Source organism: Spirillospora sp. NPDC047279 (assembly GCF_040643285.1).
In the GTDB taxonomy this organism is placed as follows: Bacteria; Actinomycetota; Actinomycetes; order Streptosporangiales; family Streptosporangiaceae; genus Spirillospora.
Map to the genome: position 1 here is coordinate 1 of NZ_JBEYUA010000022.1, position 57671 is coordinate 57671.

Here is a 57671-nt window from a genome sequence, read left to right on the forward strand (position 1 = left end):
TCAGAAGGGCGTCCAGTTCAGTCTTCACAAACCGATCTTGGATGCCCTTCGTCACGCCCGCCGGACATCACCAAATTTCACATCAACGATCTAGGCCTCCTGCACGGCGGTGGAGAAGGGCAGGCCGAGCCGGCGGCGGATCTCGTGCTGGACCGTCTCGATGTCCGGCCTGGCGTCGACGGTGACCACGTACTCCTTGCGCCGGAACAGCTCCAGCACCGGATCGATCTTCTCGTGATACTGGCGCAGCCGTTCGGCCAGCGCCTGGTCGGTGTCGTCCTCGCGCGGGACCAGGTCGCCGCCGCACACCTCGCACCGGCCCTCCTCGGCGGGCCGGTCGGCGATCAGGTTGTAGTCCATCCCGCACCGGGAGCACAGGCGCCGGGCCAGCACCCGGCGGCGCACCTCGGCGTCCGGCAGGTCGAGGTGGATCACGCCGTCGATGTCGTAGCTCTCCAGGAAGAACTCCGCCTGCCGCGCGCTGCGCGGGAACCCGTCGATGATGAAGCCGTAGTTCCAGTCGTGCTGGGTGAGCCGGTCGCGGACCACGCCCTCGACCAGGTCGTCGCCCACCAGGTCGCCCGCCGCCATGGTGCGGCGCACCTGGGCGCCGAGCTTGGTGTGGCTCTGCACGTGCCAGCGGAAGATGTCGCCGACGCTGATGTGCACCAGGTCGAAGGCCCGGGCCAGCAGCGTGGCCTGGGTGCCCTTGCCGCTGCCCTGGACACCGATGATCACGTACTTGCGCATCATCCACGGTATCCCGGTTCCCGTACGGCCGATCACCGGGGGGCGTGCCGCCGTCAGACCCGGTCGGGCCCCCACAGGCGCTGGCTCAGCCGCCGGATGCCGAACCTGTCGCCGGGTCTCTCGCCCTCCGAGAGCTGCTCCAGCATCGACTGGAAGGCGGGCGGCCGGACGCAGACGAAGGTGGCGCGGGTGCGGCGCGCGCAGTGCAGCCGGACGGAGGGGCGCAGCAGCCTGGACAGCGCGGCGCGCTCGCCGCGGCCGACGACCAGGATGTCGTCGCAGCGGGCGACGCGCACCAGCGTGGCGCCCGGCTCGCCGACGACCGACAACATCGACGTGGCCACGCCGGCCGGCGAGCCGTCGGCGACCTCGCAGAGCAGCTGGGTGATGAGCTGCTCGCCGGAGCCCTGGAGCGCCTCGGTCACGCAGCCGAGCTGGCCCGCCGCGGCCACGTGCGCGGGCAGCGGCGCGGCGTGGACGACCAGCAGGGGCAGGCCCCGGATGCGGGCCTCGCCGATCGCCCAGGCCAGCGCGCACCGCGCGCCCGGCGAGTCGTCGACCCCCACGACAACCCGCGGGCCGCCCTCCGGTCTCACGATCACTGTCCCTCCTGAGCGTGCCTGCCGGGGTTGTGCACTCCAGGGTGCAGGCAAGACGGCGCGGAGGGAAGTGTTTCGGCCCTGTGAAGCAAGGTCAGTCGGCGGCGGGGCGCACCGTGGCGAGCTCGGGGAGCGGTTTCGACGGGTCGAGGCTGGTGCCCAGGTGGGCGGCGGTGTCGGTGAGCATGGCGATGATCCAGCGCGCCAGGTGACCGGCCATCTCGTCGCGCCCGACCTCCTGCCCGGCCTCGAGCCAGCGGTGGGTCGCGGCCTCCGCCATGCCCAGGATGCCGGAGGAGAGCGGCTCGGCGACGCGCGGGTCGAGGCCCAGGAACCCGGCGTACGCGCGCAGCAGCGCCGAGACGCGCCCGCCGAACGCCGACTTGGTCTCGCTGTAGGGGGCGTGCAGCCCGGCGGCGTGCACCTTGCGCGCGTACCGGTAGAGGTTGGCGTGGTCGGTGACCCAGCGCAGCCAGGAGTCGGCGGCGGTCCCGATGATCTGGGCGGGCGTGCCGTGCGGATCCCAGAGCGCCGCGAACTCGGCGGCGCACAGGTCGCCGGCGCGCTCCACGATGGCGCGCTCCAGGTCGGCCTTGCCGTCGAAGTAGCGGTAGAGGCGCGGGCGGGGGACGCCGGCCTCGGCCGCGATCTGGTCGGTGCGCACGTCGGGCCCGTGCCGCTCCACGGCGCGCACGGCGGCGTCGACGAACTCCGCGCGCCGCCGGCCGCGGTGCTCCTCCCAGCGGGCGGCCCGGCCGTCCTTCTTGGGGCCCTTGACGGAATCAGCCACGAGGCTGATCATAAACGCGATGTACCCGATACATCTAGTACCAGGTAAGGCCCCGCCGTCCGTTCCGCGTCACAGGAGAGCACTCGCATGAACCCAGGAGACCTGGTCTGGAGGGTCGGCGCCGAGTTCGACCCCAAGCGGCAGCTCGGCCGCGTGCGCAGGGCGCTGACCGGCGGCGACCGTTCGCTGCGCGACGCCGTCGCCGGCAAGCGCGTCGTCCTCACCGGGGCGTCGGCGGGCATCGGCCGCGAGACCGCGCTGCTGCTGGGCGCGGCCGGCGCCGAGGTGGTGCTCGTCGCGCGCCGCGCCGACCGGCTGGAGGAGCTGGCGGAGGAGATCGGCCGGCGCGGCGGGAGCGCGCTGGCGCGGCCCTGCGACCTGACCGACGACGACCAGGTCGACGCGCTGGTCGCCGACGTCGGCACGGGCGCCGACGTCCTGGTCAACAACGCCGGGCACTCGATCCGGCGCGCGCTGTCGCGGGCCGGCGACCCGATGAACGACATCGAACGGCTGATGCGGCTGAACTTCTTCGGCGCGCTGCGGCTCACCCTGCCGGTCGTCGCCGCCATGCGCGAGCGCGGCGGCGGGCACGTCGTCAACGTCTCGACGCTGGCCGTGCAGGTCGGCGCGCAGCCGCTGTTCGCCGGCTACCTGGCGTCCAAGGCGGCGATGGACGCGTTCGCGCGGTCGGCCGCGCCGGAGACGCGCCGCGACGGGGTGCACTGGACGACGGTGCACATGCCGCTGGTCCGGACCGACATGATCGCGCCGACCCGGGTCTACCGGGAGCTGCCGGCGATGTCGGCGCGGTCTGGCGCCGAGATGATCGTGCGGGCGGTGATCCACCGGCCGGTGCGGGTGAGCCATCCGGCGGGCGTCGCCGGCCAGCTGACCGACCTGGTCGCGCCGGACGCGGTCGAACGGGTGATGGGCCGGGCCGCGCGCTGGAGCGGCGGCCTCTGAAACGGCGGCCTCTGAAACGCCGGGGACTCTGGGAGACTGGCGGCATGTCCGACGCACCCGAGACCGATCCGTCGTGCGCCGTCGCCCACGGCGAGGCCCGCCCGGAGACCGGTGACCGCACGCTGGTCGCGGTGTTCGCCTCCCCGGTCGCCGGGTTCCTGCTGCGCTACGGGGCCGACCTCGGCTACCGCGGCATCCTGGTCGAGCCCGACGACGAACGGGCGGCCGCGGCGGACCTCGGTGCCGGAGTGGTCACCGAGATGCCGCCGGGCCTGCCCGCCGGAGCCGACGTCGTGGTCACCGACCATCACCGCGGCGAGCTGGGGCTAGTGCTGCGCGACGCACTCGCCGCCGACGCCCGCTGGGTCGGCGTGATGGGCAACCCGCGCCACGCCGGCCCGCACGTCGAGGCGCTCAGGGCCCTCGGCGTGGACGAGGCCGACATCGCCCGCGTGCACCGGCCCATCGGCCTCAACATCGGCTCCCGGACGCCCGCCGAGATCGCCGTGGCCACCCTCGCCGGGCTTCTCGCCGACCGCAACGGCCGTTCCGGCGGCTTCCACTTCTGAGGCCTCCGCCGCGCCCTCGCCGCCCGGCCGGACGTGCCGCAGGGTGAGGAACGCCAGCACCGCCAGGGCGGTGAACATCGCGGCGCTCAGCCCGGCCATCGTGGTGAGCCCCGAGGTGAACGAGTCGCGCGCGACGGCGAGCAGCAGCCCGCCCTGACCGGCGGGCAGCGAGCCCGCGGCCTCCGCCGCGCCGGTGATGCCCTCGGTCGCGGTCCGCACGGCGCCGGCCGGCAGCCCCTCGGGCAGGGCTTCGGTGAGCCGGTCGCGGTAGACCGCCGTGCCGAGGCTGCCCAGGGTCGCCACGCCCAGCGCGATGCCCAGCTCCGCGCCCGTCTCCGACAGGGCGGACGCCGATCCGGCCTTGGAGGCGGGGACGACGCCGAGGATCAGGTCGGTGCCCAGCGCCGCCGCCAGGCCGCAGCCGAACAGCGACACGGTCAGGCCGGTCACCAGCACGGCGACGCCGCCGGAGGCGTCGACGCCCGTCAGCACCAGGTAGCCGGCGGCGGTCAGCAGCAGCCCGGCCGCGATGAGGACGCCCGGGCGGAACCGCTGCGCCAGCACCGGCGCGGACTGCGAGCCGGCGATCATGGCCAGCGACGAGGGCAGCAGCCACAGGCCCGCCGCCATCGGCGAGAGCCCGGCCACGACCTGAAGGTGCAGCGCGAAGAACAGGAAGCTGCCGCCCTGCACGAGCCCGAACAGCAGCCAGATCAGCAGCGCGGAGCTGAACGTGCGGTTGGTGAACAGCCGCAGGTCCAGCAGCGGGTCGGCGAGCCGGCGCTGGCGCCGGACGAACACGACGGCGAACACCGCGCCCACGGCCAGCACGCCGAGCGGGACCGGCCGCCAGCCCTGCTTGGCCAGCTCCTTGAGCCCGTACACGACCGGCAGGATCGCCAGCAGCGACAACACCACGCTCAGCGGGTCGAGCCGCCCGGCCCGCGGCGCCTTGTACTCGGGGAGCAGCGTGCGGCCTGTGGCCAGCAGCAGGACCATCACCGGCACGCCGAGCAGGAACGCCGCGCCCCACCAGAAGTGCTCCAGCATCGCGCCGCCGATCACCGGGCCCAGCGCCACCCCGCCCATGAACGCGCTCATCCAGACCGCGATGGCCCGGCCGCGCTGCCGCGGGTCGGTGAACATCGTGCTGATCAGCGCCAGCGTCGAGGGCATCAGGGTGGATCCGGCGATGCCCAGCAGGGCCCGCGTGACGATCAGCATCTCGGGGCTGGTGGAGTAGGCCGCCGCCACCGAGGCCGCGCTGAACGCGGTGGCGCCGATCAGCAGGAGGCGGCGCCGGCCGATGCGGTCGCCGAGCGTGCCCATCGTGACGAGGAAGCCCGCGATCATGAAGCCGTAGACGTCCATGATCCACAACTGCTGGGTGGCGCTCGCGCCGAGATCGGCGCTCAGGTGGGGGAGCGCCAGGTAGAGCACGCTCATGTCCAGGGAGAGCAGCAGGGTGGGCAGCGTCAGCACCGCCAGCCCGGTCCACTCGCGGCGCCCGGCCCGCCGGATGATGTCGGTGTCCATCGGATCCCTCTCTGTGGTGCGCTCGTCATCGCTTCACAGGGGGAGACCGGAGGTGCGCGCGAAACTCATCGGTGGGCCGAAAAATGCCTGGTCGCCGCGCTATCAGGGCCGGTGATACCGTTTTCCCACGTTCTGTCAGAGGCGTCGCCTACGGTCGGGATAACGACTCACTCCGTTCGTGCCACGCGTGAGGATCACATCATGTCCAACGTCACCGTCGATCAGGACTTCCAGAACGAGGCCGACTCCTACCGCCGGGAGCTGCTGGCCCACTGCTACCGGATGCTGGGGTCGATCCACGACGCGGAGGACCTCGTCCAGGAGACCTACATCCGGGCCTGGCGGTCCTACGAGGGTTTCGAGGGTCGGTCCTCGCTGCGGACCTGGCTCTACCGGATCGCCACCAACGTCTGCCTGACGGCGATCGACCAGCGCGGCAAGCGGCCCATGCCGTCCGGCCTCGGCGCGCCCAGCGACGAGCCCGAGCGCCCGGTGGTGGCGCTCGACGACGTGCCGTGGCTGGAGCCCGCGCCCGACAGCGTGTTCGGCGGCGGCTCCGCCCCGGTCGACCCCGCCTCGATCGTCACCTCCCGCGAGAGCACCCGGCTGGCCTTCATCGCCGCGCTCCAGCACCTGCCGCCCAAGCAGCGCGTCGTGCTGATCCTGCGCGACGTGCTCAAGTGGAAGGCCGCCGAGGTCGCCGAGCTGCTGGAGACCTCGACGCCGGCCATCAACAGCGCGCTGCAGCGCGCGCGGGCGCAGCTCGAGCAGGTCGCCCCCACGGAGGACAAGCTCGCCGAGCCGACCGACCCCGAGCAGCGCGAGCTGCTCGAACGTTACGCCGTCGCCTTCGAGAAGGCCGACATCGAAGGGCTGGTCAAGCTGTTCAAGGAGGACGCGGCCTGGGAGATGCCGCCGTTCCCCGAGTGGTTCATCGGCCCCGAGGCGATCGGCCGGCTCATCAAGGCGCAGTGCAAGCCCGGCCCCGGCGACATCGTCATGGTGCCGACCTCGGCCAACGGGCAGCCCGCGTTCGGCATGTACAAGCGCGACGAGTCCGGCGTGCACCGCCCGTTCCAGCTCCAGGTGCTCAGCGTCAACCCCGACGGGGTCATCGCCCACGTGGGCGTGTTCTTCGACCTGTCGCTGTTCGAGACGTTCGGCCTGCCCGCGACCCCGGAGGGCGTCAGCGCAGCGCCTGCTGGATGAAGAAGATGAGCAGGGAGGCGACGATGCCGGTCACGTACTGCAGGATCGCCCAGGTGCGCACCGGCAGGGTGCGCAGCGACCGGAGCGTCCGGTAGGCCTCCGCCGCCTCCCTGAGCCCCTTGTCCAGCAGCAGCCGTTCCGGTGGCGCGGCCACCTGTGTCATCAGCGTGCCCAGCACGTCGGCCTGGTAGGCGCGCACCACCCGCGACAACATCACGAACGGCAACACCGCCGCGTACCCCGCGAGCAGCGCCGCCCCGACCGGGAAGCCGTAGAGGAACACCCGCAGCGACAGCGGCGGATCCTGCGCGGCGGCCGCCACCGCGGCGAGCTCCAGCGTGATCACCCCGATGCCCAGGCCGGCGGCGACCAGCACGAAGCACGTGCACAGCCGGACGACGCCCGGCGTGTGCGCGGGGTCCAGCCAGGTCAGCCGCAGCTGCCGGCAGCGGCGCAGCCGGTGCGGCGTCCGCGCGGCGACGATGACCCAGTAGAGCACCATCCCGCCCAGGAAACCGGTCCAGATCGCGGGCAGGTAGACCAGGCCGAAGGCCGTCCCGTTGCCGCCGGGACGGCTGAGGTCGAAGAACGCGGCGACGATCCCGGTGACCGTCCCCGCCATCCCGCACATGACCTGCCGGCCGAACCCGAGCGTGCCCTCCAGCCACCGCCGGAACTCCTCCCGCTCGGGCGAGGCGCAGAGCATGTCGGCCACGTCGGCGGCGCCGCGCTCGGCCAGGCGCCAGCCCGCCCAGGCCATCGCGAGCATCATCGCGCAGCCGGTGCTGAGCAGCGCCCCGTACAGGTGACCGCGGGTGGTGCCGAGGCCCGAGCCGGGGGCGAGCGCGCCCGCGGCGAGGTTGGTCAGGTAGGGCCACGACGCGGTGAGGGCGAGCAGCGCCATCGTCCGCGCCGCGGTGAGCACCGGGGCCGTGCGCACCGGGACGGGCCGGGCGAGGCGCAGCAGGATCACCCGGTCGTAGCCGTCGCGCATCAACGAGCACAGGGCGTAGGCGTAGAGCGATCGCTGTTCCGGCGGGCAGGTGGCGAGATCGGCGGCGACCAGGGCCCGGCCAGGCGCGGGATCCGGCGCGGGATCCGGCTCGGTCCCGGGCGCCGTGGCCTCGGCTGCCGTGGCCTCGGGCGATCCGGCCTCGGAGACCCCCATGGCCCACCCCCGGTCCGTGCGCGTGTGTCCCCATGATGGGACGCCGCGCCCGCCGCGTCCGCCGGGACGTGCGGCCGAGTTTCCGCTCAGTGGAAACCTCGGGCCGTCACCGGCCGGTACGACTGCGAGGGTGAGGGCATGGACAAGGTTGTGCACCCGGCGGCGACGGCCGTGGAAAGGGCGACGGCATGACGCATCCCCCGTACCTGTACCCCGGCTACCAGAGCACCGTCCGGCGCGCGCCGGCCCACGAGCCGATCATCCCCAAGCTCGGCCCGGACAGCGTCGAGCTGACCTCGCCGGTCTTCGGGCACGAGGAGCTCGGCGCGCTGGACGCCGACCTGACCGGCCACAGCACGGGCGAGCCGCTCGGCGAGCGGATCATCGTGACCGGCCGGGTCCTGGACGGCTCGGGGCGGGCCGTGCCGGGCGCGCTGGTGGAGGTCTGGCAGGCCAACGCGGCGGGACGGTACGCCCACTACGGCGACCGGCACGGGGCGCCGCTCGACCCGCACTTCACCGGGGCGGGCCGCTGCCTCACCGACGCCGGCGGCCGCTACCGCTTCGTCACCATCAAGCCGGGCGCCTACCCGTGGCGCAACCACCACAACGCCTGGCGGCCCGCGCACATCCACTTCTCGGTCTTCGGCACCGCGTTCACCCAGCGGCTGGTGACCCAGATGTACTTCCCGGGCGACCCGCTGTTCCCGTTCGACCCGATCTTCCAGTCGATCCCGGACGAGAAGTCGCGCGAACTGCTCATCGCGAACTTCGACATGGACACCACCGAGCCGGAATGGGCGCTCGGTTACCAGTGGGACATCGTCCTCGGCGACACTCCGGTGGAGGCGTGATGCAGACCCCCTCGCAGACGGTCGGGCCGTTCTTCGCGCACGCGCTGCCCTACGACGGAGGGCCCGAGGTGGTCCCGGGATGGCGCCCCGACGCGATCCGGGTGCACGGCCGCGTCCTGGACGGCGCGGGAGACCCCGTCCCGGACGCCCTGATCGAGATCTGGCAGCCGGACGAGACCGGCCGGATCGAGCCACGGCCGGGCGGGCTGCGCCGGGCGGGCCACGGGTTCTCCGGCTTCGGCCGCTGCCCCACCGACGCCGCGGGGGACTACTGGTTCACCACGGTCAAGCCCGGGGCGACCGGCCAGGACGCCCCGTACCTGTCGGTCCTGGTCTTCGCCCGGGGGCTGCTCAAGCCGGTGTTCACCCGCCTCTACTTCCCCGAGGACACCGCGGCCCACGCCGATGACCCCCTCCTGGCGCAGGTGCCGCCGGAGCGGCGTGCGACGCTGATCGCAGAGCGCGCCGGCGGCGACGCCGCCGGCTACCGCTTCGACATCCATCTGCAGGGCGATCGGGAAACGGTGTTCCTTGCCTTCTGACGAACCATCCGGCGCGCCCGGCCCGCCGGCGCCCGGCCCGGACGCCGGGCTGCTGTCGCCGGTACGGGCGGGCACTGCGGCCGAGGCGGCGACCGGCGACGCGGCCTGGCTGCAGGCGCTCCTGGACGCCGAGTCGGCCCTGGCCCGGGCCCAGGCGCGGCTGGGCACGGTGCCCTCCGGCGCGGCCGAGGCCATCACGCTGGCCGCCCGGGCCGAACGGGTGGACCTCGCCGGCCTCGCGCGGCGGGCCCGGGGAGCGGGCAACCCCGTGCTGCCGCTGGTCGCCGACCTCAAGGCCCTCGCGGGCCCCGCCGGCGACCACGTCCACCAGGGCGCGACCAGCCAGGACATCATGGACACCGCCGCGATGCTGGTCGCGGCCCGGGCGCGGGGCCTGATCCTCGCCGACCTGGACCGTGCCCTCGCCGCCCTGGCGGCGCTGGCGGAACGGCACCGCGACACCCCGATGGCGGGACGCACGCTGGGCCGGCAGGCGCTGCCGACGACCTTCGGGCTCAAGGCCGCGGGCTGGCTGACCGTCGTCCTGGAGGCACGCGAGCGGCTCGCCGCCGTGCCGCTGCCCGTCCAGCTCGGCGGTGCGGCCGGGACGCTGAGCGCCTTCGGCGACCGGGCGCTCGACCTGCTCCGCCTCTACGCCGGCGAGACCGGGCTCGCCGAGCCCGTCCTCCCCTGGCACACCCTCCGGACGCCGGTGGCCGAGCTCGGCGCCGCGCTCGCCCTCACCGCCGGGGCGCTCGGCAAGATCGCCACGGACGTCGTGCTGCTCGCGCAGAGCGAGATCGACGAGGTCGCCGAGCCCGCCGGCCCGGGCCGCGGCGGCTCGTCGGCGATGCCGCACAAGCGCAATCCCGCCCTGGCCGCGCTCGTCAGGTCGGCGGCGCTGCGCGTGCCCGCCCACGCCCAGGTGCTGCTCGCCGCGTCGGCCGCGCCGCTCGAACGCCCGGCGGGGGAGTGGCACGCCGAATGGGAGCCGCTGCGCGACTGCCTGCGCCTGACCGGCGGCGCCGCCGCGACCACGGCCGAGCTCCTCGACGGCATCGAGGTGCGCGCCGGCCGGATGCGGGCCAATCTGGACGACCTCCTCGCCGTCCTCGCCGAACACGGCGGCGAGCCCGGCACCGGAGCCGCCGCCGGGCTCGTGGACCGCGCCCTCGACCACTACCGGAGGAGCCCGCGATGACCCTCCACCACCGCCTCGACGGGCCGGCCGGCGCGCCCCTGCTGGTGCTCGGCCCTTCGCTCGGCACCGACCTGGGGTTGTGGGACCCGCAGATGCCCGAGCTCGGCTCGCGCTGGCGGGTGCTGCGCTACGACCTGCCGGGCCACGGCGGATCGCCGCCGCCCGACGGTCCCTTCACCATCGACGACCTGGCGGACGAGGTCGCCGGCCTGCTCGACCAGGTCGGGGCGGACCGGGCGGCGTACGCCGGCGTCTCGATCGGCGGCGCGGTCGGCACCGCGCTCGCGCTGCGCGCCCCCGGCCGCGTCGCCGGCCTGGTGCTGTGCTGCACGTCGCCGCGCTTCGGGCCGCCCGAGGCCTGGCGCGAACGCGCCGCGCTCGTCCGCCGCGAGGGCACCGCGCCGCTCGCGAAGACCGCCGCGGAACGCTGGTTCACCCCCGGATTCGACGGCGCCGCCCGGTACGTCGAGATGGTGCGCGCCACCGGCCCGGAGGGCTACGCCGCCTGCTGCGAGGCCCTCGCCCGGTTCGACGCGACCGGCCGCCTCGCGGAGATCACGGCGCCGACGCTGGTGATCGCGGGGGCCGAGGACGTGCCGACGCCGCCCGCCGGGCACGGCGCGGTGCTGGCGGACGGCATCCCCGGTGCCGAGCTGGTCGTCGTCGACGGCGCGGGCCACCTCGCCAACGCCGAACGGCCCGCCGACGTCACCCGGGCGATCACCGGCCATCTCGACCGCACCTGGAAGGGGCTCCCCGGATGAACGACGAGCAGCGGCACGACGCGGGCATGAAGGTGCGCCGCGAGGTGCTCGGGGACGCCCATGTCGACCGGGCCGCCGACCGTACCACCGCGTTCACCGCCGACTTCCAGGACATGATCACGCGGTACGCCTGGGGCGAGATCTGGACCAGGCCCGGGCTGGACCGCAGGACCCGCAGCTGCATCACGCTGACCGCCCTGGTCGCCCGCGGGCACCTGGAGGAACTGGAGATGCACGTCCGGGCGGCGCTGCGCAACGGGCTCGGCCCCGACGAGATCAAGGAAGTGCTGCTCCAGACCGCGATCTATTGTGGGGTGCCCGCCGCGAACGCCGCGTTCGCGGTGGCCCAGCGGGTCCTGGCCGAGGGCCCGGCGGAGGGGGAGTGAGGCCGGGTTGAGGAGCGTCGCCGCCAAGGTGATGGCGATCCTGGACGCCTTCGCGACCGGGGACGTCCGCCTCAACCTGAGCGAGATCTGCCGCCGCGCCGGGCTGCCGCTGGCCACCGGGCACCGGCTGGTGGGCGAGCTGGTCGCCGGCGGGTTCCTCGAACGTGTCCCCGACGGCACGTACCGGATCGGCACCCGGCTGTGGCGGATCGGCACCCAGGCGCCGGCCGTCACCGGCCTGCGCGAGCTGGCGCTGCCGCACATGGAGGACCTCTACGAGGCCACCCACGACAACGTGCAGCTCGCCGTCCTGCGCGACGGGCGGGCGCTGTTCGTCGAGCGGCTGCGCGGCACCCGGTCGGTCCCGGTCGTCACCCAGGTGGGCAACACCCTGCCGCTGCACGCCACCGGCGTCGGCAAGGTGCTGCTGGCGCACGCGCCCGACCCCGTCCTCGAACAGATCATCGGCGCCGGGCTGAGCCGGCACGCCGACCGCACCATCACCGACCCGCAGGAGCTGCGGCGGTGCCTGGCCAAGGTCCGGCACGACGGCTACGCCGTGACCCGGGACGAGATGACCCTCGGCGCGGCGTCGGTCGCCGCGCCGGTCCGTGACGGCGGCGGCACGGTGGTGGCCGCGCTGTCGCTGGTGTCGCGCTCCCGCAGCGCCGACGTGCGCCGGCTGCTGCCGCCGCTCACCACCGCCGCGCGCGCCCTGTCGCGCGACCTGGCCGCGCACTGGCGCGCGCGGCCGGACGAGACCCCCGACCTCTGACCCCTACGGCCCGATCCCCAACAGGAGAAATCATGCGCACCCAGGTCGCGATCGTGGGCGGCGGCCCCGCCGGGCTGCTGCTCTCCCACCTGCTCCACCGGCAGGGCATCGCCTCGGTGGTCCTGGAGAGCCGCGACCGCGAGTACGTCGAGCACCGGCAGCGCGCCGGGATGCTGGAGCAGGGCACCACCGACGTGCTGCGCGACAGCGGGGTGGGCGAACGGCTCGACCGCGAGGGCCTGGTCCACCACGGGCTCGAACTGCGGTTCGGCGGCGCCGGGCACCGCGTCCCGCTCACCGAGCTGACCGGCCGCACAGTGACGATCTACGCGCAGACCGAGATCGTCAAGGACCTGGTCGCGCGCCGCCTCGCCGACGGCGGCGACGTGCGGTTCGAGGCCGAGGTGCTGGAGATCGACCCGTCCGCGCCCAGCGTGACCTACCGCCACGAGGGCGCCGTGCACACCCTGGAGGCCGACTACGTCGCGGGCTGCGACGGCTTCCACGGCGTGAGCCGCCCGGCGGTGCCGGGGCTGCGCACGTTCACCCGCGAGTACCCGTTCGCCTGGCTCGGCGTGCTCGCCGACGTCGCCCCCTCCACCGACGAGCTGATCTACGCCCACCACGAGCGCGGCTTCGCGCTGCACAGCCTCCGCTCGCCCAAGGTCAGCCGCCTCTACCTTCAGGTCGCGCCGGACGAGGACCTGGCCGCCTGGCCGGACGAGCGGATCTGGAGCGAGCTGGCCGCCCGGTTCGCCACCGACGACGGCTGGAAGCTCCACGAGGGGCCCATCACCGACAAGGCCGTCACCCCGATGCGCAGCTTCGTCGCCGAGCCGATGCGGCACGACCGGCTGTTCCTGGCGGGCGACGCCGCCCACATCGTGCCGCCCACCGGGGCCAAGGGCCTCAACCTGGCGGTCTCCGACGTCACGCTGCTGGCGCAGGCGCTGATCGAGCGGTACGCGGGCGGTTCGGAGGCGCTCCTGGACGGCTACTCCGCGACCTGCCTGCGGGCGGTCTGGCGGGCCGAGCACTTCTCCTACTGGATGACCACGCTGCTGCACACCGACCCGGCCGCCGACGACTTCACCCTGCGCCTCCAGCGCTCGCACCTGGACTACGTCGCGAGCTCGCGCGCGGCGGCCACGTCCCTCGCCGAGAACTACGTGGGGCTGCCGCGGTAGCCGGTCACGGGGAACCGGGACGGCCGCACCGGCGTTCGCCCTACTAGGGGCGCGCTCGCGGGCAGAGGCGCCTCGCGCCGAGTGCCGGTCCCGGAGGTGACGCGTCATGAGCGGCCCGTTACCCCGGCTCCCCGGCGGCGCCGGGCCCTGCGGGTGCTGGCGCGCTGCACGCTCGCCGCGGCGGCGCTCGTCCTGCTGGCCTCGGCCCTCGCCGCCTGGCGGGCGGGCGACTACGACCGGCGGATCCAGCGGCTCCCGGACGCGCTCCCGGCCGACCCGAGCACCCGGCCGGTGGAGGACCCCGGTGAGAACTGGCTGCTGGTCGGCTCCGACCTGCGCGGCGTTCCGGCCGAGGGGAAGTGGCGGCCGGGCCGGGCGAGATCCGACACGATCATGCTGCTGCACGTCCCGGAGAACGGGCGGCGGGCGCGCGTGGTCTCGATCCCGAGGGACCTGTGGGTCGAGATCCCGGACGGCGGCCCGGACGCGAAGATCAACGCGGCCTTCTCCCGGGGCGGCCCCGCCCTGCTGACCGCGACCGTCGAGGGCCTGACCGACCTGCGGATCGACCATGTCGCGGTGCTGGACTTCGCCGGCTTCGAACGCATGACCGACGCCCTCGGGGGAGTGCGGATCACCCTGGACCGGCCGATCCACGACCCCACCAACGGCTGGTCGTGGCCGGCCGGCGTCAACCACCTCGACGGGCAGAGCGCCCTGCGGTTCGTCCGGGAGCGCAAGGGGCTGTCGGGCAGCGACCTCGACCGGGTCGAACGGCAGCAGCTGTTCCTGCGGGCCATGGCGGAGAAGGCGGCGAGCTCGGGGACCCTGCGCAACCCGTTCAAGCTCGACGCCTTCCTGCGGGCGGCGAGCGAGTCGCTGGCGGTGGACTCGGCGACCGAGTTCGGCACGCTGCGGGCGCTGGCGACGCGGCTGGCCCGCATCGGCCCGGACCGCGTCGACTTCGCCACCATGCCGAACGGGTCGAGCTCCTGGATCGACGGGCAGAGCGTCGTGCTCCAGGACAGGGAACGGGCCGAGCGCTTCTTCACGCGGCTGAGATCTGGATCACTATGATGCACATCACGCAAGTTGGCAGCACCTGAAATTTTGCGGACTGTGCAAGATTCGCTTACCGTGAGGGCATGACCGCCGACCTGAGCCTTCGTGAGCGCAAGCCCGGCCTGCGCGAACGCAAGAAGGCCGCGACCCGCGAGGCCCTGGGCCGCGCGGCGATGCTCCTCGCCATCGAGCACGGCGTCGAGGGGGTCACGGTGGAGGCGATCGCGGCGGCCGCGGGGGTGTCGCCGCGAACCTTCCACAACTACTTCCCCGGCAAGGAGGAGGCGATCGTCGCCCCCCTCACCGACGGCGCCGAGGCCGTGATCGAGGCGCTGCGGGACCGCCCGCCGGACGAGTCCGTCTGGGACTCGCTGCGGGAGGTGTTCGTCGGCGTCATGATGCCGCCCGAGTCGCGCGACGAGATCGCCGCGCTGGTGCTGGTGGTCAAGGCGAACCCCGCACTGCTCGGCCAGCAGCTGTGCGGCATCGGCGAGATGCAGCGCGAGATCGCCGAGATCGTGGCCGCCCGCACCGGGACCGACGCCGGCCGCGACCTGTACCCCCATCTGCTCGCCGGAGCCGCCGGCACGGCGATGCGGGCCGCGATCGAGCTGTGGGCCGACGGCACCACCGGCACCGGCCTGCCCGACCTCGTAGACCAGGCCATCGCGCAACTGCGCGCCGGCCTGCCGCCACCGCGCGGTGCGTGACCCCCACCCCACACCCCCCTCAGCCTGACGATCAGCCCGTCGTGAGGCCTGCCTGTGACCGTTACGGGTGCGCGCGAGCGTGCCCGCGTTGATGGGATCCCTTCTCTTGGCCACGTTCCTCTACCGGCTCGGCCGGTTCTCCTACCGGCGGCGCAAGCTCGTCGCCGCGTTGTGGGTGGGGCTGCTCGTCCTGTTCGGCGTCGGCGCGGCCACGCTGTCGGGGCCGACGTCCAACGACTTCTCCATTCCCGGCACCGAGTCGCAGAAGGCGATCGACCTGCTCGAGGAGCGGATGCCGCAGGCCTCCGCCGACGGTGCCACCGCCCGCGTCGTGTTCGCCGCGCCCGAGGGCGGCAAGGTCACCGACCCCGCCTCCAAGGCAGCCGTGGACCAGGTCGTCGGCGAGCTCAAGGCCCTCCCCGACGTCGCGAACGTCGTCGACCCCTACCAGGCCGGGTCCGTCTCGCCGGACGGCCGGATCGCCTACACCCAGGTGACCTACAAGGTCTCGCCGATCGACGTCGAGCAGAGCGACCGGGACGCCCTGGAGGCGGCCGGCCAGCCCGGCGAGGCGGCGGGCCTGACGGTCGAGATGGGCGGCAGCGCCACCGAGGGCATGCCCGAGCAGAGCGCCGCCGAGATCATCGGTGTCGCGATCGCCGCGGTCGTGCTGGTGATCACGTTCGGCTCGCTGGTCGCGGCCGGGCTGCCGCTGCTCAACGCCATCCTCGGCGTCGGCATCGCGATGGCGGGCATCACCGCGGCGACCGGCCTGATCGAGATGAGCTCCACCACCTCCACGCTCGCGCTCATGCTGGGCCTGGCGGTGGCCATCGACTACGCGCTGTTCATCGTCTCCCGGTACCGGCACGAGCTGGAGGAGGGCCTGCCAGGTGAGGAGGCCGCGGGACGCGCGGTCGGCACCGCCGGATCGGCGGTCGTCTTCGCCGGCCTCACGGTCGTCATCGCGCTGGCCGGCCTCTCGGTGGTCGGCATCCCGCTGCTCACCGAGATGGGCCTGGCCGCGGCGTTCGCCGTCGTGGTCGCCGTGCTGATCGCGCTGAGCCTGCTGCCCGCGCTGCTCGGCTTCGCCGGGCGCAAGGTGCTCGGCGGCTGGATCCCCGGCCTGCGCGGCGGGCGCCCGAAGGAGGGCGGCAGGCCGCCGCTGGGCGAGCGGTGGGCACGGTTCGTCGTGCGGCGCCCGCTGCCCGTGCTGCTGCTGGCGGTGGTCGGGCTCGGCGTCTTCGCCGCCCCCGCGCTCGACCTGCGGCTGGGCCTGCCCGGCGACGAGATCAAGAGCACCGAGACCAGCCAGCGCAAGGCCTACGACATGCTCGCCGAGGGCTTCGGGCCCGGCTTCAACGGCCCGCTCATGGTGGTCGTCGACGCGGGTGAGGGCGGCGGCGGAGCCCAGGCGGCCGCGCAGCGGTTCGCCGGCCAGGCGCAGCGGCTGCCCGACGTCGCGGCGGTGACCCCGCCGGTCGTCAACCAGGCCGGCGACACCGCGATGCTGACCGTCGTGCCCAAGAGCGGCCCGAGCACCAAGGCCACCGAGGACCTGGTGTCGGAGCTGCGCGGCCAGAGCGCCGGCCTGCACGCCGCCACCGGGTCCGACGTGAAGGTCACCGGCCAGACGGCGATGAACATCGACATCTCGGCCAAGATGAGCGAGGCGCTGGCACCCTACCTGGCCGTCGTCGTCGGGCTGGCGTTCATCCTGCTGATGCTGGTCTTCCGGTCGATCCTGGTGCCGCTGAAGGCGACGCTGGGCTTCCTGCTGACGGTCGCCGCGACGTTCGGCGCGGTGGTCGCGGTCTTCCAGTGGGGCTGGCTCGCCGGGCTGCTCGGCGTGGCCGAGACCGGACCGATCATGAGCATGCTGCCGATCTTCCTGATCGGCGTCGTGTTCGGCCTCGCGATGGACTACCAGGTCTTCCTGGTGACCCGGATGCGCGAGGAGTTCGTGCACGGCGCGGCGCCGAAGGAGGCGATCGTCACCGGCTTCCGGCACGGCGCCCGGGTGGTGTCCGCCGCCGCCGTCATCATGATCGCGGTCTTCGCCGGATTCGTCTTCTCCGGCGAGTCGATGATCAAGATGATGGGCTTCGCGCTCGCCGCCGGCGTCGCGTTCGACGCGTTCGTCGTCCGCATGACGATCGTCCCGGCCGTGATGGCGCTGCTCGGCCGCTCGGCCTGGTGGCTGCCGCGCCGGCTCTCCCGCATCCTGCCCAACGTCGACGTCGAGGGTGAGAAGCTGCGCGAGCACCTCGGCACCGCCCCCGAGGTGAACCGGGACGGCGACCGCGAGCTGGAGACCGCCCGACACTGATCGAAACCGGGCCGCCGCCCCTCACCCGGGGCGGCGGTCCCCGCTTCGATCGCGGATCTAACCACCCCCGAGGACCGCGATGAAGTTCAAGCCGACCCCCCGGAAGGCCGGATCACCCCGCTTCCGGGCCGTGCTGCGCCCTGGCGGCGGGCGGCCCAGGCCCCTCCGCGAGCTCCTGCTCATCGTGGTGCTGTTCGGCGCGTACAAGCTGGGCCGGCTGCTGGCCACCGGCCGGGTCGCGGAGGCGTTCGACAACGCCCGCGGGGTCTGGGACGCCGAACGCGCCGTGCGGCTCCCCAGCGAGCTGCACGTCCAGCAGGCGTTCCTGCACAGCGACGCCGTCGTGCACGCCGCCAACTCCTACTACGCCTACGTGCACTTCCCCGCCACCGCCGCGTTCCTGCTCTGGATCTACCTGCGGCGGCCGGGCCACTACCGCTGGATCCGCTGGGTGGTCGTCGCGCTCACCACGGCCGGGCTGGCCATCCACCTCCTGCTGCCGCTCGCGCCGCCGCGGATGCTCACGGCCACCGGCCTGGTCGACACCGGCGCGCTCTACGGGCCCGCGGTGTACGGGGCGCCGCAGACCGACACCGTCGCCAACCAGTACGCCGCCATGCCGTCCCTGCACATCGGCTGGGCCGTCATCGTCGCCGTCGGGCTCATCGTGAGCACCCGCGGCCGGTGGCGCTGGCTCTGGGCGGCCCATCCGGTGATCACGGTCGCCGTGGTCGTCGGCACCGCCAACCACTACTGGCTGGACGGCATCGTCGTGGCCGTGCTCCTCACGGTGGTCCTGCTCGTGATCAGGCCGCCCGCGCACCTCACGGCGCGGCGCGCGCCGGCCCCGGCCGCGTCGCCCACCGCGTCTCCCGCCGAGCCGCCCGCCGCCGCGCCCGCGCCCGCGGCCGCGGCCGCCGTCCCCGCACCGGAGATCACGCACAGTTAGCCCAGGTCGGCGGGCGGGTAGGAGAAGATCAACCGGGGCCGGGCGGCCCCGGGCCGAAGCCGGTCGGGGGACGTCGGGGGACGGGGTGCGTGCGAAGTCGATGATCCGCGGCGTCCCGGGGGCGCTGTTCTGGTACCTGCGCCTGTCCGGCGTCATCTCGATCCTGGCCTGGTTGTCGGCCGACCTGATCGACGACCTGCTCGACATCTGGGTGCTGCGCTGGATCGGCTACTTCGGCTGGATCCCGAGCCTGCCGTACGGCGTCCTGCTGATCCTGCTCTCGTACGGGATACGGCGGCGCAAGCGGGCGGCGTGGCGGATCACGGCGGGGCTGCTGGCGGCGTTCACCGTCTTCGGGATCCTGGTCATCATCGCCATCCAGGCCGACCCCGAGGACCACGTGGGCGCCGGCGAGTGGATCGCGGTGTGCGGCTACGGGCTCGCGCTGGCGCTGCTGATCGCCGCGCGCCGCGAGTTCACCGTGCTGCCCGACCGGGCCAACCGGCGGCTGGCGCTGCGGGTCTTCGCGGCGCTGCTCGTGGTGAGCGGCCTGGTCGGCACCACCCTGGTCTACCTGACCGACGCCAGGCCCAAGGGCGAGCCCTGGGCCTATCCCGTGTACGTCGTGCTGCAGACGGTCCTGGGCGCCGGGGTCACCGGGCACACGCTGGAGATCGACGTGCCGGGCTGGGTGGACTTCCTGCTGGGGGTGCTCGGCACCGGGCTGCTGGTGCTGACCATCTGGGCGCTCTTCCGCCCCGCGCGCGGCGACGCCGTGCTCGACCCGGACGAGGAGTCGCGCGCCCGCCGGCTGCTGGCCGAGTACGGCGACGAGGACTCGCTCGGCTACTTCGCGCTGCGCCGCGACAAGGACCTGCTGACCTCGCCGAACGGGCGGGCCGCGATCGCCTACCGGGCGCAGGGCTCGGTCTGCCTGGCCAGCGGCGATCCGCTCGGCGATCCCGAGTCGTGGGGCCAGGCGATCGAGGCGTGGCTGGCCGAGTGCCGCGCGCACGCCTGGACCCCGGGCGCGGTGAGCGTGGGGGAGCAAGCCGCGACCGTGTACCGCGAGCACGGCATGAGCGTGCTCGAACTGGGCGACGAGGCCATCATCGACCTCGCCGGGTTCAACCTGGACGGCCGCGAGATGCGGCAGGTCCGGCAGGCCGTGCGCCGGGTCGAGCGGGCCGGCTGCACGGTCCGGATCCGCCGGCACGGCCAGATCCCGCCGGAGGAGATGGCGTCCATCGTCCAGCGCGCCGACCAGTGGCGCGGGGGCGAGACCGAACGCGGGTTCTCCATGGCGCTGGGGCGGCTCGGGGACCCGACCGACGGGCGCTGCGTGATGGTCGAGGCGTTCGACGCCGGCGGCGAGCTGCGCGGCCTGCTCAGCTTCGTGCCGTGGGGCCGCACCGGGCTGTCCCTCGACCTGATGCGGCGCGACCGGGAGGCCGAGAACGGCCTCAACGAGTTCATGGTCGCCAAGGTCGCCGAGAAGGCCGCGGCGATGGGGGCCACCCGCATGTCGCTGAACTTCGCGATGTTGCGCGGCCTCTTCGAACGCGGCTCCCAGATCGGCGCCGGACCCGTCACGCGCACGGCGTACCGGCTCCTGTCGTTCGCCTCGCGCTTCTGGCAGCTGGAGTCGCTGTACCTGGCGAACGCCAAGTACCACCCGGAATGGGTGCCGCGGTACATCTGCTTCCACACCGGCGGCAGCGCGCTGGTGCACATCGCGCTCGCCTACGCCCGCGCCGAGGGGTTCCTGCCGAGCCTCGGCCGGCGCAGGCTCGAACGCGCCGCGACCGCGGCGCCGCCGGCCGCGCTCGTGGCCGAGGTCGAGGCGATCGACGAGGGCCTCGCCGGGCCCCGGGCGCCGCGGCGGCGGCTCTCCGAGCAGGAACGGGTCCGGCACGACAAGCTGGAGCGCATCCGGGCGGCGGGCGTGGACCCCTACCCGCTCGGGTTCGACCGCGCCGACCTCGTCGCCGACCTGCGCGCCCGGTACGGCGCCCTGCCCGCCGACACCCGCACCGGCGCCCGGGCCTCGATCGCCGGCCGGGTCATGCTCGACCGCGCCCACGGCGGGCTGGTCTTCGCCACGCTGCGGGACGAGACCGGCGACCTCCAGGTGATGCTGACCGCCGACACGCTCGGCGCGGACGAGCTCGACCGCTGGAAGACGATGATCGACCTCGGCGACCAGGTCGGCGTGGCCGGCGAGGTCGTGACCACGCGCCGCGGCGAGCTGTCGGTGCTGGCCGACCGGTGGGCGCTCACGGCCAAGTGCCTGCACCCGCTGCCCGACAAACGGTCCGGGCTGGCCGACCCGGAGGCCCGGGTGCGCCGCCGCGCGGTCGACCTCATCGTCAACGACGACGCCCGCGCGATGTTGCGCAGGCGCGGCGACGCCATCCACGCGGTGCGCGGCGTGCTGCGCGAACGCGGCTACCTCGAGGTCGAGACGCCCATGCTGCAGCCGGTCCACGGCGGCGCCGCGGCCCGGCCTTTCGTCACGCGGATCAACGCCTACAACATGAAGCTCTACCTGCGCATCGCGCCCGAGCTCTACCTCAAGCGGCTGCTCGTCGGCGGCCTGGGCAAGGTGTTCGAGCTGGGCCGCGACTTCCGCAACGAGGGCGTGGACGCCACTCACAACCCCGAGTTCACGATGCTGGAGGCCTACGAGCCCTACGGCGACTACGACACGATGGCCGTCCTCATCCGCGACCTGACGCTGGCCGCCGCGCGCGCCGCGTTCGGCGGCACCGTGGTCGTCCGCGACGGCGCCGAGCACGACCTCGGCGAGCCGTGGCACGAGATCACCGTCTACGGCTCGGTCTCCGCAGCCCTGGGCGAGGAGGTCACGACGTCCACTCCGCTGGAGGCCGTCCGCGGCCACGCCGAACGGCAGGGCATCGAGTGCGCCCCCGAGTGGGGGCAGGGCCGGGTCGTGCAGGAGCTCTACGAGGCGCTGGTCGAGGAGCACCTGACGGTCCCGACGTTCGTGCGCGACTTCCCGGCCGAGACGTCCCCGCTGACCCGGCCGCACCGCGACGATCCGATGCTCGCCGAGAAGTGGGACCTCATCGTCTTCGGCATGGAGCTCGGCACGGCCTACTCCGAGCTGATCGACCCGGTGCTCCAGCGCGCGCGGCTCACCGAGCAGTCGCTGCTGGCCGCCGGGGGCGACGCCGAGGCGATGGAGCTGGACGAGGACTTCCTGCGGGCGCTGGAGTACGGCATGCCGCCGGCGGGCGGCATGGGCATGGGCGTCGACCGGCTCCTGATCGCCCTGACCGGCCGCACGATCCGCGAGACGATCGCCTTTCCCCTCGTCCGTCCCGGCCGGTGAAAAGGCTTTCCGCTCAGTCAAGCGCGGCGGTAAGGCCTGTGCGATGCTGGGCTCGTGACTGCGCTCGGGCCCGCCGACGCGATCGCCGCCGCGTCCGCCCACTACCTCAGGGGCGAGCCGATCGACATGTCCGCGCTCGCCGGCGAGCTCGGCGTCGGCCGGGCCACGCTCTACCGCTGGGTGGGCAGCCGCGAGCAGCTGCTCGGCACCGTCCTGGCGGAGATGACGGAGCTGACCTACCGGATGGCCGTGCGCGAGGTCGGCGGCGGCGGGCCGGACCGCGTCCTGGCCGTGCTCGACCGCTTCATGCGCGCGGTGGTCGACGCCGTGCCGCTCAAGGCCTTCACCGAACGCGAGCCGCGGCTGTTCGTGCGGCTGGCGACCATGCAGGGCCCGATCGAGGAACGCGCCATCGCCCTGCTCACCGCCGAGCTCGAAGACCAGATCGAGGCGGGCCTGCTGAGCGTCCCGCTGCCCACGCGCACGCTCGCCCAGGCGATGGTGCGGATCTGCGACTCGTTCATGTACGCCCACCACCTGGGCGGCAGCCGTCCCGAGATCGAGACCGCGCTGGAGGTCATCGAGCTCCTCCTGCGCTCGTGCCCGGCGGTCGGCCACGGCGTCGGCGACCAGATCGGCGCCCGGTGGGAATGACCGCCTGATGACGATCGCCGCGCGGCATGAGAGGCTGCGTACCGGCAGGCATGCCGTTGATCGAAGGATGGTCGGGCCTTGAGCGACATTCCACGCCGGGCGGTCACCCGTACCGCGAAACTGGCGTCCCTGCCCCTCGGATTCGCCGGGCGCACCGCGCTCGGCCTGGGCAAGCGCACCATCGGCCGGCCCGCCGAGGCGGTCGCCCTGGAGGTCCAGCAGCGCACCGCCGAGCAGCTCTTCAAGGTCCTGGGCGAGCTCAAGGGCGGCGCGATGAAGGTCGGGCAGCTGCTCTCGATCTTCGAGGCCGGGCTGCCGGAGGAGATCGCGGGCCCCTTTCGCGCGAGCCTGACCCGGCTCCAGGAGGCGGCGCCGCCGATGCCCGCGGCGACCGCGCACAAGGTCATGGCCGAGGGACTGGGCGACGACTGGCGGGAGCTGTTCGCCGAGTTCGACGACCGGCCCGCCGCGGCGGCCTCGATCGGGCAGGTGCACAAGGCCGTCTGGCACGACGGCCGCACCGTCGCGGTCAAGGTGCAGTACCCGGGCGCCGGCAGGGCGCTCATGAGCGACTTCAACCAGATCGCCAGGCTGAGCAGGCTGATCACGCCGCTGTTCCCCGGCATCGAGGTCAAGCCCGTCGTCGCCGACCTCAAGCGGCGCCTGGAGAAGGAGCTCGACTACGTCGACGAGGCCCGCGCGCAGGCGGCCTTCCACGAGGCGTTCGAGGACGACCCCGACTACCTGATCCCGGCGGTGGTCGCCCAGTCCGGCAACGTGCTGGTCACCGAGTGGATCGAGGGCACGCCGCTGTCCCAGGTCATCTCCGGCGGCACGCCCGAGCAGCGCGACCGGGCCGGCCTCCTGATGTTCCGCTTCATGCACGCGGGCCCGGTGCGCTGCGGCCGGATCCACATCGACCCGCACCCGGGCAACTTCCGGCTGATGGACGACGGCCGGCTGGGTGTCCTGGACTTCGGCGGCGCCGCCCGGGTCACGCCCGAGCTGCACTGGACGATCGGGCGCCTGCTGCGCATCAGCACGCTGGGCAGCGGCGAGGAGATGGTGGAGGCCGCCCGCGCCGAGGGTTTCCTCGCCGAGGACGCCGAGGTCGACCCCGACCTGATCGCGGAGATCGTGGAGCCGCAGGCCGCGCCGTTCGTGCAGGAGCGGTTCCGGTTCAGCCGCGAGTGGATGCGGCAGGAGACCACCCGCGGCCTCGGGCTGGCCACCGACCTGCGGCCGGGCAGCATCGTCCGCCAGATCAAGCTCCCGCCGCAGTACCTGGCGGTCAGCCGCGCCCTGGGCGGCTGCGGCGGCGTGCTCTGCCAGCTGGAGGCCGAGGGCCCGTTCCGCGCCGAGGCCGAGCGGTGGGTGCCGGGCTTCGCCGACGACGACGAGCCGGACGCGGTGGAGGACACCGCCGAGATCGCCTAGCTCCGGCCGGGCCCGGCCGGGCTCAAACCCGGGCCCCGGCCTAGGTCAGGGCCTTGGCCTCTTCCTCCTCGATCTGGCGGTTCCAGTCGCGCTTGGACGCCCGCCAGCCCTCGTCGTCGCGGCCGCGGCGCCAGTAGCCGGAGATCGAGAGCCGCTCCAGTGGCAGTCCGCGGTCGACGCGGAGGTACCGCCGGATGTCCCTGACGAAGGCGGCCTCGCCGTGGACGAACGCGTGCACGGTCCCGTCGGGGAAGTCCAGCTCGCGCACGGCCCGGACGAGGGTGTCGCCGACCGCGCCCCCGTTGCGGTGCAGCCAGACGATCTCGGCGTCGCCGGGGGAGTCGAGCCGCTGCTCCTCCTCCGGCCCGGACACCTCGATGAACACCTTGGCCGGGGCGCCCTCGGGCACACGTTCGAGCGAGGCCCCGATCGCCGGGAGCGCGCTCTCGTCGCCGACCAGCAGGTGCCAGTCGGCCCCGGGGTCGGGCGCGTAGGCGCCGCCCGGGCCCAGGAACCGGATCTCGTCGCCGGGCTCGACGCCGGCCGCCCAGGGGCCGGCCAGCCCTTCGTCGCCGTGGTAGACGAAGTCGAGGGTGAGCTCGACCGCGGCGGGGTCCCAGGCGCGGACGGTGTAGGTGCGGGTGCTCGGCCACTGCTCGCGCGGCAGCCCGGCCCGGATGGCATCGAGGTCGAAGGGCTCGGGATACTCCACGCCGGGCGGCGCGAACAGCAGCTTCACGTAATGGTCGGTGAACTCGCCGCAGCCGAAGCCGGCGAGATCGGCACCTCCGATCACCACCCGGATCATGTGCGGGGTGATCTGCTCCTTGCGCAGCACCCGTCCCTTGTTGACCTTCGGCTTCCGCCGCTCGGGCTCCGTGGCCATCCGAACCTCCGATCACGAGCTTCTTAGGTAAGCCTAACCTCCCCGGGCAAGTTAATGTGACATCTCTCTCCGGATATGCCGTTCCCCGGCGCCTTCCGTCAGCCCTGGCGGGTCCTGGCCACCTCGGCGGCGACCGCGCGGAAGGCGGTCTCGGTCTCGTCCTCGGCCAGGATCGTCGCCAGCGTCGACTTCACGATCACGACGTCGTGCTCGGGGAAGACGTAGATCAGCTGGCCGCCCAGGCCGTTCGCGCTGAACGCGCCGTCGTCGTCGAGCCACCAGTGCAGGCCGTAGCCCTTGTTCGCGGGGGAGGGGCGGGTCGACTCCTCCACCCAGGAGCGGGGGACGACCTGGCGCCCGTTGGCGGTGCCGCCGCGCAGGTAGAGCAGGCCGAAGCGGGCGAAGTCCCGGTCGGTGGCGTAGAAGCAGCAGTAGCCCATGTTGCTGCCGTTGGAGTCGTTGCCGAGGTAGACGCTGGACTCCATGCCGGCGGGCTTCCAGATCTTCTCCTGGACGTAGGTGTGGAACGGCTTGCCGGCGGCCCGGCTCACCACCCAGGACAGGACGAAGGAGTTCATCGAGGTGTACTCGAAGCGGCTTCCCGGCTCCCAGCCGCGCTTGCGGCCCGCGGCCAGCTTCGGCAGCGGGTAGCCCAGGCTCGCCGCGACGTGCACGGGCGGCACGTCGAGCGTCTCGTCCCACTGGATGCCCGACGACATGCGCAGCAGGTTCCGCAGCGACACCCCGTCGTAGCCGGAGCCGCGCAGCTCGGGAAGGTAGCGGGTGACCGGGTCGTCGGCGGAGGAGATGAGCCCCTCGCCGAGCGCGATGCCGAAGGCGGCCGAGGTGAAGGACTTGGCCATCGACCACGACTGGAACCGGGTGTCGCGCGCCGCGAACGAGTACCGCTCGAAGACCACGTCCTGCCCGGATCTGGCGTCCAGCACGACGAAGCCCTGGGTGCCGGTCCGGGCGAGGAAGTCGTCGAGGGTGCGCTTCTGCCCCCCGAAGGTGTAGGTGACCGCCAGCCTGCGCGGCGCGTCGCGCAGCCGGACCGGGTCGGCGGACGGGCGGACCAGGTCGAACCCGCGCGTGGTCTCGGTCGTGGCCGCGGGCGGCGGGGCGGGCGGTGGGGTGGGCGCCGGGGTGGGCGGCGCGCTCGCCCGCGCCGCCGGGACCGGTCCGGCGAGGAAGGCCGCCGCGACGATCGCGGCCGCTGCGATTCGGGGACGGGTGTGCACGGGGGCCTCCGCGGGAGGTGGGGGATCACGGGGACGCACTGATCGTGCACGGGCGATCTCGCCCTGTATATGGTCGCCAGAACGGAATTCGGGCGTCCTCGCTGTGCTCCAGCACACATTGCTGTCTGTTTCAGGGGCGTTTCCGCAGGGTCCGCGCTTCCGGTGGGCGGCCGATGCCGATACGTTCGGGACACGCGTCTTCAGGAGGAACCGCGTCTTCAGGAGGAACCATGTCCGTGCTCGCCGACCTGCTCAGCGCCATCGACGGCGGATCGGTGGAGGTCGTGGATCTCACCGCGCCCCTGTCGGAGTCGACGCCGATCCTGCAGCTGCCCGAGCCGTTCTCCAACACCGTGCCGTTCGCGCTGACCGAGATCAGCCGCTACGACGACCGCGGCCCGGCCTGGTACTGGAACGACATCCACACCGGCGAGCACGTGGGCACCCACTTCGACGCCCCGGTGCACTGGATCACCGGGCGCGACGGCGAGGACGTCTCCCAGGTCGCGCCCCGGCGGCTGGTGGCCCCGGCGGTGGTGCTGGACGCCTCGGCGCGGGCGGCGGCCGACCCCGACTTCGTCCTGGAGATCGACCACGTACGGGAGTGGGAGAAGGCCCACGGGCCCCTCCCGGAGGGCGGCTGGCTGTTCTACCGCACCGGCTGGGACGCCCGGTCGGGCGACCAGGCCGAGTTCCTCAACGCCGACGAGAACGGGCCGCACTCGCCGGGGTTGTCGGCCGGCTGCGCGCGCTGGCTCGCCGAGGAGACCCCCATCATCGGCATCGGCGTCGAGACCGTCGGCACCGACGCCGGCGCCGCGCACTCCTTCGACCCGCCGTTCCCCTGCCACTCGTTCTTCCTCGGGGCGGGCAAGTACGGCCTGACCCAGCTGCGCAACCTCGACCGCCTGCCGGTGCGCGGCGCGGTCGTGCTGGCCTCCCCGCTGCCCATCGTGGGCGGCTCGGGCAGCCCGGCACGCGTGCTCGCACTGGTCGAACGATGAACGTCGCGGAGGCCGTGGGCGCGGCCCTGGCCCGCCTCGGCGTCGACACCGTGTTCGGCGTGGTGGGCAGCGGCAACTTCCACGTCACCAACGCGCTGGTGGCCGGGGGAGCGACGTTCGTCGCCGCCCGGCACGAGGGCGGCGCCGCCACCATGGCCGACGCCTACGCGCGCGTGAGCGGCGGCCTGGGCGTGCTGTCGGTGCACCAGGGGCCCGGGCTGACCAACGCGCTCACCGGCATCACCGAGGCCGCCAAGAGCCGCACGCCGCTGCTCGTGCTCGCGGGCGAGGTCGCCGCGTCGGCCGTGCGCTCCAACTTCCGGGTCGACCAGGCGGCGCTCGCGACCGCCGTCGGCGCGGTCGCGGAGCGCATCCACTCGCCCGAGACCGCGCTGGCCGACGTCGTCCGGGCCTCCCGCACGGCGGTCGCGCAGCGCCGCACCGTCCTGCTCGGGCTGCCGCTCGACGTGCAGGCGGCCGAGCATCCGGGCCCGGTCGTCCTCCCGGCGGCCGGGACGTCCGCGCAGCCGGTGCCGGTGCCGCTGCTCCCGGTGCCGCCGCCCGGCGCCATCGCCCGGCTGGCCGACGCGCTCGCGGCGGCCGAGAGGCCGGTGTTCGTGGCGGGCCGGGGCGCCCGGCTCTCGGGGGCCCGCGAGCCGCTGCGCGAGCTGGCCGGACGGTGCGGCGCCCTGCTGGCGACCTCGGCCGTCGCGCGCGGCCTGTTCGGCGGCGACGACTACGACCTCGACGTCAGCGGCGGGTTCGCGACGCCCGTCGCGGCCGAGCTGATCAGCGGCGCCGACCTGCTGGTCGGCTGGGGCTGCTCGCTCAACATGTGGACGCTGCGGCACGGCGCGCTCGTCGGCGAAAGGACCACGGTCGTCCAGGTCGACCTCGACGCCGAGGCCCTGGGTGCGCACCACCCGGTCGCGCTGAGCCTGATCGGCGACGTGGCCGAGACCGCGCGGCTGGCCGAGGCCGAGCTCGCCGCGCGCGGCCACCGCGCGGCCGGCTACCGCTCACCGGAGGTCGCCGGGAGGCTGGCCCACGAGGGTCGCTGGCGCGACCAGCCGTACAAGGACGAGTCGGGCGCCGACGCGACGGGCGCGGGCCGGATCGACCCGCGCACGCTGACGATCGCCCTCGACGACCTGCTGCCCCGCGAGCGCACGGTGGCCGTCGACTCGGGCAACTTCATGGGCTACCCGGCGATGTTCCTCGGCGTGCCCGACGGCGACGGGCTGGTGTTCACGCAGGCGTTCCAGTCGATCGGGCTCGGGCTGGCGACCGCGATCGGCGCCGCCGTGGCCCGCCCCGACCGGCTGACCGTGGCGGCGCTCGGCGACGGCGGTGCCCTCATGTCGATCGCCGAGCTGGAGACCGCCGTCCGCCTCGGCCTCGGCCTGCTCGTGGTCGTCTACGACGACGAGGCCTACGGCGCGGAGGTGCACCACTTCGGGCCGGACGGGCACGACCTGGGCACCGTCACGTTCCCGCCCGCCGACCTGGCCGCCATCGGGCGCGGCTTCGGGTGCGCGGCGGTCACCGTCCGCGAGCCCGCCGACCTGGCGGCCGTCGAGGAGTGGCTGGCGGGCCCCCGCGACCGGCCGCTGGTCGTCGCCGCCAAGGTCACGCGGGATCGCCCGGCGTGGTGGCTCGAGGAGGCGTTCCGCGGTCACTGACCGGCGTGCCCGTGCCCCGGTCCCGGAACGCGGCGGCGGTGAACAGCAGCGCCCCGACCGCGCAGCAGGCCAGCAGGATCAGGCCGATGAAGTACGAGCCGGTGGAGTCGTAGATCCCGCCCATCAGCAGCGGCGGGAAGTAGCCGCCCAGGCCGCCGGCCGCGCCGACCAGGCCGGTGACGCTGCCGACCTTGCTCGCCTCGACCCGCTGCCCGATCAGCGCGAACACGCCGCCGGTGCCGAGCCCGAGCGCGAACGCCAGCAGCACGAACGAGGCGCCCGCGGCGAGCTCGGGCGGCGGCTCGAGCGCGACGACGACCGCCATCACCGCGGCCCCCGCGAACGACCCCATCAGCACCAGGCGCGGGCCGACGCGGTCGGAGAGGATGCCGCCTAGCGGCCGCCCGACGACCGCCGCCAGCGAGAACCCGGCGGTGCGCATGCCGGCGTCGACCGCGTCGAACGAGTAGACGTTCTTGAGGTACGTCGGCAGGTAGGTCGAGAAGGCGACGAACCCGCCGAACGCCAGCGCGTACAGCAGCGAGGTCTGCCAGGTCGTCCTGATCTTGAGCGCGGCCACCAGCCGCGGCGTGACCGGCTCGGTGGAGGGCCGCCACTCCGGCGAGTCCCTGGCCACCAGCAGCACCACCACGCCGGTGACCGCCAGCGCCGCCGCGACCAGCAGGAAGGTGGGCGTGCGGCCGATCCAGCCGACCAGGCGCGGGGTGAAGAACGCCGACAGCGCCGTGCCGCCCATGCCGGCGCCGAACACGCCGGTGGCGAAACCGCGCCGCGACTTCTCGTACCAGGCGTTGCAGAACGGCACCCCGACCGCGAAGGCGGTGCCCGCGATGCCGAGGACGAACCCGCCGGCGAGCATCAGGCCGTACGAGTTCCCGACGAAGGCGACGAAGACGACCGGGATGATCGACAGGAAGCTGACGACCGCGAACATGACCCGCCCGCCGTAACGGTCGGTGAGCGCCCCCACCGGGATCCGCCCGAGCGAGCCGACCAGGACCGGGATGGCGACCAGCATCGACGTCTGGAACGACGACAGGTCCAGGCTCCTGGAGTAGCCCGAGGCCAGCGGCCCGATCAGGTTCCAGGCCCAGAAGTTGATCGCGAACGTCCAGGTGGCGAGCGCGAGGTTGAGCCCCTGCCCCCGCCGCAGCGCCGGATTCGCCGTGCCGGTCATCGAAGAGTCCTTCCCGCCATGCCCGGCCGGCGCGAGCCGGCCTCAAGATCGTGATTCCCAGCTATAGATCGTTTACGCGGTGGGCATACCACTCTCCGTGATCGTGAACGATCAGGCCGGGGGCGGGCCAGGGCTGTCCGGGCCGAAGATCCGGGACCAACGGCCCTCGTGCGCCCCGGGGAACCGTTCCTAACGTGTTGCCCGGGAGATCACTTCAAGGGGAGGCAGCGTGACGGACAGGCCGGAATCGGCGGCCGAGGGCGGCGCGCTGCTGCGCACGGGGCGGTTCTTCAGCCGCGCCGAGACCTCGCCGGACCTGCGGGCCGTCTACCGGAAGGGCGGCCGGGAGGGCGACGTCTTCTACCGGGACCGCTGGAGCCACGACAAGGTCGTGCGCTCCACGCACGGCGTCAACTGCACCGGCTCGTGCTCCTGGAAGGTGTACGTCAAGGACGGGATCATCACCTGGGAGACCCAGGAGACCGACTACCCGTCGGTGGGGCCCGACCGGCCCGAGTACGAGCCGCGCGGCTGCCCGCGCGGCGCCGCGTTCTCCTGGTACACCTACTCGCCGACCCGGGTCCGCTTCCCGTACGCGCGCGGCAAGCTCGTCGAGATGTACCGCGAGGCCAGGGCCCGGCTGGGCGACCCGGTCGCGGCCTGGGCGGAGATCACCACCGACCCGCAGAAGCGCCGCCGCTACCAGTCGGCGCGCGGCAAGGGCGGCCTGGTCCGGGTGGGCTGGGACGAGGCGGTCGAGATGATCGCCGCCGCGCACGTGCACACCGTCAAGGCCTACGGGCCCGACCGCGTCGCGGGCTTCTCGCCGATCCCGGCGATGTCGATGGTCTCGCACGCGGCCGGGTCGCGGTTCGTGTCGCTGCTCGGCGGCGCGATGTTGTCGTTCTACGACTGGTACGCCGATCTGCCGGTCGCGTCGCCGCAGGTGTTCGGCGACCAGACCGACGTGCCCGAGTCCGCCGACTGGTGGGACGCGGCCTACCTGATGCTCTGGGGCTCCAACGTCCCGGTGACCCGCACGCCCGACGCGCACTGGATGGCCGAGGCGCGCTACCGCGGCCAGAAGGTCGTGGTGATGTCGCCGGACTACTCCGACGCCGCCAAGTTCGCCGACGAGTGGCTGGCGCCGCATCCCGGCACCGACGGCGCGCTCGGCATGGCGATGGGGCACGTCGTCCTCAAGGAGTTCTTCGTCGAACGGCAGGTCCCGGAGTTCACCGGCTACGTCAAGAAGTTCACCGACCTGCCGTTCCTGGTCACGCTGGAGGAGCGGGACGGCGCGTACGTGCCCGGCCGCTTCCTCACCGCCGCCGACCTCGGCGGCGATGCGAGCGAGAGCGAGGACGCCGCCTGGAAGACGGTGCTGCTGGACTCGGCCACCGGCGGGCCCGCCGTGCCGAACGGGTCGCTCGGCTTCCGCTGGAGCGAGAGCGGCAAGGGCAGCTGGAACCTGGACCTCCAGGGCGTCGACCCGATGCTCACCGTCGGGGGCGACGGCGCGGAGGCGGCCGAGGTCGTGCTGCCGCGCTTCGACGCGCCCGACGGGTCGGCCGGGACGCTGCGGCGCGGCGTGCCCTTCCGCACCGTCCACGGCCACCGGGTCACCACGGTCTACGACCTGATGCTGGCGCAGTACGGTGTCGGCCGGCCCGGCCTGCCGGGGGAGTGGCCCTCGTCGTACGACGACGCCGCGGCGCCGGGCACCCCGGCCTGGCAGGAGGAGATCACCTCCGTGCCCGCCGCGAACGCCGTCCGGATCGCCCGCGAGTTCGCCGCGACCGCCCGCGAATCCGGCGGCCGCTGCATGATCATCCTGGGGGCCGGGACCAACCACTGGTTCCACTCCGACACGATCTACCGCACATTCCTGTCGCTGCTCATGCTGACCGGCTGCCAGGGCAGGAACGGCGGCGGCTGGGCGCACTACGTGGGGCAGGAGAAGGCGCGGCCGTTCACCGGCTGGGCGCAGCTGGCCTTCGGGCTCGACTGGACGCGGCCCGCCCGCCAGATCCCCGGCACCCCGTACTGGTACCTGCACACCGACCAGTGGCGCTACGACGGCTACAAGGCGGACGCGGTCGCCTCGCCGGTGGGGAAGGGCCTGTTCGAGGGGCGCCACACCGCCGAGCTGCTCGCCGAGTCGGTCAAGCTCGGCTGGATGCCGATGGCGCCCATGTTCGACCGCAACCCGCTCGACCTTGCCGACGAGGTGGGCGACGGCGACCCGGCCGCCTACGTGGCCGGAAAGCTCGGGGACGGGACGCTCCGGCACTCCTGCGACGACCCCGACGCCCCGGCCAACTGGCCGCGCGTGCTGACGGTCTGGCGCGCCAACCTGCTCGGCTCGTCGGCCAAGGGCAACGAGTACTTCCTGCGCCACCTGCTCGGCACCGACGACAACCTTCAGGCCGGCGAGATCGAGGACGCGCCGCGCGGCAAGCTCGACCTGCTGCTGTCGCTGGACTTCCGGATGACGTCCACCACGCTGATGTCCGACATCGTGCTCCCGGCCGCGACCTGGTACGAGAAGCACGACCTGTCGTCGACCGACATGCACCCGTTCGTGCACGCGTTCACCCCGGCCGTCGACCCCCCGTGGGAGGCGCGCAGCGACCTGGAGGCGTTCCAGGTCATCGCGGCGCGGTTCAGTGAGCTGGCCGAGACCCACCTCGGGGTGCGGCGCGACCTGGTCGCCTCCGCGCTCCAGCACGACACCCCGGGCGAACGCGGCGCGCCGTACGGCGTGGCGGGCGGCACCAGGCCCCTGTACGCGGTCGTCGAACGCGACTACACCGCCGTGGGGCACCGGATGGCGGCGCTCGGGCCCAAGGCCGCGGCCGCCGGGCTGCCGATCAAGGGTGTGGTCTTCGAACCGGACCAGGAGATCGCCTGGCTGCGCGAGCGCTGCGGCACCGGCCGCGAGGGCGACCCGCGGCTGGACACCGACGTGAAGTGGTGCGAGGCGATCCTGGCGTTGTCGGGCACCAGCAACGGGCGGCTGGCCGCCGCCGGGTTCCGGCAGATGGCCGAGCGCACCGGCACCTCGTTCGAGCGGCTCGCCACCGAGGGCGCCGAACGCCGCGTCACGTTCGCCGACACCCAGGCGCGGCCGACGCCCGTGGGGGCCTCGCCGGAATGGTCGGGCATCGAGGCCCCGGACCGCCGCTACTCGCCGTTCACCATCAACGTCGAGCACCTCAAGCCGTGGCACACCCTCACCGGCCGCATGCACTTCTTCCTCGACCACGAGTGGATGGCCGAGGCCGGCGAGCAACTGCCGGTGTTCCGGCCGCCGCTCGACATGCAGCGGCTGTTCGGCGAGACCGAACTGGGTGAGGGCGGCGAGGCCGAGATCACGGTCCGCTACCTCACCCCGCACTCCAAGTGGTCCATCCACTCCGAATACCAGGACAACCTGTTCATGCTCACGCTGTCGCGCGGCGGGCCGACGGTCTGGATCAGCGTCCCGGACGCCGAGCGCATCGGGGTCGCCGACAACGACTGGGTCGAGATGGTCAACCGCAACGGCGTCGTGGTGTGCCGCGCGATCGTCTCGCACCGCATGCCCGCCGGGACCGTCTACTACCACCACGCCCAGGAGCGCGTGATCGACGTGCCCAAGACCGAGCGGACCGGCCGGCGCGGCGGCATCCACAACTCGCTGACCCGGCTGCTGGTCAAGCCCACGCACATGATCGGCGGGTACGCGCAGCTGTCGTTCGGGTTCAACTACCTCGGCCCCACCGGCAACCAGCGCGACGAGGTCACCGTGATCCGCCGCCGCTCCCAGGAGGTGACCTACTAGTCATGAAGGTCATGGCACAGCTCGCGATGGTGATGAACCTCGACAAGTGCATCGGCTGCCACACCTGCTCGGTGACGTGCAAGCAGGCGTGGACCAACCGGTCGGGCACCGAGTACGTGTGGTTCAACAACGTCGAGACGCGCCCGGGGCAGGGCTACCCGCGCCGGTACGAGGACCAGGACACCTGGCAGGGCGGCTGGACGCTCGACCGCAAGGGGCGGCTGAAGCCGCGGGCCGGGGGACGGGTGCGCAAGATGCTCACCATCTTCTCCAACCCGCTGCTGCCCAACATCAAGGACTACTACGAACCCTGGACCTACGACTACGAGACGCTCACCACCGCGCCGCTGGGCGACGACATCCCGGTGGCCCGCCCCTACTCGCTGATCAGCGGCGAGCCGATGAAGGTGGAGTGGAGCGCCAACTGGGACGACGACCTGGGCGGCGGTCCCGAATCGGCCGGGCGCGACCCGATCGTGCAGAAGATCTCGGACTCGATCCGGCTCGACTACGAGCGCGCGTTCATGTTCTACCTGCCGCGGATCTGCGAGCACTGCCTCAACCCGACGTGCGTCGCGTCCTGCCCGTCCGGCGCGATCTACAAGCGGGCCGAGGACGGCATCGTGCTGGTGGACCAGGACGGCTGCCGCGGCTGGCGGATGTGCGTGACCGGCTGCCCGTACAAGAAGATCTACTTCAACCACAAGACGGGCAAGGCCGAGAAGTGCACCTTCTGCTACCCGCGCGTCGAGGTGGGCCTGCCGACCGTCTGCTCGGAGACCTGCGTCGGGCGGCTGCGCTACATCGGCGTGCTGCTCTACGACGCCGACAGGGTGACCGAGGCGGCCAGCGTCGAGGACGACCAGGACCTCTACGAGGCGCAGCTCGGCGTCTTCCTCGACCCGGACGACCCCGGGGTGCGGGAGGCGGCGCGGCGTGACGGCGTCCCGGACGCCTGGGTCACGGCCGCCCGCCGGTCCCCGGTGCACGCCCTCATCAACCGGTACCGGGTCGCGCTGCCGCTGCATCCCGAATACCGGACGATGCCGATGGTCTGGTACATCCCGCCGCTGTCGCCGGTGGTCGACGCGCTGCGCGACACCGGGCACGACGGCGAGGACGCGGACAACCTGTTCGGCGCCATCGAGACGCTGCGCATCCCCGTGGAGTACCTCGCCGAGCTGTTCACCGCGGGCGACACCGAACCGGTGACCCGGGTGCTGCGCACGCTCGCCGCGATGCGCTCGTACATGCGCGACACCAACCTCGGGCGGCCCGCCGACCCCGGCAAGGCCGAGGCGGCCGGCATGAGCGCGCGCGACATGGAGGACATGTACCGGCTGCTCGCCCTGGCCAAGTACGACGAGCGCTACGTCATCCCGACGCAGGCCCAGGCTCAGGCGGCGGCGCTGGAGGAGACCGTGTGCCCGGTCGACTACGGCGAGCCGGGGGGCGAGGGGCCGTTCGGCGAGGCGTCCGGGCGGGTCGAGCCCGCCTCGGTGGAGAGCTTCCACGCCCTCAAGCAGCGCCAGACCAGCGGCGCCCTGGTCGACCCGGGCGACCGCAAGGGCCGCGTCAACCTGCTCAACTGGGACGGCAAGGGCCGCCCGGACGGGCTGTTCCCGCGCGACGGCGGCGCGGAGGGGGAACGATGAGCGCCGCCGCGTGGCAGGCCGCGTCGCTCCTGCTCTGCTATCCGGACCGGGGCCTGTACGAGCGGTGCCCGATGCTCCGCGACGCCGTCGCCGCCGGGGCGATGCCCGCGCCCGCCGCCCGGCGGCTGGCGGCGTTCCTCGACCATCTGGACGCGACGCCGCTCGACCGGCTCGGCGAGCACTACGTCGAGACGTTCGACCTGCGCCGCAAGTGCTGCCTGTACCTGACCTACTACCGCGACGGGGACACCCGCCGCCGCGGCGCCTCGCTGGCCGCCCTGAAGGAGCGCTACCGCGCCGCGGGCGTCGAGCTCGACAGCCGCGAGCTGCCCGACTTCCTGCCGATCGTGCTGGAGTTCGCCGCCCTGCACGGCGGCGACGAGCTGCTGGCCGAGCACCGGGCGGGCCTCGAACTGCTCAGGTTCGCGCTCGCCGACAGGGAGTCGCCCTACGCCCTGGTGGTGGAGGCCGTCTGCGCCACGCTGCCCGGCCCCTCGCCGCGCGACCGCGCCGAGGCGATGCGGCTCGCCCGGTCCGGCCCGCCCGCCGAGACCGTCGGCATCGGCCCCGGCGCGGACCTGGGCCTGGTACCCGTCTCGATGGAAGGCCCGCGATGAACCTGCTGCTCTGGGTGGTCCTGCCGTACGTGGCCGTCACGATCCTGGTCGCCGGCACGGTCTGGCGGTACCGCTACGACAAGTTCGGGTGGACCACCCGGTCGTCGGAGCTGTACGAGAAGCGGCTGCTGCGGATCGCGAGCCCGCTGTTCCACTACGGCCTCATCTTCGTGATCCTCGGCCACGTGCTGGGGCTGCTCATCCCGGAGAGCTGGACCCACGCGGTCGGCGTCTCGGAGTCGATGTACCACTGGGGGTCGCTGATCGGCGGCGCGCTGGCCGGCTTCGCGGCGCTCGCCGGGCTCGGCATGCTCGTCTACCGGCGCCGCACCACGGGCCCGGTCTTCTCGGCCACCACCCGCAACGACAAGCTGATGTACGTGCTGCTCGGCGGGTCGATCCTGCTCGGCGTGGGGGTCACGGTCATCGTGAACGGCATCCAGGGGCCCTACGACTACCGGCAGACGGTGGCGCCGTGGTTCCGCGGCGTCCTCACTCTGCGGCCCGACGCCGACCTGATGGCCGGGGTGCCGCTGCTCTACAAGTTCCACGTGCTGTTCGGGCTGGCGCTGGTGATCCTCTTCCCGTTCACCCGCCTGGTGCACGCCTTCGCGGTGCCGGTGCGGTACCTGTTCCGTCCGTACGTCGTCTACCGCAGCCGGGACGGCAAGGGGCAGGGGACCCGCGAGCCCGCCCGCGGCTGGGAGCCGATCACCCGGCGCTGACCTCGCCGTCCGGCGACGCCGCCCGAGCCCGGCCCGCACCGGTACCCATGATCAGGATTCGCGATGTGTCGTGGACATGACAGCCGTGTGACGGCGAGATTGTCACGACTTACCGGTTGACCGTTTTGTCCCACCTGCTTACTTTCACGGCAAGTTGTGCCTCACGTCACGCCCGCCCGTTCATCCGAGGAGGAGACATGGCGGAACGACTGAGAACCTCACCGCTCGCCCGTGAAATGGCGGCGGAGTTCGCCGGAACGATGATCCTCATCCTCTTCGGAGTGGGGGTGGTGGCGCAGGTCGTCGCCGGGGGGATCGGTGACCACGACAGCATTTCGTGGGCCTGGGGGATCGGTGTGATCCTCGGCGTCTACGTGGCGGCCGCGGTCAGCGGCGGCCACATCAACCCGGCGGTCACCTTCGCGCTGGCGGTCTTCAACCGGTTCTCCTGGAAGAAGGTCCTGCCGTACTGGTTCGCGCAGACGCTCGGCGCCTTCGTCGCCGCGCTGATCGTGCGGTGGAACTACACCGAGGTGCTGGCCAAGTTCGACCCCGGTCACACGATCAAGTCCCAGGGCGTGTTCAGCACTCTCCCTGGAAATGGAACGCTCCCGGTCGAGACCTGGGGCGCCTTCCGCGACCAGGTCATCGGTACCGCCATCCTGCTGTTCGTGGTCATGGCGCTCACCGATCTGCGCAACCTGCCGCCGCTGGCCAACCTCACCCCGGTGGTCATCGGCCTGCTGGTCGTCGGCATCGGCATGGCGTGGGGGACCAACGCGGGATACGCGATCAACCCCGCCCGCGACTTCGGGCCGCGGCTCGCCCAGTACATCACCGGTTACGGCGGGGCCTGGCGGGACCAATACGGCGAGCTGTATTTCTGGGTGCCTATCATCGGCCCGCTGATCGGTGGTGTGATCGGCGCGGGTCTCTACCTCTTCCTGATCGCCCGTAACCTCCCGGAGGAGACGGCGCCGGAGAAGGAGCCGGAGACCAAGCCCGAGTACGACGTGCAGACCTGACCCGACCCACCCCCCGTCCAACAGGAGAGACCGATGGCAGACTTCGTCGGAGCGCTCGACCAGGGGACGACGAGCACCCGGTTCATGATCTTTGACCACGGCGGCAACGAGATCGCCCGCCACCAGCTCGAGCACGAGCAGATCCTGCCCCAGGCCGGCTGGGTCGAGCACAACCCCACCGAGATCTGGGAACGCACCCGGGCGGTCATCGAGACCACGCTCAACAAGGCCAACCTCGGCCCCCAGGACCTGGCCGCGCTGGGCGTCACCAACCAGCGCGAGACCACGGTCGTCTGGAACCGCAGGACCGGCCGGCCGTACTACAACGCGATCGTCTGGCAGGACACCCGTACCGACCGGATCGCCTCGGCGCTGGAGCGCGACGGGCGCGGCGAGACGATCCGGCACCGGGCCGGGCTGCCGCCCGCCACCTACTTCAGCGGCGGCAAGATCCAGTGGATCCTGGAGAACGTCGACGGCGTGCGCGAGGCCGCCGACGGCGGTGAGGCGGTCTTCGGCAACATCGACACCTGGGTCCTGTGGAACCTCACCGGCGGCCCCGACGGCGGCGTGCACGTCACCGACCCGACCAACGCCAGCCGGACCATGCTGATGGACCTGGAGACGCTGGACTGGGACGACCAGCTGCTGTCGTTCTTCGGCATCCCGCGCTCGATGTTGCCGGAGATCAAGCCCTCGTCCGCGCCCGACCCGTACGGCCTCACCCGGACGAGCGGGCCGCTGGGCGGGGAGGTGCCGCTCTGCGGCGACCTCGGCGACCAGCAGGCGGCGACGGTCGGGCAGGTGTGCTTCGCGCCCGGCGAGGCCAAGAACACCTACGGCACCGGCAACTTCCTGCTGCTCAACACCGGCGGCGAGCTGGTGCGGTCCAAGGCGGGCATGCTCACCACCGTCTGCTACCGCTTCGGCGAGGAGGCGCCCGTCTACGCGCTGGAGGGCTCGATCGCGGTGACCGGCTCGGCCGTGCAGTGGCTGCGCGACCAGCTGGGCATCATCTCCGGCGCGGCGCAGAGCGAGTCGCTGGCCGCCCAGGTGGAGGACAACGGCGGCGTCTACTTCGTGCCCGCGTTCTCGGGCCTGTTCGCCCCGTACTGGCGCAGCGACGCCCGCGGCGTCATCGTCGGGCTGTCCCGTTACAACACCAACGCGCACCTGGCGCGGGCGACGCTGGAGGCGATCTGCTACCAGTCCCGCGACGTCGTCGAGGCGATGCGCGAGGACTCCGGGGTGTCGCTGGACGTGCTCAAGGTCGACGGCGGCGTGACGGCCAACGAGCTGTGCATGCAGCTCCAGGCCGACGTCCTCGGTGTTCCGGTCTCGCGCCCGGTGGTGGCCGAGACCACCGCGCTCGGCGCCGCCTACGCCGCCGGCCTGGCGGTCGGGTTCTGGCGCAACACCGACGAGCTGCGGCAGAACTGGAACGAGGCCAAGCGCTGGGATCCCGCCTGGGACGAGCAGAAGCGCGAGGAGGGATACGCGGGCTGGCGCAAGGCGGTCGAGCGCACCTTCGGCTGGGTGGACGTCGACTGACGGCCGCGTTCCCGCCGCACCGGTGTCAGGCGGCGCGGCGGGAACACGGCGTCAGCGGCGGCGGCCGACCCCGGTGAAGAGGAACGACGCCTCGGGGGGGCCTGGGGGCACCGTCTCGTCCGGGTGCCATTCGGGTGCGTACACCAGGCCCGGCTCGTCCAGCTCGAAGCCGTCGAAGAAGGTCAGGATCTCCTGCCGGGTCCGCAACGCGATCGAGGCGGTCGACTGGTCGTAGATGGTCTTGGCCGTGCTCGCCGCCTCCGCCCGGTTGGCCTCGCTGGTGACGTGGCTGAGGACCAGCGCGCTGCCGGGCGGCATCCACTCCCTGATCTGGCGGACGATCCCCGCCGGGTCCTGGTCGTCGGTGACGAAGTGCAGCACGGCGAGCAGCAGCACGGCGACGGGCTCGCCGGGGTCGATCATCGACCGCAGCCGCGGCTCCTCGAAGATCTTCGCCGGCTCGCGCAGGTCCCCCTGCAGCACGGTGACCTGCGCGGAGTCGGCGAGCAGTGCCCGGCCGTGCGCCACGACCACCGGGTCGTTGTCGATGTAGACGACCCGGGAGTCCGACGCCACCTCCCGGGCGACCTCGTGCACGTTGGCCTGCGTGGGCAGCCCGGCGCCGATGTCGACGAACTGGCGGAAGCCCTCGGCGGCGAGGCGGCGCACCACGCGGCGCAGGAAGGCGCGGTTGGTCCGCACGGTGCCGACGGTCTCGGGCGCCGCGGAGAGCAGCCGCTCGGCCGCCTCGCGGTCGGTGGCGTAGTTGTCTTTGCCGCCGAGCAGGTAGTCGTAGATGCGGGCGACGTTGGGCACCTGCGAGTTGACGCCGTCCGGGGTCTCGTTCACCGGGAGCCCCCCTCCACCGGCAGCGTGACCGGACGGTGGATGATCGCCTCGGCCGTCCACGGGACGTCGGCGGGGTCGGCCGCGAGCCGCAGGCCCGGGAGCCGGGTCGCCAGCGCGCGGAACGCCTCCTGCAGCTCCATCCGGGCCAGGTTGGCGCCCAGGCAGTAGTGCGGTCCGTGGCCGAAGCTGAGGTGGCCCTGCTGCGGGACCTCGGGGTCGCCGGAGAACCGGGTGATGTCGAACCTCTCGGGCTCGGCGAACACCGCCGGGTCCTGGTTGGCCGCGGGGAGCATCAGGAAGACCGCCTCCCCGGCCTCCACCCGGCCCGAACCCAGCTCGACCGCCTCGGTCATGCGTCTGAGCACGCCATAGCCGCCGGGGCCGTCGTACCGCAGGATCTCCTCGACCGCACGCGGAACGAGCTCGGGATCGGCCGTCAGCGTGGCCCACTGGTCCGGGTTGATCAGCAGCCGGAACACGCCGCGCGAGATCAGCGAGGCGGTGGTCTCGTGCCCGGCCAGGATGAGCCCGAAGACCAGCTTGGTCAGCTCCTCCTCGCTCAGGCGGTCGTCGGTGTCGCGGGCCCGCACCAGCACGTCGATGAGGTCGTCGCCGGGCGTCTCGCGGGCCGCGGCGACCAGCTCGGCCGCGTAGCCCATGAACTCGATCGCGGCCGTCATCCGGTCGTCGACGGTGCCGTCGGAGGTGGACAGGAACATGCCCGTCCAGCGGCGGAAGCGCGCCTGGTCCTCCTTCGGCACGCCCAGCAGCTCGCAGATCACCAGGCTCGGCAGCGGGAACGCGAAGTCCTCGACGAGGTCGCCGCCGCCCGCCAGCCCGCCGGCCAGGTCCGCGGCGATCTCGGCCACGCGCGGCCGCCACGTCCCGATCTGCCGCGGTGTGAACGTGCCGGACAGGATGCGGCGCAGCCGGGTGTGCTCGGGCGCGTCCATGTTGAGGATCGACGTCGGGTCGTCCTCCAGGCTGACGCCCTTGGAGATGCGCGGCGCGCCGGGGTAGCGCAGGTTGCGGCTGGCGGCGGAGTGCGCCATGACCAGCCGCGCGTCCTCGTGCCTGACCACCGCCCGGATGGAGTCGCCGCTGGGCAGCGTCAGGGGGGCGAACGGCGCGTCCGCGTGCCGGTCGGCGAACGCGGGCGAGGGCGGCCCCAGCGGCCCGGGCGGCAGCTCGGGCCATGGGCAGACAGGGCGGGTCGGCTCGCTCGCCGAGTCCAGGGGCATGGTGCTCCTCCGGCCGGATCGGTGGTTCGCGAGGAGCTTATGACGATTGATCACGAAGTGTCATCGAAACCCGTTCCGGCACGGGGATTTCTTCACCCCGGCGGCCCGCGCGGAACCCGGGTTGCGGGCGGGCGGCGCATGGGTCATCATCATCGGCATGATCTTCAGGAAGGGCGGTCTCCGCCCGGGCCGTTGAGCCCCATCCGGCCGGTCAGGACACCGGCCGACGACCTGCTGGAACGTGTCGCCCCCCTCGCGTACCCGCATCGCATGCGGGAGCTGGCGCTGCACGCCCGGCGCCACCGGGAGACACCCGGGTTCCGCTCCCTCCTCCGGGAGCTCGCCGGACGAGAACCCTACGAACGCCGCCTCGCGCTGCACCTGGCCATGGCGGCGCGCGACCTCGGCCACATCGAGGCCGCGCTCGCCGGGCCCGACCCGGCCCTGCGCCGCGCGGCGCTGCGCGCCGTCCGCACCCTGCCCGTCTCCGACGAGGCCGCGGCGGCGGTCCTCGACGACGCACCGGCCGACCTGCGCCGGGCCTTCTACCGCACGGTGTTCCAGAGCCGCCGCGAGGCGCTGGCCGACCGGCTGCTCCCGGTGATCCGTGAACGTCACGGCGACCGCGAGGCGGGCGCCCTGCTGCCCGCCTGCTCGGCGGCGGTCGTCGAACGCGAGTACGCCGCCCTGGCGCACGGCGTCACGTCCTGGCGCGCCCTCGGCGCCCGCCACCCGCGGACGTTCCTCGACGCCGCCGACCGCGAGCTGACCGGCGCTCCGTACCCCTACGTCTGGTGGAAGCGCAGCAAGCGGGCGTTCGCGGTGGCCGCCGCCGCCGATCCGGAGCGCGCGATGGCGCTGCTCGAGACGCACGATGTCGGCCAATGGACCCTCCGGCTGCCCGCCAGGGTCGTGACGGCGTTCCTCTCCACCGACGCCGACCGGGCCGCGCCGCTGGTGCGGCCGGGCCGGCGGCGGCGCCGCCGGGCGGAGCACACCGCCCGTTACACCACCCGCTGGCGGGCCTGCTCGGACGAGCGGCTCGCCGCCCTGGCGCCAGGCGTCCACGCGCTGCCCGACCTTCTCAAGGTGCTGCCGCCGGCGCGGCGCGCCCGCGTCTACGACGCCGTGGCCGCACGGGACGGGCACGCGCTTCGCGGGCTCGCCGCGATGCCGGTCCTGCCCTGGCTGCCGGCCGGGAGGGCGGCCCGCGAGGCGCGCCGCATGCTCGACTGGCACTCCTCGGTGTGGCATTCGGCGCGTTCGCGGCTGGACGACCCCGAGATCCCGCTCCGGCTGACGTCCCACCTGCCGTACGAGGAGGCCGCCGGGACGCTCCGCGAGGCCGCGCTGCGCGGCGACCCGCGGCGGCGGGGGCTCGCGCGAACGCTCCTGCTCGAATGCGCCGCCCGGACCCGAGACCCCGCCGTGGTCGGCGAGGTGGTCGCCGCGCTGGCGGCCCGGACGGCCGGCGACCAGGACCCCCTGCGCGGCGAGCTGCTCAGGGCCCTGTCGTCGATCGCCCCCGCCGTCCTGCCCGACGGGTCGGCGGCGGATCTGGACCGGCTCGCCATCGCGGCGATCGACGCCCGCGACAGTTCGGCCGGAACGCGGCGCGAGGTACGCGTCCTCGCCGAACGGGTCCTGCGCCATCGCGACGCGGCGACGGCGCCCGCGCTCACCGCCTGGGCCTGGGGCGTGTACGAGAAGCTCGTCGCACGGCACGGCGCCGAGGCGTTCGGCGGTGACGGGCCGCCGGTGGACGAGGTGCTGCGCCGGGGCCAGGAGGCCGACCTCGTCACCCTGCTCGAACCCCCTCTGGGCGTGGCGCGTGAGCGGGGCGACCTCCGGCTCGCGGTCGAGCTGGCCGGATCGCTGGGTCGCCGGGCGGCGTCGTTCCCCGCGCTCCAAGACGACCTGAGGTCGGCGATCGCGGCCGGGGACGAGGAACTCGCGCGCACCGCCGCCCGGTACTGGCTGGCCGGCGCCGACCGCGACGAACGGGTGGCGGACCTGCTGGCCGCGCACCCGGCCGCCGTCGCCCTGCCGGAGGTGTGGTCGGTGGTGGCCCGGCGCCGGACGGACCTCCTGCCCGCGGCGCTGGACGGCGACCCCGGCTGGATCCCCGAGGTCGGCGCAGGGGACGGCGGGCGCTGGACGCCGGTCCAGCGCGACCGGATCCGGAACTTGCTCCGCGCGGGCGCGTCCCCCGAGGCCGCGCTGTCCCTGGGACGCCTGCCCGGCTCCCTCGCCGAGCTGTCGGACCTGGCAGGGGACGAGGACGGGGCCGTGGCCGAGGCGGCGATCGAGGCGCTGGCCTTCACCGACCGGCCCGCCGAGGCGTTGCCGATCCTGCTCCGGCACGGGCGCGGACCGGTGTCGCGGGCGGCCGTCGCCGCCATGGCGAGGTGCGCCGACCGGGTCCCGCCCGCGGTGCTCGGGCCGCTCCTGGCGGACGAACTGCTCGGACCGGCCACCAAGGTCACGGTCCGCAAGCAGGCGGCCCGGCAGCTCGCGCGGCAGCGCCCGCCCGGCGCCGTCGGCACCCTCCTGAGCGCCTGGAACGACCCCGCGACCCACCCCGACGTGCGGGTCTCGGTCGCCGCCGCGCTGCGCACCATGCCCGAGGTCCCGGGCACGATCGAGGCGCTCGGCGACGCGGCCGTCCTGTATCCGGGCGAACGCCTGCTCCGCACCCTCTACCAGGCCAGACCCGACGAGTACGCCCCCGCGGACCGGCCCCGGTACGCCCGGCTCGTCCGGAGCCTGCTCGGCGCCTCCGAGCACCCGGGGGTGCGGTTCCGCGCGACCCGCGCCTTCGGTTCCTGGGCGCGCTGGTACGAGGGCGGGTACGCCGACATCCTCGACGCGGTGGGAGACCTGGCGGCACCGGCCGAAAGGGTCGAGCTGCCCGTCCTGCGATCCCTGCTGCACATCGGCGAGGTGACCGGCGAGGTGCTCCCGGTGCTGGACCGCCTGCTGGCGGCCGGGCCGGACGAGACCGCGCGTGCCAGGGTCCGCCAGATCGCCGCGGTCCTGGCGGGCGACGCCGCCCACCTGGAGGGCACCGCCCGGCAGGCGATCGAACGCCTCGCCGCGCGGCCCCTCTACCTCGCGCAGGCCGCCATGATCGCGGCGGCCAGGCTTCCGCGCGCGTCCGGCGGCGGCCCGGCCACCGCGTCCGACGCTTCGAGGCTCGCCACCGAACTGGCCGCCCTCGCCGCGCTGCTGCGCGACCGCCCGGCGCACGCGGCACGCGTGGCGACCTCCGAGGTGACCTCGCGCTTCCGCACCTACGGCGCGAACCGCTTCACCCCCGCCGACCTGCTGCCGGCGGCGCGGCTGCTGATGGACCAGGGCCACTTCGCCGCCGAGCTGTTCGCCGTCGCCCTCGTGGCGCGGGTGGGCCCGGACACCGAGTGGGCACCCGAATGGCGGGACCTCCTCGACGGCCTCCGCCGCTCGGACCACGCCGAGATCCTCCAGGAGGCCTGGGACGTCGACACGAGGTGACGGCGGGGGAAGGCCCGGCCGGGATCGTCCCGGCCGGGCCTCCCCGGCGTCCTCCCGGCGGTTTCAGCGGCTGCGGCGCAGGGCCAGGTACTGGACCGCGGCGAAGCCCGCGACCGTCATGGCCTGCAGCACGGCCCACGTGGCGCCGGCGGCGTTCAGCGACAGCCAGCCCGCGACCACCGTGACCACGCTCAGCAGGGTCCACAGCAGGTTCAGCTCGATCACCGCGGTGACCGCCGTCCGGTGCGGCCTGGCCGGCCGCGAGATCGCCGCGACGGCGACCGCGTAGACCAGCAGGAAGGCGCCGAGGACGTAGGCGTGCGCGGGAGCCAGGCCGAGCAGGTCCTCGAGCGGCCCGGCGAGCGCCAGGTAGGCCAGCCCGTTGACCCCGGTGACCACCGCGTCCAGGCGCAGGGCCAGCTTCAGCAGGCGGGGGCCGTCAGCCAGGATCCCGGTGCCGGCGACAGGTCGGGTGGTGGTCATCGGAGTTCCCCTTCCGGAGGATTCGGCGTCGTGTTCGACGTCTCCGACGCTACGAGCGGCCCGGTAGGGAAGGCGATTACCTCAGACGTAGCCGCCGCGCGAGACCCGCGTCACAGCTCGGCCAGCCGGCGCTTGAGGACCTTGCCGGTGGGGTTGCGGGGGAGCTCGTCGAGGAAGACGACCTCGCGGGGCACCTTGTAGCGGGCGAGGTTGGCCGCGACGTGCTTCTTGAGGTCGTCCTCGGAGACCTCGCCGGTGGCGACGACGAACGCGCGCAGCCGCCGGCCGAACTCCTCGTCCGGGACGCCGATCACCGCCGCCTCGCCGACGGCGGGGTGGGCGCCGAGCAGCTCCTCCACCTCGCCCGGATAGACGTTCTCGCCGCCCGAGACGATCATGTCGTCGGCGCGGCCGTCGACGAACAGGCGTCCGGCCCGGTCGAGGTGGCCGAGGTCGCCGACCGCCATCAGGCGGCCGATCTCGGTCTTGCCGCCGCCCCCGGTGTACCCGCCGAAGCGGGCCGGGCCGTCGACGAAGATCTGGCCGATGACGCCCGCGGGCACCGGCCGCCCGTCGTCGTCCAGGACGCGGACCGTCGTGCCGGTGGGCGGGCGGCCCACGCAGCCGGGCGCCGCCGCCAGGTCGGCCGGGGTGGCGATGGTGACGCAGGACGCCTCGGTGGAGCCGTAGAAGTTGTAGAGCCTCGGCCCGAACGCCTCGATCACCCGGCGGGCGAGCGGCGCCTCCAGCTGCGCCCCGCCGGTCAGCACGACGGACAGCCCGGACAGGTCGCGCGACTTCAGGTCGGGCACGGCGAGCAGGCGGTTGAGCATGACCGGCACGGCGATCAGCGCCGTGCACCGGTGCGCGGCCAGGTCGTCCAGCACGGTCGCGGCGTCGAAGCGGCGGCGCAGCACCAGCGTGGAGCCGAGGCCGAGCGCCAGCAGCGCCGAGGTCAGGCCGAGGCCGTGGAACAGCGGCGGCCCGACGAACACGGCCCCGCGGGACCGCAGCGGGATCTTCGACAGGATGCCGCCCGGGAGCGCCACGGACCGCGTCTGCGGGCGCGGCGCGCCCTTGGGCCGGCCGGACGTGCCGCTGGTCAGGATCACCATCGAGCCCTGCCGGGCGGGAGCCGGGGGAGGCGTCGTCGCCCCCGACCCGATCAGCGCCTCCAGGCCGGTCTCGCTCCACGTGCCCCGGGGGAGATCGAGGTCCGCGACGATCGGGGCGTACTCCTCGTCGTGCACGAGGGCCGTCACGCCTTCGCGGGCGACGGCGTCGCGCAGCTGCGGCCCGGCGAAGTCGGTGTTGAGGAAGAGCACCGAGGCGCCGGTCCTGGCCGCCGCCGCCATCGCCTCGAGCAGGCCGCGGTGGTTGCGGCACAGGATGCCGACGGTGTCGCCCACGCCGACGCCGTGGTCGCGCCAGGCGTTGGCGAGCGCGTTGCAGCGCCGGTCCAGCTCGGCGAACGTGAGGGAGCCGCGCTCGTCGACCAGGCCCGTCCGGTCGGGGAAACGAAGGGCGGGCAGCACGGTGGAGGCGCCGAGCGGGCCGTACGCGCGCATCGCCCTGGCGGCCGCCGCCAGCGCCCTGGGCGGCAGCGGGCCGAGCATCCCCGCCCGGACCGCGGCGCGTACGCCGTTGAGTTCTGCCCCGACCCGGGCAAGCGTCACCATGCGGGCGATCGTAGGAGGATTCGCAACAAAAACACAACAACTGTTCACCGGTGTCACCCCGGCCCGAGGGCCGGACGGCAAGGACGACGTCCTCACGCTGGTGGCATCAAGATCGGGCCGACCGGGCATCACAGGAGGATGGGGGAGCTGGACCGGCACGCCCGGCTGACGCCGGAGGAACGGCATGCGCGGGGGCGGGGGCTGCGGGGCGTGGTCCCGCGCGGCTCGCATGCCGGATGGGAGCCGCCCGAGGGGCGGCCCGGCCCGCTGGAGTCGTTGCGAGCGCAGGAGGCGGGCCGGCTGCCCGAGCTGCTGCCCGTCCGGCACGAGCGGATGGCGGAGTCGCCGCTGGCCTTCCTGCGCGGCGCCGCCGTGGTGATGGCGGCCGACCTGGCGGGCACGCCGGTGACGGGACTCACCGCGCAGGCGTGCGGCGACGCGCACCTGATGAACTTCGGGCTGTACGCCTCGCCCGAGCGCACGCTGCTCTTCGACGTCAACGACTTCGACGAGACGCTGCGCGCGCCGTGGGAGTGGGACGTGAAGCGGCTCGCGGCCAGCCTGGTCGTGGCCGCGGCCGACAACGGCGTCGCCGCGGAGGACGGCCGTGCCGTGGCGCGGGCGGCCGTCCGGTCGTACCGCGAGCAGATGCGCGCCTACGCGGCCATGGGGGACCTCCAGGTCTTCTACTCGCGGATCCGGGCCGAGGACATGGTCGCCGACATCCCGATGGCCAAGCGCCGCAGGCAGGGCGAACGGGTCCTGCGCAAGGCGGCCGGCCGCGGCAGCCTCCAGGCCCTGGGGAAGCTGACCGAGGTGGTGGACGGCGAGCTGCGGATCATCGAGGATCCACCGCTGATCGTGCACGCGGACCCGCCGCCCGACCTGACCACGGCGCGGTCGCTGTTCGACGCGTACCGCCTCACGCTGGCCGCCGACGCGGCCGAGCTGCTCGGCGGCTACCACTTCGTCGACGCGGCGCGGAAGGTCGTCGGGGTCGGCAGCGTCGGGACCCGCTGCCACGTCGTGGTGCTGGCCGGCCGGGACGCCGGTGATCCGCTCGTCCTCCAGGTGAAGGAGGCGGGGAGGTCGGTGCTGGAGCCGTACGCGGCGCCCTGCGCCTTCCGGCATCAGGGGCGGCGCGTGGTCGTGGGGCAGCGGCTGATGCAGTCGTCCAGCGACCCGTTCCTGGGGTGGGGGAGCGACGACCAGGGCCGCGACTACTACTGGCGGCAGCTGCGCGACATGAAGGCCTCGGTCGACGTGACGCGCCTGGACGCCAGGGCGATGACGTTCTATGGCGCGTACTGCGCGCGGAGCCTGGCCCTCGGGCACGCCAACACCGGCGACCGGATCCAGATCGCGGGCTACCTCGGCTCCGGCGAGGTCTTCGACGAGGCCGTCGCCGAGTTCGCCGTCGCCTACGCGCGGCGGAACGCCCGGGACCACGCCCTGTTTCGTTCGGTAGAGCGAACGCCGGTAGGCTGACGTTCGCCGAACGACCAAGGAGGCGGCTGGTGGGGGCTTCGGAAGAGTCGGTGCGCGACCTGCTGGCCGCCAACCTCAGGCGGGCCCGCACCGGGCGCGGGCTGTCACTGTCGGAGCTGTCCCGCCGTTCCAAGATCGGCAAGGCGACGTTGTCGCAGCTCGAGGCCGGATCCGGCAACCCCACCATCGAGACGGTCTTCAGCCTGTCGCGGGCGCTGCAGGTCCCCATCTCCGACCTGCTCGACCAGCCGCGCGGCAACGGGCCGACCGTCGTGCGCGCCGCCGACGTCGAGGTGCTCAGCGGCGCGGGCGTCGACCTGCGGCCGCTGCGCGGCATCGAGTCGGGCGACGCCGTCTTCGACGTCTACGACCAGCAGGTTCGGGCCGGCTCGCGGCAGGAATCGCTGGGCCACGTCGGCGTGGAGCACACGATCGTGCAGGCGGGCCGGCTGGGCGTTCGGGTGGACGATCGCGAGGTGGAGCTCGGGCCCGGCGACTACGTCGGCTTCGACGCCCGGCTCCCGCACGCCTACGTCGCCCTCGACGGGCCGGTGCGCTCGGTGCTGCTCCTCCAGTACCGGGCCGACCAGCGGCTTCACACCGGTCCCGCGCAGTCGCCCTGCCTGGTCGAGACGCCGTGACCCCGGTCGCGGCCGATCGTTGACAGCGGCCGGGTCGGCGACCTAGCCTCAGAATCGTTCGGTTTAACGAACGTTGTGGGAGGGGCGATGACCGCGACGCGGGCCGTGGTGCTGGGGGCCGGGATCATCGGTGCCGCCTGCGCCCGCGAGCTGGCCCTGGCGGGCCTCGCGGTCACCGTCCTCGAGCGCGGCGGCCCCGCGGCGGCGACCACCGCGCACGGCGAGGGCAACGTGCTCGTCTCCGACAAGGGCCCCGGCCCCGAGCTGGAGCTCGCGTTGTTGTCGCGCCGGCTCTGGCCCGACGTCGCCGCCGGGCGTCCCGCCGTCGAGTGGGACCCCAAGGGCGGCATCGTCGTCGCCACCACCGAGGCCGGGGCGCGCGAGCTGGCCCGCTTCGCCGGCGCGCAGCGCGCGGCCGGCGTCGTCGCCGAGCCGCTGGACGCCGCCGCCCTCGCCGAGGCCGAGCCGAACGTCACGCGCGACGTCGCCGCCGCCGTCCACTACCCGGAGGACGCCCAGGTGCAGCCCGCGGGCGCGGCCGGCGTCCTGCTGGCCGCCGCGCTGCGCGCAGGAGCGGCGCTGCGCACCGGATGCGAGGTCACCGGGGCGGTGACGGCCGGCGGACGGATCACCGGCGTGCGGACGCCCGGCGGGACGGTCGGGGGCGACGTCTTCGTCAACGCCGCCGGGCCGTGGTCGGGCGGGCTGGCCCGCCTGCTGGGCGCCCCGGTCGACGTGCGGCCCCGCCGCGGCGAGGTGCTGGTGACCACGCCGATGCCGCCGACCGTCTTCCACAAGGTCTACGACGCCGGCTACGTCGGCGCGGTCGGCAGCGGGGCCGGGGAGCTCCAGGCGTCCGCGGTGGTCGAGTCCACCCGCGCCGGCACGATCCTGCTCGGGTCCTCGCGCCGCCGCGTCGGGTTCGACGACCGGATCCGGCCCGAGGTGCTGTCGGTCATCGCGGGCAGGGCGCTCAGGCTGTTCCCGTGCCTGGAGGGCGTGCCGGTGATGCGCGCGTACGGTGGGTTCCGGCCGTACGTGCCCGACCACCTTCCGGTCATCGGCCCCGACCCGCGCCTGGACGGCCTGTGGCACGCGTCCGGGCACGAGGGCGCCGGGATCGGGCTGTCGCTCGGCACCGCCGCCGTGCTCAACGACCTGCTGCACGGCCGCGAGCCCGAGATCGACGCCGGGCCGTTCCGTGTGGACCGCCCCGCGGTGCTGGGGAAGGGGGAGGCCCTGTGAGCCCGAGGCTGGTGCGCGGCGCCGACGACGCCGCCGGACGCGGCCCGGACACGCCGATCGAGATCACCGTGGACGGCGTCCCCGTCGCGGGCGTGGCCGGCCAGACCGTCGGGGGCGTGCTGCTCGCCGCCGGGCGCCGCGCCTGGCGCGAGGGCCCGTCCGGCGCACCGCGCGGGATCTTCTGCGGCATCGGCGTCTGCTTCGACTGCCTGGTGACCGTCAACGGCGACCGCGACGTGCGCGCCTGCCGCCGCCGCGCCCGGGACGGCGACGTGGTGACCACGCAGTCGCGGGCGGGTGACCGCTGATGGCCCGCCACGTCGTGGTCGTCGGTGCCGGGCCCGCGGGGCTCGCCGCCGCGGCCGCCGCGCTGCGCGCGGGCGCCCGGGTCACGCTCATCGACTCCGCCGAGCGGCCCGGCGGCCAGTACCACCGGATGTTGCCCGAGGCGTTCGCCGCCGAACGGCCGGGGCGCCTGCACCACGGCTGGGACGGCTTCGACCGCCTGCGCCGCCACGTCCTCGGCCACCCGCGCTGCCGCTGGTGGCCGGAGAGCCCGGTGTGGTCGCTCGAACGGCCGGAGCCGGGCGAGCCCCGTCCCCCGCGCGTCCACGTCCTGCGCGGCGGCCCCGCCGACGCGTCGGGGCGGGAGCGGCACGTCCTCGACCCCGACGCCCTCGTCCTGGCGCCCGGCGCGCACGACCGCGTCCTTCCGTTCCCGGGCTGGGACCTGCCGGGCGTCTTCACCGCCGGCGCCGCCCAGGCCCTCGCCAAGGGCGAACGGCTCGTCGTCGGCGACCAGGTCGTCGTCGCGGGCGCGGGACCGTTCCTGCTGCCGGTCGCGGCGTCACTGCTGGAGGCCGGCGCGGGCGTCCTGGAGGTGCTGGAGGCCAACCCCGCCGCGACCGTCCTGCGCGGCTGGTCCCGGCGGCCCTGGGAGCTCGCGTCGCAGGGAGGCAAGGCCGCGGAGCTCGCGGAGTACGCCGGACTGCTCGCCCGCCACCGCGTCCCGTACCGGCTCGGCCGCACCGTCGTCGAGGCACGCGGCGACGGCCGCGTCGAGGAGGTCGTCACCGCCCGGCTGCGGGCCGACTGGTCCGTGGTGCCCGGCACCGGACGCGTCCTCGCGGTCGACGCGCTGTGCGTCTCGCACGGCTTCAGCCCCCAGCTCGAACTCCCCGTCGCGGCCGGCTGCGAACCGCGCCGCGCCCCGTCCGGCTCCGGCTGGCCGGGCTCCGCCTCGTTCGTGGCGGTGGACGGCGACCAGCGGACCACCGCCGCCGGGGTGTACGCGGCGGGCGAGATCACCGGGATCGGCGGCGCCGCCGCGGCCCGCGCCGAGGGACTGCTCGCCGGCTGGCACGCCGCCGGTGGAGCCCCGGACGCGCCGGAGATCGCCGCGCCGCGACGCCGGCGCGACCGGGCGCGGGCGTTCGCCGCGCGGCTCGCCGCCGCCCACCCCATCGGCGCCGCCTGGCCGGGCTGGCTGCGCCCCGAGACCGTCGTGTGCCGGTGCGAGGAGACCTCGTACGGCACGCTCCGCCAGGCCGCCGCCGACCGGGCGGGCGGCTCCGCACGCGCCCTGAGGCTCGGCACCCGCGCCGGGCTCGGCCCGTGCCAGGCCCGCGTCTGCGGGCCGGCCGTCGCAGACCTCCTCGCCGGCGACGGCATCCCCTCAGGCGACCCCCACAACAGGCCGGTCGCCCAGCCCATCAGGCTCGGCGAGCTGGCACGACCCCCACATCGGGAAGAGAGCGCCACATGAGCAACGACACCAGGCCGGAGAGCCTCGGCGGCGTCATCGTCGCCACGGCGCTGCCCTACCGCGAGGACGCCTCGGCCCCGGCCGGGCTCGCGGTCGACTACGACAGGTTCGCCGAGCACTGCCGCTGGCTGGTCGACAACGGCTGCCGCGGCGTCGGGCCCAACGGCTCGCTCGGCGAGTACTCCTCGCTGACCGACGAGGAGCGCCGCCGCGTCGCCCGCACCGCCGTGGAGACGGTCGGCGGTACGGGCGTCGTCGTGGTCGGCGTGCACGGGCCCGGCGCCCACCAGGCCCGGCACTGGGCCGAGCTGGCCGCCGAGGACGGCGCGAACGGCGTGCTGTGCCTGCCGCCCACGATGTACCGGGCCAACCGCGGCGAGGTCCTCGCGCACTACGAGGCCGTCGCGTCCGCCGGGCTGCCGGTCATGGTCTACAACAACCCGATCGACACCAAGGTCGACCTCACCCCCGACCTGCTCGCCGAGATCGCCCAGATCGACAACGTCGTCGCGGTCAAGGAGTTCTCCGGCGACGTGCGCCGCGTCCTGGAGATCAAGGAGAAGGCCCCCGGCCTCGAGGTCGTCGCGGGCGCCGACGACGTGACGCTGGAGGCCCTGCTGATGGGCGCCACCGGCTGGTTCGCGGGTTTCCCGAACGTCTTCCCGGCCGAGTCGGCGCTCCTCTACGAGCTCGCCACCACCGGCCGCCTCGACGAGGCCCGCGCCCTCTACGAGCCGCTGGTCGCCGCGTTCCGCTGGGACTCGCGCACCGAGTTCGTCCAGGCCATCAAGCTCGGCATGGAGCAGGTCGGGCGCTACGGCGGCCCGTGCCGCCCGCCGCGCGGACCGCTCACCGGCGAGCACCGCGCGGGCGTCACCGCCGACATGGCGCGGGCCATCGCCGCGCTGGAGCAGCGGAAGGCCGCCGCCTGATGCGGTCGGCCCGCACCCTGAGCGCCGTGGACTCGCACACCGAGGGCATGCCCACCCGCGTCGTCACCGGCGGCGTCCCGCCCATCCCGGGCGCCACGATGGCCGAACGCCGCCGGTACGCGATCGAGCACCTCGACGGGCTGCGCCGGTTCCTCATGGACGAGCCGCGCGGGCACTCGGCGATGAGCGGCGCGCTGCTCCAGCCGCCGCTCCACCCCGACGCCGACTGGGGCGCGGTCTACGTCGAGGTCAGCGGCTTCCTGCCGATGTGCGGGCACGGCACGATCGGCGTGGCCACCGTCCTGGTCGAGACCGGGATGGTCGAGGTCACCGAGCCGGAGACCATCGTCCGGCTGGACGTGCCCGCCGGCCTCGTCGAGGCGCGCGTCGCGGTCCGCGACGGGCGCGCCGAGCACGTCACCCTGCGCAACATCCCCTCGTTCAGCCTCCAGCGGGACGCGGTGGTGGACGTGCCGGGGCTCGGCGAGGTCCGCTACGACATGGCCTACGGCGGCAACTTCTACGCCATCACCGAGCTGGAGCGGCTCGGGCTGCCGTTCGACCGGGCCCGCAAGGACGACATCCTCAGGGCCGGCCTCGACATCATGGCAGCCATCAACGAGCAGGACCGGCCGGCCCACCCGGCCGACCCGCTGATCGGCGGCTGCAAGCACGTGCAGTTCCTGGCGCCGGGCTCGGACGCCGCCCGCTCGCGCAACGCGATGGCCATCCACCCCGGCTGGTTCGACCGGTCGCCGTGCGGCACCGGCACCTCCGCCCGCATGGCCCAGCTGCACGCCCGCGGCGAGCTCGCGCTCGGCGCCGAGTTCGTGAACGAGTCGTTCATCGGCACCCGCTTCATCGGGCGCCTGACCGGCACGACCGAGGTCGGCGGCCTGCCCGCCGTCATCCCCGAGTTCTCCGGCCGCGCCTGGATCACCGGCACCGCCAACTACATGCTCGACCCGGCCGACCCCTTCCCCGAGGGCTTCGTCCTCTAGCCGGCCACCCCGTTCTCCAAGGAGGAGCACCTCATGAAGGCCGTCACCGACGCCGCCGCGGCCGCCCCAGGCTGGGCGGCCACCCCGCCCGCCGACCGCGCCGCGGTCCTGACCGCCGTCGCCGGCGCGCTGGAGGGGGCGCGCGCCGAGCTGGTCGAGCTCGCCGACGCCGAGACCCGCCTCGGCACGGCCCGGCTGAACGGCGAACTGACCCGCACCACGTTCCAGCTCGGGCTGTTCGCCGGCCAGGCCGGGACCGGCGCGTCCTACGACGCCCGCATCGACGCGCCCGACCCCGGCTGGCCCACCGGCCCGCGTCCCGACCTGCGGCGCCACCGCACCGCGATCGGACCGGTGCTGGTCTTCGCGGCGAGCAACTTCCCGTTCGCCTTCAGCGTCGCCGGCGGCGACACCGCCTCGGCCTGGGCGGCCGGCTGTCCCGTCGTGGTCAAGGCCCACCCCGGCCACCCGCGGCTCTCCCGCCGCACCGCCGAGCTGATCGCCGAGGTCGTGCCCCCGGGAGTGTTCGGCCTCATCGAGGGCGAGCGGGAGGGCGTCGAGGCGCTTCGCCACCCCGCCCTCGCCGCCGCCGCGTTCACCGGCTCCCAGACCGGCGGCCTGGCGCTGGCCCGCATCGCCGCCGAACGCGAGACGCCGATCCCGTTCTACGGCGAGCTCGGCAGCGTCAACCCGGTCGTGGTCACCGAGCGGGCGGTCAAGGCCCGCGCGGACGAGATCGCCCGGGGCTACGTGGCATCCCTCACCCTGGGCGCGGGCCAGTTCTGCACCAACCCCGGCCTGCTCTTCGCCCCCGACGGCTTCGCGGAGAAGGTCGCCGACCTCCTCGGCGACGTGCCCGCCGCCCCGATGCTCAACGACCGCATCGAGGCGGGCTACCAGGCCACGGCGGCCGCGCTCGCCGGCCGTCCGGGCGTCCGGCGCCTGGCCTGGTCCGAGGGCACCGGCCCGCGCCTGCTGACCATGCCCCTGGAGTCCTTCACGGCCGAGGCGGCCGAGGAGTGCTTCGGCCCGCTCGGGCTGATCGTCACCTACGGCGACCTGACCGGGGTGGCGGCCGCCCTGGCCGCGCTGCCCGGCCAGCTGACGGCCTCCCTGCACGCCGAGGACTCCGAGGCGGACGGCCTGTCCGGGCTCGCCGCGATCCTGGCGGACCGCAGCGGGCGCGTCCTGTGGAACCAGTGGCCCACGGGCGTCTCGGTGACGCCCGCCATGCAGCACGGCGGCCCGTTCCCCGCGACGACCACGCCCGCCACCACGTCGGTGGGCACCGCCGCGATCGACCGGTTCCTGCGCCCCGTCACCTACCAGGGCTGGCCCCAGGCGCTCCTCCCGCCGCCCCTGCGCGACGACAACCCCTGGAACGTCCCGCAGTCACGGAACTGAACGATGCCCGCCATGGTCTGATCCGGGATAGAAAGGATCATCATGGACCAGGACGCGGCACAGGCCGAGTACGAGCAGGCGAGATCGCTGGACCGCGAGGGACGGAAGGCGGAGGCCGAACGCCGCTACCGGGTCGCGGCCGCCGCGGGCCACGCCGCCGCGATGCTCAATCTCGGGCTCATCGTCGTCGAGCGCGACCCCGGAGAGGCCGAGCGCTGGTGGCGGTCGGCGGCCGAGGCGGGCGACGAGATCGCCATGGGCAACCTCGGCATCCTGCTGTCCGACCTGGGCCGTGGCGAGGAGGCCGAGCACTGGTACCTCGCCGCCGCCGGGGCGGGCGACCTCGACGCCCGGCACAACCTCGGGCTGCTCTACGTGGAACGCCGCCAGACGGCGAAGGCCGCGGAGGAGTTCAGGATCGCGGCCGAGGCGGGCCATGTCGCGTCCATGAACAACCTCGCCGCCGCCCTGGTCCGGCTCGACCGGGGAGAGGAGGCCGAGGAGTGGCTCCGGCGCGGAGCCGAACACGGCGACGGCCGGGCCATGGGCGGCCTCGCGAGCCGGCTGTACGCGCTCGGCCGCCGCGACGAGGCCGACGAATGGTGGACGAAGGGCGCCGCCCTGGGAGACGCCGACTCCCTCTTCAACCTCGGCGTCCGCCGCGAGCACGAGAACGACCTGGCGGGCGCGGAGGACCTCTTCCGCCGGGCCGGTGCCGCCGGGCACCCGCGCGGAAACGCCAGGGCCGACGCCGCCGCCTCCGCGGTGCGCGGCGACGGCTCCCCGTACATGCCCGGCCTCTTCTGATCACCTCGTCACCGGCTCGCCTCGTAGGGTGGGCCGATGGAGATCAGGACCTTTGCGGAGGGCGATCGCGCCGAGCTGCGGGAGTTGTTCGGGCGGGCGGGCGAGGGGGCGCCCACGGCCTCGCTGTGGGGCCATCTGGACTCCGAGGCGGCCATCTACCTGGACCCGTACATGGACCTGGAGCCGGAGTCGCTCTTCGTGGCCGTGGTGGACGGGGCCATGGTCGGCTACCTCACCGGGTCGCTCGGTGACGGCTTCCCCGGCTTCGACACCCTGATGACCAAGGCCATCAAGGAGCATCGGCTCCTCTTCAAGCGGGGCCCGGCGGCGTTCTTCGCGCGGAGCATGGCCGACGCGGCGCGGGCGGCGATCCGGCGGCGGCCCGTCGCGGGCGACCTGAACGACGACCGGTGGCCGGCGCACCTGCACATCAACGTGGCGCCCGAGGCGCGCGGGACCGGCGCGGCCGACGGGCTGATGGAACGCTGGCTCGCCCGGGTCACGGCGTCGGGCTCCCCGGGATGCCATCTGCAGACCCTGGTCGAGAACACCCGCGCGGTGAGGTTCTTCGAACGTGTGGGGTTCGTCCCGCACGGCCCCACCCCGGTGGTGTTGGGCGTGCGCCACCAGGGCGCGCCGGTCCATCAGCTCACGATGGTGTGGACGCCAGACCGTCCAGGATGACGGTCGTGAGCGCGTCGTCGGTGCGGGTTCCGCGGGTTGGCGAGTGGGCGAGCTGCCATCATGAATGATCGCCATGGGGGTAAGGACGACCCCGGGGGGCGTCACTGACGCCTCGCCGGAGATGCGGGGAGTTGATTGAGTTATGGCTGATATCACCGAATCATCCGAGTGGGCCGCGCTGGCGGAGCACCACGCGGCGGTGGCCGGGACGCACCTGCGCGAGCTGTTCGCGGGGGACCCCGGCCGGGTCGACCGGATGGCGGTGAGCGCCGCCGATCTGCACCTGGACTATTCCAAGCACCGCGCTACGGACGAGACGGTCCGGCTGCTGCTGGCGCTGGCGGAGAAGGCCGGGCTGCGACGGCGGATCGAGGCGATGTTCGCCGGCGAGCACATCAACGTGAGCGAGGACCGCGCCGTCCTGCACACGGCGTTGCGCCTGCCCGAGGATGCCGAGCTCGTCGTGGACGGCCAGAACGTCGTCCAGGACGTGCACGCGGTGCTGGACAAGATGGGCGACTTCTCGCGGCGAGTCCGGTCGGGGGAGTGGACGGGGCACACCGGCAAGCCGATCCGGACCGTGGTCAACATCGGGATCGGCGGGTCCGACCTCGGCCCGGCCATGGCCTACGAGGCGCTGGCCGACTTCGCGGACGCCGGGATCACCGCGCGGTTCGTCTCCAACGTCGATCCGGCCGACATCTCGGGCGCGCTGCGCGGGCTCGACCCGGAGGAGA

The 57671-nt window shown here is 73.9% G+C and carries 47 protein-coding genes and 2 pseudogenes (1 of these 49 running past the window's edge); 37 read left to right on the plus strand and 12 right to left on the minus strand.

The genetic code is table 11. The features are described 5' to 3' along the window. Positions 1-90: 90 nt before the first annotated feature. From ABZ810_RS40040 to ABZ810_RS40050, 3 genes are all read right to left on the minus strand, one after another. On the minus strand, positions 91-750 hold the full coding sequence (locus ABZ810_RS40040; protein WP_358412140.1) for a nucleoside monophosphate kinase: 660 nt from the start codon (positions 748-750) through the stop codon (positions 91-93). A 53-nt stretch (positions 751-803) separates the two neighbouring features. After that, positions 804-1352 carry a universal stress protein gene (locus tag ABZ810_RS40045; protein ID WP_358412141.1) on the minus strand — a complete coding sequence of 183 codons (549 nt, stop codon included), beginning with the start codon at positions 1350-1352 and terminating at the stop codon, positions 804-806. Positions 1353-1443: 91 nt separating this feature from the next. After that, a complete protein-coding gene (locus ABZ810_RS40050; protein WP_358412142.1) occupies positions 1444-2139 on the minus strand; it encodes a TetR/AcrR family transcriptional regulator in 696 nt (231 codons plus the stop codon). 87 nt (positions 2140-2226) lie between these two features. On the opposite strand from ABZ810_RS40050, the gene ABZ810_RS40055 reads away from it, so the two are divergent. Both ABZ810_RS40055 and ABZ810_RS40060 read left to right on the plus strand, forming a co-directional pair. Beyond that, positions 2227-3105, plus strand: coding sequence for an SDR family NAD(P)-dependent oxidoreductase (locus tag ABZ810_RS40055; protein WP_358412143.1), 879 nt, complete (start codon positions 2227-2229; stop codon positions 3103-3105). Between the two features lie 44 nt (positions 3106-3149). Further along, positions 3150-3674 carry an XdhC family protein gene (locus ABZ810_RS40060; protein WP_358412144.1) on the plus strand — a complete coding sequence of 175 codons (525 nt, stop codon included), beginning with the start codon at positions 3150-3152 and terminating at the stop codon, positions 3672-3674. A gap of 315 nt (positions 3675-3989) precedes the next feature. Here the strand turns inward: ABZ810_RS40060 and ABZ810_RS40065 are convergent. Then, positions 3990-5210, minus strand: a pseudogene (locus tag ABZ810_RS40065) (MFS transporter); the annotation flags it as partial. A 159-nt stretch (positions 5211-5369) separates the two neighbouring features. Here ABZ810_RS40065 and ABZ810_RS40070 point away from each other — a divergent pair. Beyond that, positions 5370-6419: a sigma-70 family RNA polymerase sigma factor gene (locus tag ABZ810_RS40070; RefSeq protein ID WP_358412290.1), complete on the plus strand. Its 1050-nt coding sequence runs from the start codon at positions 5370-5372 to the stop codon at positions 6417-6419. Here the strand turns inward: ABZ810_RS40070 and ABZ810_RS40075 are convergent. Further along, complete coding sequence (locus ABZ810_RS40075; protein WP_358412145.1) at positions 6397-7587, minus strand: hypothetical protein; 1191 nt, start codon at positions 7585-7587, stop codon at positions 6397-6399. The two genes, ABZ810_RS40070 and ABZ810_RS40075, sit on opposite strands and share 23 nt — an antisense overlap. A gap of 188 nt (positions 7588-7775) precedes the next feature. Here ABZ810_RS40075 and pcaH point away from each other — a divergent pair, with 188 nt between their 5' ends. From pcaH to ABZ810_RS40145, 14 genes are all read left to right on the plus strand, one after another. Further along, a complete protein-coding gene (pcaH, locus tag ABZ810_RS40080) occupies positions 7776-8441 on the plus strand; it encodes a protocatechuate 3,4-dioxygenase subunit beta (protein ID WP_358412146.1) in 666 nt (221 codons plus the stop codon). Next, positions 8441-8983, plus strand: coding sequence for a protocatechuate 3,4-dioxygenase subunit alpha (gene pcaG / locus ABZ810_RS40085; protein ID WP_358412147.1), 543 nt, complete (start codon positions 8441-8443; stop codon positions 8981-8983). The genes pcaH and pcaG overlap by 1 nt, the downstream gene beginning before the upstream one ends. After that, complete coding sequence (gene pcaB / locus ABZ810_RS40090) at positions 8973-10184, plus strand: 3-carboxy-cis,cis-muconate cycloisomerase (protein WP_358412148.1); 1212 nt, start codon at positions 8973-8975, stop codon at positions 10182-10184. The genes pcaG and pcaB overlap by 11 nt, the downstream gene beginning before the upstream one ends. Next, complete coding sequence (pcaD, locus tag ABZ810_RS40095; RefSeq protein WP_358412149.1) at positions 10181-10948, plus strand: 3-oxoadipate enol-lactonase; 768 nt, start codon at positions 10181-10183, stop codon at positions 10946-10948. The genes pcaB and pcaD overlap by 4 nt, the downstream gene beginning before the upstream one ends. Then, positions 10945-11334, plus strand: coding sequence for a 4-carboxymuconolactone decarboxylase (pcaC, locus tag ABZ810_RS40100; RefSeq protein ID WP_358412150.1), 390 nt, complete (start codon positions 10945-10947; stop codon positions 11332-11334). Before pcaD ends, pcaC begins: the two co-directional genes overlap by 4 nt. 7 nt (positions 11335-11341) lie before the next feature. Further along, positions 11342-12109: an IclR family transcriptional regulator gene (locus ABZ810_RS40105; protein ID WP_358412151.1), complete on the plus strand. Its 768-nt coding sequence runs from the start codon at positions 11342-11344 to the stop codon at positions 12107-12109. Positions 12110-12141: 32 nt separating this feature from the next. Continuing rightward, complete coding sequence (locus ABZ810_RS40110; protein WP_358412152.1) at positions 12142-13296, plus strand: 4-hydroxybenzoate 3-monooxygenase; 1155 nt, start codon at positions 12142-12144, stop codon at positions 13294-13296. Positions 13297-13392: 96 nt separating this feature from the next. Beyond that, the gene (locus tag ABZ810_RS40115) at positions 13393-14373 is read left to right on the plus strand and encodes an LCP family protein (protein ID WP_358412153.1); all 981 of its coding nucleotides are present in this window, start codon (positions 13393-13395) and stop codon (positions 14371-14373) included. A gap of 68 nt (positions 14374-14441) precedes the next feature. Further along, entirely contained in the window at positions 14442-15068 is a 627-nt protein-coding gene (locus tag ABZ810_RS40120; protein WP_358412154.1) for a TetR family transcriptional regulator, read from the plus strand. Between the two features lie 91 nt (positions 15069-15159). Beyond that, positions 15160-17397 (plus strand): MMPL family transporter, encoded by a 2238-nt coding sequence (locus ABZ810_RS40125; protein ID WP_358412155.1) that lies wholly within the window; start codon positions 15160-15162, stop codon positions 17395-17397. Positions 17398-17476: 79 nt separating this feature from the next. Beyond that, positions 17477-18346 (plus strand): phosphatase PAP2 family protein, encoded by an 870-nt coding sequence (locus tag ABZ810_RS40130; RefSeq protein WP_358412156.1) that lies wholly within the window; start codon positions 17477-17479, stop codon positions 18344-18346. Between the two features lie 85 nt (positions 18347-18431). After that, complete coding sequence (gene lysX / locus ABZ810_RS40135) at positions 18432-21701, plus strand: bifunctional lysylphosphatidylglycerol synthetase/lysine--tRNA ligase LysX (RefSeq protein WP_358412157.1); 3270 nt, start codon at positions 18432-18434, stop codon at positions 21699-21701. A 54-nt stretch (positions 21702-21755) separates the two neighbouring features. Next, on the plus strand, positions 21756-22355 hold the full coding sequence (locus ABZ810_RS40140; RefSeq protein ID WP_358412158.1) for a QsdR family transcriptional regulator: 600 nt from the start codon (positions 21756-21758) through the stop codon (positions 22353-22355). A 78-nt stretch (positions 22356-22433) separates the two neighbouring features. Then, positions 22434-23792 carry an AarF/ABC1/UbiB kinase family protein gene (locus tag ABZ810_RS40145; protein ID WP_358412159.1) on the plus strand — a complete coding sequence of 453 codons (1359 nt, stop codon included), beginning with the start codon at positions 22434-22436 and terminating at the stop codon, positions 23790-23792. Positions 23793-23832: 40 nt separating this feature from the next. Here ABZ810_RS40145 and ABZ810_RS40150 read toward each other — a convergent pair whose 3' ends face one another. Together ABZ810_RS40150 and ABZ810_RS40155 are read right to left on the minus strand one after the other, a co-directional pair. Further along, entirely contained in the window at positions 23833-24678 is an 846-nt protein-coding gene (locus ABZ810_RS40150; protein WP_358412160.1) for a siderophore-interacting protein, read from the minus strand. A 98-nt stretch (positions 24679-24776) separates the two neighbouring features. Continuing rightward, positions 24777-25919, minus strand: coding sequence for a serine hydrolase (locus ABZ810_RS40155; protein WP_358412161.1), 1143 nt, complete (start codon positions 25917-25919; stop codon positions 24777-24779). A gap of 230 nt (positions 25920-26149) precedes the next feature. Between ABZ810_RS40155 and ABZ810_RS40160 the strand changes: the two genes are divergently transcribed. Both ABZ810_RS40160 and ABZ810_RS40165 read left to right on the plus strand, forming a co-directional pair. Continuing rightward, entirely contained in the window at positions 26150-26923 is a 774-nt protein-coding gene (locus ABZ810_RS40160) for a cyclase family protein (protein ID WP_358412162.1), read from the plus strand. After that, positions 26920-28605 carry a thiamine pyrophosphate-binding protein gene (locus ABZ810_RS40165; protein WP_358412163.1) on the plus strand — a complete coding sequence of 562 codons (1686 nt, stop codon included), beginning with the start codon at positions 26920-26922 and terminating at the stop codon, positions 28603-28605. Before ABZ810_RS40160 ends, ABZ810_RS40165 begins: the two co-directional genes overlap by 4 nt. On the opposite strand, the gene ABZ810_RS40170 is transcribed toward ABZ810_RS40165, so the two are convergent. Further along, positions 28553-29803, minus strand: coding sequence for an MFS transporter (locus ABZ810_RS40170; protein ID WP_358412164.1), 1251 nt, complete (start codon positions 29801-29803; stop codon positions 28553-28555). The two genes, ABZ810_RS40165 and ABZ810_RS40170, sit on opposite strands and share 53 nt — an antisense overlap. A gap of 229 nt (positions 29804-30032) precedes the next feature. Here ABZ810_RS40170 and ABZ810_RS40175 point away from each other — a divergent pair, with 229 nt between their 5' ends. The 6 genes from ABZ810_RS40175 to glpK all read left to right on the plus strand — a co-directional run bounded on the left by ABZ810_RS40175 (position 30033) and on the right by glpK (position 39202). Continuing rightward, positions 30033-33629 (plus strand): nitrate reductase subunit alpha, encoded by a 3597-nt coding sequence (locus tag ABZ810_RS40175; protein ID WP_358412165.1) that lies wholly within the window; start codon positions 30033-30035, stop codon positions 33627-33629. A gap of 2 nt (positions 33630-33631) precedes the next feature. Next, on the plus strand, positions 33632-35284 hold the full coding sequence (gene narH, locus ABZ810_RS40180) for a nitrate reductase subunit beta (protein ID WP_358412166.1): 1653 nt from the start codon (positions 33632-33634) through the stop codon (positions 35282-35284). After that, positions 35281-35901: a nitrate reductase molybdenum cofactor assembly chaperone gene (gene narJ, locus ABZ810_RS40185; RefSeq protein ID WP_358412167.1), complete on the plus strand. Its 621-nt coding sequence runs from the start codon at positions 35281-35283 to the stop codon at positions 35899-35901. The genes narH and narJ overlap by 4 nt, the downstream gene beginning before the upstream one ends. Beyond that, a complete protein-coding gene (gene narI / locus ABZ810_RS40190; RefSeq protein ID WP_358412168.1) occupies positions 35898-36626 on the plus strand; it encodes a respiratory nitrate reductase subunit gamma in 729 nt (242 codons plus the stop codon). Before narJ ends, narI begins: the two co-directional genes overlap by 4 nt. Before the next feature lie 197 nt (positions 36627-36823). Further along, positions 36824-37651, plus strand: a complete 828-nt coding sequence (locus ABZ810_RS40195; protein ID WP_358412169.1) for an MIP/aquaporin family protein — start codon at positions 36824-36826, stop codon at positions 37649-37651. 33 nt (positions 37652-37684) lie between these two features. Further along, positions 37685-39202 carry a glycerol kinase GlpK gene (gene glpK, locus ABZ810_RS40200; RefSeq protein WP_358412170.1) on the plus strand — a complete coding sequence of 506 codons (1518 nt, stop codon included), beginning with the start codon at positions 37685-37687 and terminating at the stop codon, positions 39200-39202. 51 nt (positions 39203-39253) lie between these two features. On the opposite strand, the gene ABZ810_RS40205 is transcribed toward glpK, so the two are convergent. Together ABZ810_RS40205 and ABZ810_RS40210 are read right to left on the minus strand one after the other, a co-directional pair. Further along, positions 39254-40051: an SAM-dependent methyltransferase gene (locus ABZ810_RS40205; RefSeq protein ID WP_358412171.1), complete on the minus strand. Its 798-nt coding sequence runs from the start codon at positions 40049-40051 to the stop codon at positions 39254-39256. After that, the gene (locus ABZ810_RS40210) at positions 40048-41292 is read right to left on the minus strand and encodes a cytochrome P450 (RefSeq protein ID WP_358412172.1); all 1245 of its coding nucleotides are present in this window, start codon (positions 41290-41292) and stop codon (positions 40048-40050) included. Before ABZ810_RS40210 ends, ABZ810_RS40205 begins: the two co-directional genes overlap by 4 nt. 192 nt (positions 41293-41484) lie before the next feature. Between ABZ810_RS40210 and ABZ810_RS40215 the strand changes: the two genes are divergently transcribed. After that, on the plus strand, positions 41485-44805 hold the full coding sequence (locus ABZ810_RS40215; RefSeq protein ID WP_358412173.1) for a hypothetical protein: 3321 nt from the start codon (positions 41485-41487) through the stop codon (positions 44803-44805). A 63-nt stretch (positions 44806-44868) separates the two neighbouring features. Here ABZ810_RS40215 and ABZ810_RS40220 read toward each other — a convergent pair whose 3' ends face one another. Both ABZ810_RS40220 and ABZ810_RS40225 read right to left on the minus strand, forming a co-directional pair. Next, entirely contained in the window at positions 44869-45288 is a 420-nt protein-coding gene (locus ABZ810_RS40220) for a hypothetical protein (protein WP_358412174.1), read from the minus strand. A gap of 110 nt (positions 45289-45398) precedes the next feature. After that, the gene (locus ABZ810_RS40225; RefSeq protein WP_358412175.1) at positions 45399-46967 is read right to left on the minus strand and encodes an AMP-binding protein; all 1569 of its coding nucleotides are present in this window, start codon (positions 46965-46967) and stop codon (positions 45399-45401) included. A 138-nt stretch (positions 46968-47105) separates the two neighbouring features. On the opposite strand from ABZ810_RS40225, the gene ABZ810_RS40230 reads away from it, so the two are divergent. The 11 genes and pseudogenes from ABZ810_RS40230 to pgi form a co-directional block, all read left to right on the plus strand. Further along, positions 47106-48455, plus strand: coding sequence for a DUF2252 domain-containing protein (locus ABZ810_RS40230; RefSeq protein WP_358412176.1), 1350 nt, complete (start codon positions 47106-47108; stop codon positions 48453-48455). A 29-nt stretch (positions 48456-48484) separates the two neighbouring features. Beyond that, complete coding sequence (locus tag ABZ810_RS40235; protein ID WP_358412177.1) at positions 48485-49096, plus strand: XRE family transcriptional regulator; 612 nt, start codon at positions 48485-48487, stop codon at positions 49094-49096. A gap of 87 nt (positions 49097-49183) precedes the next feature. Beyond that, entirely contained in the window at positions 49184-50341 is a 1158-nt protein-coding gene (locus ABZ810_RS40240) for an FAD-binding oxidoreductase (protein WP_358412178.1), read from the plus strand. After that, positions 50338-50649, plus strand: coding sequence for a (2Fe-2S)-binding protein (locus ABZ810_RS40245; protein ID WP_358412179.1), 312 nt, complete (start codon positions 50338-50340; stop codon positions 50647-50649). The genes ABZ810_RS40240 and ABZ810_RS40245 overlap by 4 nt, the downstream gene beginning before the upstream one ends. Then, on the plus strand, positions 50649-52106 hold the full coding sequence (locus ABZ810_RS40250; RefSeq protein ID WP_358412180.1) for an FAD/NAD(P)-binding oxidoreductase: 1458 nt from the start codon (positions 50649-50651) through the stop codon (positions 52104-52106). The genes ABZ810_RS40245 and ABZ810_RS40250 overlap by 1 nt, the downstream gene beginning before the upstream one ends. Then, positions 52103-53038, plus strand: coding sequence for a dihydrodipicolinate synthase family protein (locus tag ABZ810_RS40255; RefSeq protein WP_358412181.1), 936 nt, complete (start codon positions 52103-52105; stop codon positions 53036-53038). The genes ABZ810_RS40250 and ABZ810_RS40255 overlap by 4 nt, the downstream gene beginning before the upstream one ends. Then, positions 53038-54039, plus strand: coding sequence for a proline racemase family protein (locus ABZ810_RS40260; RefSeq protein ID WP_358412182.1), 1002 nt, complete (start codon positions 53038-53040; stop codon positions 54037-54039). The genes ABZ810_RS40255 and ABZ810_RS40260 overlap by 1 nt, the downstream gene beginning before the upstream one ends. Positions 54040-54066: 27 nt before the next feature. Then, positions 54067-55443, plus strand: a pseudogene (locus ABZ810_RS40265) (aldehyde dehydrogenase (NADP(+))); the annotation flags it as partial. A 42-nt stretch (positions 55444-55485) separates the two neighbouring features. Continuing rightward, complete coding sequence (locus ABZ810_RS40270; protein WP_358412183.1) at positions 55486-56250, plus strand: tetratricopeptide repeat protein; 765 nt, start codon at positions 55486-55488, stop codon at positions 56248-56250. A gap of 36 nt (positions 56251-56286) precedes the next feature. After that, the gene (locus ABZ810_RS40275; RefSeq protein ID WP_358412184.1) at positions 56287-56934 is read left to right on the plus strand and encodes a GNAT family N-acetyltransferase; all 648 of its coding nucleotides are present in this window, start codon (positions 56287-56289) and stop codon (positions 56932-56934) included. A 142-nt stretch (positions 56935-57076) separates the two neighbouring features. Then, positions 57077-57671: the 5' portion of a glucose-6-phosphate isomerase gene (gene pgi, locus ABZ810_RS40280; RefSeq protein WP_358412185.1), read on the plus strand. It continues 1049 nt past the right edge of the window; the window shows 595 of its 1644 coding nt (coding positions 1-595); the start codon lies at positions 57077-57079; its stop codon lies beyond the right edge, outside the window.

Coding starts and splice junctions, on each gene's coding strand:
- ABZ810_RS40170 (WP_358412164.1), bottom strand. CDS start 29,803: ATGACCGGCACGGCGAATCCGGCGCTGCGGCGGGGGCAGGGGCTCAAC.
- ABZ810_RS40210 (WP_358412172.1), bottom strand. CDS start 41,292: ATGCCCCTGGACTCGGCGAGCGAGCCGACCCGCCCTGTCTGCCCATGG.
- glpK (WP_358412170.1), top strand. CDS start 37,685: ATGGCAGACTTCGTCGGAGCGCTCGACCAGGGGACGACGAGCACCCGG.
- ABZ810_RS40120 (WP_358412154.1), top strand. CDS start 14,442: ATGACCGCCGACCTGAGCCTTCGTGAGCGCAAGCCCGGCCTGCGCGAA.
- ABZ810_RS40055 (WP_358412143.1), top strand. CDS start 2,227: ATGAACCCAGGAGACCTGGTCTGGAGGGTCGGCGCCGAGTTCGACCCC.
- ABZ810_RS40270 (WP_358412183.1), top strand. CDS start 55,486: ATGGACCAGGACGCGGCACAGGCCGAGTACGAGCAGGCGAGATCGCTG.
- ABZ810_RS40260 (WP_358412182.1), top strand. CDS start 53,038: ATGCGGTCGGCCCGCACCCTGAGCGCCGTGGACTCGCACACCGAGGGC.
- narH (WP_358412166.1), top strand. CDS start 33,632: ATGAAGGTCATGGCACAGCTCGCGATGGTGATGAACCTCGACAAGTGC.
- pcaG (WP_358412147.1), top strand. CDS start 8,441: ATGCAGACCCCCTCGCAGACGGTCGGGCCGTTCTTCGCGCACGCGCTG.
- ABZ810_RS40110 (WP_358412152.1), top strand. CDS start 12,142: ATGCGCACCCAGGTCGCGATCGTGGGCGGCGGCCCCGCCGGGCTGCTG.
- ABZ810_RS40250 (WP_358412180.1), top strand. CDS start 50,649: ATGGCCCGCCACGTCGTGGTCGTCGGTGCCGGGCCCGCGGGGCTCGCC.
- ABZ810_RS40230 (WP_358412176.1), top strand. CDS start 47,106: ATGGGGGAGCTGGACCGGCACGCCCGGCTGACGCCGGAGGAACGGCAT.
- ABZ810_RS40150 (WP_358412160.1), bottom strand. CDS start 24,678: ATGGCCACGGAGCCCGAGCGGCGGAAGCCGAAGGTCAACAAGGGACGG.
- narI (WP_358412168.1), top strand. CDS start 35,898: ATGAACCTGCTGCTCTGGGTGGTCCTGCCGTACGTGGCCGTCACGATC.
- ABZ810_RS40225 (WP_358412175.1), bottom strand. CDS start 46,967: ATGGTGACGCTTGCCCGGGTCGGGGCAGAACTCAACGGCGTACGCGCC.
- ABZ810_RS40220 (WP_358412174.1), bottom strand. CDS start 45,288: ATGACCACCACCCGACCTGTCGCCGGCACCGGGATCCTGGCTGACGGC.
- ABZ810_RS40195 (WP_358412169.1), top strand. CDS start 36,824: ATGGCGGAACGACTGAGAACCTCACCGCTCGCCCGTGAAATGGCGGCG.
- pcaC (WP_358412150.1), top strand. CDS start 10,945: ATGAACGACGAGCAGCGGCACGACGCGGGCATGAAGGTGCGCCGCGAG.
- ABZ810_RS40160 (WP_358412162.1), top strand. CDS start 26,150: ATGTCCGTGCTCGCCGACCTGCTCAGCGCCATCGACGGCGGATCGGTG.
- ABZ810_RS40075 (WP_358412145.1), bottom strand. CDS start 7,587: ATGGGGGTCTCCGAGGCCGGATCGCCCGAGGCCACGGCAGCCGAGGCC.
- ABZ810_RS40240 (WP_358412178.1), top strand. CDS start 49,184: ATGACCGCGACGCGGGCCGTGGTGCTGGGGGCCGGGATCATCGGTGCC.
- ABZ810_RS40255 (WP_358412181.1), top strand. CDS start 52,103: ATGAGCAACGACACCAGGCCGGAGAGCCTCGGCGGCGTCATCGTCGCC.
- pcaD (WP_358412149.1), top strand. CDS start 10,181: ATGACCCTCCACCACCGCCTCGACGGGCCGGCCGGCGCGCCCCTGCTG.
- ABZ810_RS40060 (WP_358412144.1), top strand. CDS start 3,150: ATGTCCGACGCACCCGAGACCGATCCGTCGTGCGCCGTCGCCCACGGC.
- ABZ810_RS40275 (WP_358412184.1), top strand. CDS start 56,287: ATGGAGATCAGGACCTTTGCGGAGGGCGATCGCGCCGAGCTGCGGGAG.
- ABZ810_RS40130 (WP_358412156.1), top strand. CDS start 17,477: ATGAAGTTCAAGCCGACCCCCCGGAAGGCCGGATCACCCCGCTTCCGG.
- narJ (WP_358412167.1), top strand. CDS start 35,281: ATGAGCGCCGCCGCGTGGCAGGCCGCGTCGCTCCTGCTCTGCTATCCG.
- ABZ810_RS40125 (WP_358412155.1), top strand. CDS start 15,160: ATGGGATCCCTTCTCTTGGCCACGTTCCTCTACCGGCTCGGCCGGTTC.
- pcaH (WP_358412146.1), top strand. CDS start 7,776: ATGACGCATCCCCCGTACCTGTACCCCGGCTACCAGAGCACCGTCCGG.
- ABZ810_RS40040 (WP_358412140.1), bottom strand. CDS start 750: ATGCGCAAGTACGTGATCATCGGTGTCCAGGGCAGCGGCAAGGGCACC.
- ABZ810_RS40165 (WP_358412163.1), top strand. CDS start 26,920: ATGAACGTCGCGGAGGCCGTGGGCGCGGCCCTGGCCCGCCTCGGCGTC.